The following is a 57,671-nucleotide window of genomic DNA, read 5'->3' as shown; positions in this document are numbered from 1 at the left end:
ACGCTCAGCCTCGATGGCGGCAACCTGAACTTCGGCAACGCCCTGCTCAACAACGGCACGCTCAACTACAACGGCGGCACGATGAGCGGCAACGTGTTCACCAACAACGGTACGTTGAACGTGCTGTCCGGCAGTGTCGGCAACCTGACGACCACCCGCCTGAACAACAACGGCAGCGTCATCATCGATAGCGGTGCGACATTCGAGTTCGGCAACGGTGGCGGCATGATCTTCGCCAACAACGGCTCGGTCGATGTCGAAAGCGGCACATTGTCGGTACTGGCTCATGACACCGATGCCGCCGGACCGGGTGCCGACAGCGGCGCCTATTCGGTCGATTCGGGCGCGACGCTGCGCTTCCGCGACGCCTTCCGCGACTTCGGGCCGGGCTCGTCGATCACCGGTCCCGGCGACGTCGAATTCACCGCTTTCTCCGGCGGCGTGTTCAATGTCAATGGCAGCTACAACGTCGGTGGCGAAACGCGCGTCAGCGGCAACACCTTGGTCAATTTCAACAGCAACGCCACCTTCGGCGACCTGCGTGTCGCCGGTAACATCGGCGGCAACGGCGCGCTGACCATGACCGACGACCTGATCTGGACGTCCGGTTCGATCGGCGGCAACGGGCGCGCCATCGTGGTACGCGGCGACACGGTGCTTGATGGCAGCAACCTGGCGCTAAACGGGGCCGTGCTGAACATCGGCGGCTCCGGTCTGCTCGACACCGGTACGCAACTCGCGCTGAACGGCGGTTCGCAACTGATCGTCAGTGACGGGGCGTCGCTCGGACTGGGCAGCAATACCAGCGTCGGCGGCACCGGCAGCCTGGTCAATCGCGGTACGCTGGAAGGCACACTGGGCGGCGGCACTTCGAACGTCGCAGTGCGCCTGGTCAATGACGGCAACGTGCAGGCCAGTGCAGGCAATCTCGGCCTGACCGGCGGCATCGGCGGTGGCGGTCTGTTCGTCATCGGCGACAACGCGACGATGGAACTGGGCGGCGACCTGCCACCGGACATCTTCAACCGCATCGGTGGCAACGGCACGCTGAGCTTCTCGCCCACGTCGGCGCCGGTCATCAATCAGACGTTTGCCGCGACCGGGGGCACGCCGCTGTTGTTCAGCCTGCGCAGCGGTGCAACGCTGTCCAGCGGTCCAAACAATGGTGTGCTGGATGGCCAGCAGTCGGCGTGGCAATACACGGCGAACGCCGGCTTCAATGGCAACGATTCGGCACGCTTCACGCTCAGTCTGGGCAGTGGAACGGCGCAGATCAATGTGAACTTCGCGGTGACGTCGGCGCCGGCCGTCACGCAACCCGAAGTGCAGGTGATCACCACTACGCTGCTGCCTGAAATTTTCCAGCCGCCGCGCATAGCACTGCCTTCCACCCCGAGCTTCACGCCGGCGCCGATTGTGAACATCGCAGGCATCGACGCGCTGAGCGAAATCGTCACCGCGTCGGGCCCGACTTTCGAACAGCCGCTGCGCGAATTCAGCGCCAGCCGTCTGCAGTGCAGATAAGGAGTCCTGTCATGTCTTACGCACGTCACCTCAGCACGCTCGCCGCAGCACTCGTCATGGTGCCGTTGGCCCAGGCCGAAGATCCGCAGGCCACGCCGGTACCCACCGCCGGTCGCGTCAGCTATGTGTCGGGCACGATGTACGTGCAGACGCCCGACAACAAGACGCGCATCCTCGGACGCGATTCGTCGATCTACAACGGCGACGTGATCACGACCGAAAAGAGCACGGTGGCACGGATCGAATTCGGTGATGGCTCGTCGCTGGCGCTGCGCCCGCGCAGCAAGGTGAAGATCGACGGCTTCGCCTTCGACGAAGCCAAACCGGAAAAGGACAGCCTGCTGTACAGCCTGCTCAAGGGCGGCCTGCGCGCCGTGACCGGGCTCATCGGCAAACGCAACCGCGAAGGCTACCGCGCCAGCACGGTCACCGCGACCATCGGCATCCGCGGCACGCGCTTCGGCATGCTGCTGTGCGACGAAGCCGAAAAGGAAGACCCGGCCTGCATCAAGGCGCTGGAAGAAGCCAAGGACCGCAAGCCGGGCGAACCGGCGCTGGTGTTCGACGTCGAGGAAGGCAGCATCGAAGTGAAGAACGATGCCGGATCCAAAACCTTCGAGGTCGGTCAGGCTGGTGTCGTATCGAGCAAGGACAGCGCGCCGGCAACGCTGTCGGAGAACCCCGGGCTGGACAAGGTCCTGCCGTCGTCTACCGCGGCACGTCCCGGGCCGGGCGGGCTGGGCGGCAGCACCGGTCTGGGCAGCGACGCGGACGCCTCGTGCACGGTGCAGTGAGCCGGCAGTGGGTCAGCCCAGGGTGGTATCCAGCACCATCATCACCATGAAACCGGCCATCAGCCCCAGCGTGGCGGCCCGTTGATGGCCGTTGCGATGGGTTTCCGGTATCACCTCGTGTGACACGACGAAAATCATCGCGCCGGCAGCCAGCCCGAGGCCGCCCGGATAGAACAGTTCGAAGCTGCTCGACAGACCCAGACCGATCAGCGCGCCGAGCGGCTCCATGAAACCGCTCAGCGCTGCAATGCCCACCGCCTTCCACGGCGACATGCCCACCCCCCGCAGTGCCACCGCAACGGCCAGGCCCTCCGGAATATCCTGAATCGCAATGGCGGTCGACAGCGGCAGCCCGACTGACATGTCGGCCTGCGCGAAGGACACGCCCATCGCCATGCCTTCCGGCAGGTTGTGCAGCGCGATCGCGTTGACGAACAGCCACACGCGTCCCATGCGGGTTTCCGGCCCGCACGTGCCGCAATGCGCATGCTCATGCGGCGTCAGCGCGTCGAGCACCATCATCAGCCAGACGCCGATCGCCATGCCGGTGACGACCACCGCCGCACCCAGCGCGCGCGATCCGGTCAGCGACTCGCCCGCGTCCAGCCCGGGCAGGATGAGCGAGAACGACGAAGCCGCCAGCATCATGCCGGCGCCGAAGCCGAGCAGGATGTCCTCACCCCGCTGACCGAGCGAACGAAGACCCAGGGCCGGTGCCGCACCGATCGCGGTTGCGCCGAAGCCGGCGAGGCCGGCCAGTACGCCCCACTGCCAGGCGAGCGGATTGCGCGGGCTGCTGAGCGCATAGGCGAGCGCGGCTGCCAGCACCGCGACACCGATCATCAGCATGAACTGCAACGTCGGGTCGATGCGCAGGCGCGATGCCGGAGCATCGACCCGGGTTTCGGGGTTGGGGACGGGGGCGGGAGGCGAATCCATCGACATGCGCTCAGGTCCGGGTCGGCAGGGTTTGCTGGTGCACCACGGCCGTTGCATCGGCCGTCGGCGGGTTGAGGGCTTCGACGACGATGCTGCCGACGATGTCGCCTTCAACATTCACCGTCGTGCGCACCGCATCGAGCAGGCGGTCGATCGGCAGCAGGATGGCGATCGCCTCCACCGGCAGACCGACCGACTGCAGCACCATGGCCATCGTCACCATGCCGGCGCTCGGGATGCCGGGCGCACCGACGGCAGCCAGCATCGACATGAAACACACGACGACCTGCTGGCCCAGACTCAGTTCGATGCCGACCAGGTTGGCGATGAACAGCGCCGCTGCCGCCTCGTACAGCGCCGTACCATCCATGTTCATCGTGGTGCCGATCGGCACCACGAAACCCGCCGTGGCCGGTCGCACACCGAAGTTCTTCTCGACCACGCGCAGCGTGATCGGCATGGTGGCGGCGCTGGAACTGGTCGCAAAGGCGGTGATCAGCGATTCGCGCCCGCCGCGCCACAGCGCCAGCGGGCTGACGCGGGCAATCAGCCACAGCAGGCCGGGCAGCACGACAACGCCGTGGAACAGCGTGGTGCCGAGCACGACCAGCACGAAGGTCGGCATGGTGCCGAGCAGGGCCACATCCTGCGTGGCGATGAGGCGCGCGAGCAGCGCAGCGACTCCATACGGTGCCAGCACCATGACCCAGCCGACGAGTTTCAGCGACAGGTCAAGCATCTCTTCCATCAGCCGGTTGATCGTCGCGTAGCGCTCACCACCCTGCACCAGCGCCACGCCGAGGATCAATGCAAACACCACCAGCGGCACGATCGCCCCCTGGGCCAGCGAGGCAAATGGATTCTGGAACAGGCCGGTGACGAATTGCGTCAGGAACTCCGGAAACGGCAGCCGCTTCGCTTCGAAGGCCGCCATCGCATCGGCGAACATTTCAACCTGCATGTCGGCGCCGGGCCGGAAGATGTTGGCCGCCAGCAGCCCCAGCAACACTGCAATGGCGAGTGTGGCCCCATAGAACAGCAAGGTGGTCACCCACACGCACTGCATGTTCTGCTGCCTGCGCAGGCCGGCAATGCCGACCACGATGGACGCGAACACCAGCGGTACCAGCACCATCTTCAGCAATGCGATGAACAGCCCGCCGACGAGCGACGCGACGTACAGCCCCTGCACGCGCAGTGCCGCATCCGCCGGCAGCGCGCCCAGCAGCATGCCGAGCGCCACGCCTGCGGCTGCGCCCACCAGAATCTGGACATTGATCGACATCCGCATGCCTGCTCTCCCGAACTGAAATCCGCTCCGACCATACCATTCTGTACGGCACAGAATGCCACCCCGGTGCAACCAAGCGCAGCCCCTCAAGTCCGAGACACACCGAACCCAGTGGAGTTGCCATGAAGATTCTGATCATCCTTCTCGCCTGCCTGACATGCAGCACGGGGGCTTTGGCCCAGGGCATCGCCACGGCCATCCAGACCACAATGCGCATACTGGCCACTCAGCCCGACGGGTCGGTGTCGGTCGGCAGCGGCGTCGTGCTGCCGGGTGAACGCGTGGCGACCGCCTGCCACGTGGTCGAGGGCGCAACCGAAATCAAGGTGAGCTACAAGTACGTTGCTTCACCGGCCACGCTCGCCCGGCAGGACCGCGCACGCGATCTGTGCGTGCTGGCCGCACCCGGCCTCGCGGCCCCGGCGGCGAAACTTGCGCGCAGTACCGACCTGAAGACCGGTGACCGCCTGCTGGCCTTCAGCGGCGCCTACGGCAACGACGTCCGCCTGATGATCGGTGAAGTGAGCGCTGTGCACCCGATGGATGGCGGCGCGGTGATCGAAACCAGCGTGCCCTTCGTGGTCGGCGACAGCGGCGGCGGACTGTTCAACAACGAAGGCGAACTGATCGGCCTGCTCGCCTTCATCTCCAGCACGCCGGGCGAGAAGCGCTACGCTATTCCGGTCGAATGGCTGGACGCCGACATCGAAGCGGCGAAAAAAATGCCGTTCTGGAAGGGCGACGCGGACCGACTGCCGGCTTTCCTGCGTCCGTGAGCCACTGACGCAGACGCGCGGCTGCTGCGCTGCCCCGAGCGCTGATACCCTTCAACCTGAAAACCTCTTCCGCCAGACCGCCCGCCCGTGACGCACCCAAGTTATCGACCCGTCGGCCTCGCGCCGAACGACGCCATCCGCCTGCGCGGTGTGCGGCAGAACAACCTGAAGAACATCGACGTCGATTTCCCGCTCGGCCTGCTGACCGTGGTGACCGGCGTATCCGGTTCCGGCAAGTCCTCGCTGGTGTTCGACACGCTGTACGCCGAAGGCCAGCGGCGCTACGTCGAAACCTTCTCGCCGTACGCGCGCCAGTTCCTCGACCGCATGGATGCGCCGCAGGTCGATTCGATCTCCGGCGTGCCACCGGCCATCGCCATCGACCAGAGCAACCAGGTGCGCACGTCGCGTTCGACGGTCGGCACGATGACCGAACTGAACGATCACCTGAAGCTGCTGTTCGCGCGCATCGCCACATTGCACTGCCGCGGCTGCGGCCAGCCGGTACATGAACAGTCGGCCGACGACATCGCGCGGCAGATCGCCGCCCGCGCGGCCGAAGCGGGCGACCCGCGCCTGGTGATCACCGCACCGGTCGCCGTGCCGGACAATTTCAGCGACGCGGAAATCCAGGGCTGGCTGGAGCGTCAGGGCTACACGCGCATTCACGCGCGCGACGGCAGCACGCTGCAGGTGGTGCAGGACCGCTTTCGCGCGGCGAGCGCCGCAGGTGCGCGCGCGGCCGAGGCGGTCGAAGCCGCTCTGCGACTCGGTCAGGGCGTCATGCATGTACAGGTGCTCGATGCCGAAGGTGCCACCGCCGCGCGCTGGGCGTTCTCCAACCGCCTGCACTGCGCCGACTGCGACATCGCCTACAGCCCGGCGCTGCCGGCGCACTTCTCGTTCAACTCGCCGCTCGGCGCCTGTGAAACCTGCCGTGGTTTCGGGCGCGTCATCGGGATCGACTTCGGACTGGTCGTTCCGGACGAGCGCAAGACGCTCGCCGGTGGCGCGATCAAGCCGTGGCAGACCGAGTCGTACAACGAATGCCAGACCGACCTGGAAAAGATGGCGGCGAAACACGGCGTGCCGATGGACGTGCCGTTCGCCGAACTGAGCGCCGAACATCGCCGCTGGGTGCTCGAAGGCGATGTGAAGTGGAAGACCTGGCAGAAGTCGTGGCCGGGCACCTGGTACGGCGTGCGCCATTTCTTCGAGTGGCTGGAAACCAAGGCCTACAAGATGCACATCCGGGTGTTGCTGTCGCGCTACCGCGCCTACACCCCGTGCACCGCCTGCGGCGGCAGCCGGCTCAAGCCCGACGCCGCGCTGTGGAAGATCGAAGGGCACGGCATCCACGACGTGATGCAGTGGCCGGCCTCCCGGCTGCGCGCGATGATGGATGCGCTGCAGCTGCCACCGCCGCTCGATACCGCGACCGCAGAGCTGCTGGCGGAAATCCGCACCCGGCTCGGCTATCTGTGCACCGTCGGGCTCGGCTACCTGAATCTCGACCGCCAGTCGCGCACGCTGTCCGGCGGCGAGGTGCAGCGCATCAACCTCACGACGGCACTCGGCACTTCGCTGGTGAATACGCTGTTCGTGCTCGACGAGCCGTCGATCGGCCTGCACCCGCGCGACATGGAACGCGTGATCGGCGTGATGAGGCGCCTGAAGGACGCCGGCAACACGCTGGTCGTGGTCGAGCACGATCCGCAGATCATGCGCCACGCCGACCGCCTGCTCGACATCGGCCCGGGCGCCGGCTCGCGCGGCGGCGAAGTGGTGTTCGACGGCCCGCCGGCCGGTATCGCGACCGCCAACACGCTGACCGCCGATTACCTTGCCGGCCGCCGCACGGTCGATGCCGCGCTCACCACCCGGCGGGCGGTGAAGACCACCGGCCCGACGCTCAGGCTGGTCGGCGCCCGGGCGCACAACCTGAAGCGGATCGACATTGCGATCCCGCTCGGCCATCTGGTCGCCGTGACTGGCGTATCCGGTTCGGGCAAGTCCACGCTGATCCAGGATGTGCTGTATCCGGCGCTGCTGAAGCACTTCGGCCGGCCGACCGAAAGCGCGGGCGAGCACGACGCGCTGGAAGGGGTCGGACAGATCGCCGACGTGGTGATGGTGGACCAGTCCGCCATCGGCAAGAGCGCGCGCTCGAATCCGGTCACGCACGTGGGCGCCTTCGACCCGATGCGCGAACTGTTCGCACTGCAGGCCGAGGCGAAGCAGCGCGGCTATACCGCAGGCACCTTCTCGTTCAACGCCGGCAAGGGGCGCTGCGCGACCTGCGGCGGCACCGGCTTCGAGCACGTCGAAATGCAGTTCCTGTCCGACGTGTATCTGCGCTGCGCCGACTGCAACGGCACGCGCTACCGCGCCGAGGTGCGCGAAATCACGCTCGACGGCCGCAGCATTTCCGACCTGCTGGCGATGACGGTGCACGATGCGCTGGACTGGCTGCGCGACCTCGCCGACCTTGAACCCAAACTCCGTCGCTACGCGGACAGCGCGATGGCCGGCCTGCAGGCGCTGGTCGATGTCGGCCTCGACTACGTGACGCTGGGCCAACCGGTGCCGACGCTGTCCGGCGGTGAGGCGCAGCGGCTGAAGCTGGCCGGCTTCCTCGCCGAGGCCGCGACGACGAAGAAGAACAAGGCCGCGGGCAGCAAGCTGTTCCTGCTCGACGAGCCGACCACCGGCCTGCACTTCGATGACATCGCGCGACTGCTCGGCGCCTTCTCGAAACTGCTGGATGCCGGCCACACGGTGCTGGTGATCGAACACAATCTGGACGTGATCGCCGCCGCCGACTGGTTGATCGACCTCGGCCCGGAGGCCGGCGAGGACGGCGGCCAGCTCGTGTTCGAAGGCACGCCGGCGCAGATCGTCTCCTGCGCCGCCTCGCACACCGGGCGGGCGCTCGCCGAATATCGCATCACCGACACCTTCGGGCCCGGCGTGCGCGATGTGCCGATGATCAACCCGACCGATGCCGCGCACAGCGCCCTGCGCGCCCGTGCCGCCCACAGCATCGTTGTTCATCGCGCGCGCGAGCACAATCTGAAGAACATCGAAGTCGACATTCCGCGCGACCGCTTCACCGTGGTGACCGGCGTGTCCGGCTCGGGCAAGTCCACGCTGGCCTTCGACATCGTTTTCGGCGAAGGCCAGCGTCGCTATCTCGAATCGCTGAATGCCTACGCGCGCCAGTTCGTGCAGCCGGAAAGCAAGCCGGACGTCGACGGCGTATTCGGCATTCCGCCGGCCGTGGCGATCGCCCAGCGCACCAGCCGCGGCGGGCGCAAGAGCACGGTGGCGACGCAGACCGAGATCTATCACTTCCTGCGCCTGATGTACGTGAAGCTGGGCGTGCAGCACTGCCCGGACTGCGGCTGCGCGATCGCGCCGCAGTCCGAGGACGCCATGGTGGCGCGCATCCTGCGCGAGCGGCGCGGCCAGCACATCGGCCTGCTGGCGCCGCTGGTGATCAGCCGCAAGGGTTACTACACCGAACTGGCGCGCTGGGCGAAATCACACGGCCACACCCACCTGAGGGTGGATGGCGAATTCCTGCCGACCTCGCCCTGGCCGCGGCTGGATCGCTTCAAGGAACACACGATAGAACTGCCGATCCGCGACTTCGTGGTCAGCGAGCGCGACGAAAAGACGCTGCGCGACGCGGTGCGCCAGTCGCTCGAACACGGCAAGGGCGTGCTGCACCTGCTGGCGCCGCTGGACCGACTGGGCGAGCCGGACGCGCCGGCACCGACCGTCGAGGTGTATTCGACCCAGCGTGCCTGCCCGAGCTGCGGCACCGGTTTCGCGGAACTCGACCCGCGGCTGTTCTCGTTCAATTCGAAGCATGGCTGGTGTGCGAAGTGCATGGGCACCGGGCTGAAGCTGACCGGTTTCGACGCCGAGCAGACGGGCGAAGAAGCGACCTGGAACGAGTGGCAGCAGGACGAACCGGAAGCCTGTCCGGCCTGCGACGGCGAACGGCTGAACCCGGTGGCGCGCCATGTGAAGCTGTTCGGCCAGTCGATCGCGCAGCTCACGGCGCAGCCTGTCAGCACCTTGTCGGCGGCGATCGGCCACTGGACGCTGGCGGGACGGGACGCCGACATTGCGCGCGATGTGGTCAGTGAACTGAACAGCCGGCTGCGTTTCCTGGGCGAAGTCGGCCTGGGTTATCTGTCGCTGGACCGTGCCGCACCCACGCTGTCCGGCGGCGAAGCACAGCGCATCCGGCTGGCCGCCCAGCTCGGCTCGAACCTGCGCGGCGTGTGTTACGTGCTCGATGAACCGACCATCGGCCTGCACCCGCGCGACAACCAGGTGCTGCTGGACACGCTGGTGAAGCTGCGCGACAAGGGCAACACGCTGCTGGTGGTCGAACACGACGAAGACACGATCCTGCGCGCCGATCACGTCATAGACCTCGGGCCGGGCGCCGGCCGGCTGGGCGGAGAAGTGATCGCGCAGGGCCATTCATCGGTGCTCGCGCAGCAGCCGAAATCGATCACCGGCCAGTATCTCGCGCGCCCGCTGCCGCACAGCTTCGTGCCGCGGCGTCCGGTCGATGACGACACGCCTTCGCTCGTCGTACGTGCAGCGACGCTGCACAACCTCAAGGGCATGGACGTGCGCGTGCCGCTGGGCCGGCTGGTCGTGATGACGGGTGTGTCAGGGTCCGGCAAGTCGTCGCTCGCGCGCGACGTGCTGCGCGACAATGTGGCGGCGAAACTGGCCGGCCACGACGGCCACTGCATCGGCTGCGCGGACATCGAGGGCTGGGGCGCGCTCGGCCGCGTGCTGGAGGTGGACCAGACACCCATCGGCAAGACGCCGCGTTCCTGCCCGGCGACCTACATCGGCTTCTGGGACGGCATCCGCAGGATCTACGCCGAAACTCAGGATGCGCGCGAGCGCGGCTTCACGGCCGCGCGCTTTTCATTCAACACCGGCCCCGGCCGGTGCACGCTGTGCGAAGGCCAGGGACTGCGCCAGATCGAAATGTCCTTCCTGCCCGACGTGCGGGTGCCATGCGAAGCCTGCGGCGGCGCGCGCTTCAACAGCGAAACGCGCGCGGTCATCTGGCGCGGCAAGTCGATTTCCGATGTGCTGGCGATGAGTGTGGACGAAGCGGTGGATTTCTTTGCCGCGCACCGCACGCTGTCGGCCACGCTCAGGCTGATGCAGGAGGTGGGGCTGGGCTATCTGACGCTGGGTCAGCACAGCCCGACGCTGTCCGGCGGCGAGGCGCAGCGCATGAAGCTTGTGACGGAACTGGCCAAGTCACCCGCCGATGCCACGGACCCGGCGAACGCCCGGCGCGGGCGCGGCAACCCGCACACGCTGTATGTGCTGGACGAACCGACGACCGGCCTGCACATGGCCGATATCGCGAAACTGATCGGGGTGCTGCACCGGCTGGTCGATGCCGGTCACAGCGTGGTGGTGATCGAACACGACCTGGATCTGATGGCCGAAGCCGACTGGATCATCGACCTCGGTCCGGAAGGCGGCGGCGGCGGCGGTCAGGTGGTGACCGCCGGCTCACCGGAGGCGCTGGTCGCGCAGGCGGCGCACGTCAAGCATTCGCACACCGCCCGCGCGCTGGCGCAGTTCAGCTTCAGACGGCAGCGCTGAACGACCTGCGACGGCGGGCGGCAAACAGCGCACCGAAACCCAGCGCGGCCAGCGCCAGACTGCCCGGTTCGGGAACGCCCTGCGCGGGCTGCGGCAGTCGCGGCGGAAGCGCTGCGAACACGACCAGATCCTGGTGGGTGCTGCTCGCCCATACGTTGAAGCCGTAGAGCGACTCATCGGGCAATGCATCGAGCCAGCTTTGTGCGAGCACCATGGCGTCATTGGCATTGGATGCCTTGAAGCTGCCGCCGCCGACATTGAGCGTACCGCTGGTTTCGTTGGTGATTTCCCAGATCGCGAGCTGGAAGGCCGCTGCGTGGGTGACGCTGCTCAGCGCATCGGCGTAGGCCAGCGTCGCCAGCTGACCGAGCTGGTCGAAACGTGTGGCCTGGGTGCCGAAGTAGGCTTCACCGGTGACCTGCGAAAAATTGGTCACAGTGGTGCCGATCTGTGTGCGCTGGAAGATGTCGATGCACCACGACGCGAACGTATTGCTGCCGCTTTCGGTCGTCGCGAACGCACCGGCATACACCCGCGAATCGATGGCCGGAACGGTGTTGGTAATCCGGACCACGGCCGTCGGCCCGGGCGACGCCCAGCCGGTAACCAGAATGGGTTCAGCCTGTGCCGGCAGCGCAGCCATCAGCGCGAGGGCCAGCGAGGTGCGAAGGGTGTTGATGAGCGGTTGTTTCATGAAAGCCTCTGATCCGTAATCTGCATGAACCGAGAGTACGGACTTCGGGCCTGAAGCAATGAGCGACAAATTCAACACTTGCGCCCGATACACACTTTGGCGCAAAGGTATCGAAGTGTTGCGGGTTGCAGCGTCAGTGCGCGTTGCACGGCGTCCTCATCTTGTCCTACAGCCTGCGGCGAGCGCACACAACACACTGTACTCATAGCGCGCGAGCCGCGTACGCGCTTCGGTTACGAATCGAAGCAGGCGATTAACAAAAGCCGGCCAGCCCTTGCGACGGCACGATCGTTGACAGAGCACGATCACAAAAGGAGTTGCACATCATGAAAACGTTATTGCTGGCTGCCGCACTCGCGGTTTCGGCCACATCCGCCCGGGCGACCGATGTCGGCGTGTCGGTCACGATCGGACAGCCGGGCTTCTACGGCCATATCGATATCGGCGACTTTCCGAGACCGCGTCTGATCTACGCCGAGCCCCGGATCATCGTGCGCGGACCGGCGGTTGCACCGCCGGTTTACATGCATGTTCCGCCGGGCCATGCAAAGAACTGGCGCAAGCACTGCGGTCGCTACGATGCCTGCGGCCGGCCGGTTTATTTCGTGCAGGACAGCTGGTACAACACGGTTTATGTGCCGCGCTACCAGGAGCGGGAACGCAATCGCGGCGGCGCATCGCGCCATGACGACCGGCGTGGGGATCGTCACGACCATGATGACGACCGCCGTGGCGGCAAACCCGACAAGGGCTCTCACGGTCACGGCAAGGGCAACGGTCGCGGCCACGATTGATTGCTGCTTCGCAACAGCGACTGATGGACCACATCAGCCTCTTTGATACAGGGAAACTTTCCCGTTTTTTACGGGATTTTTTCCATTTTCGCCACGCCTCCGGGAATTCCTCCCGGCCGTGGGTAAACTCCGATTGTCGCAGCGCAACATGCTGACCGGCTTTACCCATCCTTCAGGAGAAAACCATGAAACTGACTGCACTCGCCGTCGCCCTGCTGGCCTTTGCCGGCATCACCCAGGCCGCGGACATGCCGAAAACCGCCGCCGGTTTTGAAAAATGCATGAAGGCTGCCCTGAAAGCCAAGGACGGCAACATCGTCAAGGTCGAGTTGAAGAAGGAAGAAGGCGAAGGCCACGTGTACGAGTTCGACATCGAAACCGCCGACGGCAAGGCATGGGACGTCGAGTGCAGCGGCAAGACCGGCAAGATCGTCGAAGTCGAAGAGGAAGTGACCAAGGACCACGCGAAGTTCTCGGGCGCCAAGGTGACCGAAGCGCAAGCACGCGAAATCGCGCTGAAGAAGGTGCCGGGCGAAATCGTCGAAGTCGAGTACGAGATCGAACCGGACGGCAAGGCGTCCTACGAATTCGACATCAAGACCGCGGACGGCAAGGAAGTGAAGCTGGAAGTCGATACCGAGAGCGGCGCCATCGTGTCGCAGGCGGTCGAAGTCTGGCAGGTCGGCAAGGAGTAAGCCGACCGCGACAGCCCGGCACCCGCCGGCCGTCGCACCCAAAGGCCGGCCACGCGGGTCAGACCGACCGGCGTGGCCAGCGGCACCACAGATCGGCGACATGCGCCACGCCTGACAGCGCGACGAACAGCGCAACCCACATCCACGACGCGTCGGTCAATGCCGCGCGCAGCGCCAGCATCAGGCACAGCCCGGCTGCGAGATTGGGCAGCAGCTTTCCGCCCGACAAGCCCTTGCCGGTGTGGCGATGCCAGGCGGCGAACGCCAGCCACTCGATCAGCACGAGCACCACGATCAGATCGATCAATCGTCCATCGGACATCCACTCCGCCATTTTTCCTCCGCAACTGTGCCGGCCGCGCACGTTATCATTTCCGGATGCATGGAGCTTCCATCACCGCAGGTCTCGCAGCGCGCCTGCGTACTGAAACCGCGCCGCTGCATCGGCATGCGGAACGCAGCGGCCTGATGGCCCGGCTGCTGCAGGGCCGCATCGAGACGCGCGCCTACTGCAGTCTGCTGCGCAGCCTTCACCTGATCTACGACGCGCTCGAAAGCGGGCTCGCGCTGCACGCCGGACGACCGGACATTGCACCGCTGTGCCTGCCTGAACTGCCGCGCACCGCGGCGCTGCACGATGACCTGTGCGCGCTGCATGGCAGCAGCTGGTCAGACGACATCCTGCCCACCAAAGCGGCGATCGAATACGCGGCCCGCCTGAAGGCGTTGTCGGTCGAACAGCCAGCGCTGCTCGCCTCGCACTCCTATGTGCGCCATCTGGGAGATCTGCACGGCGGTCAGGTGCTCGGGCGTGTTGTGTCCGGAGCACTGCAGCTGCAGGATGGCCGGGGCACGCGCTTTTACGCGTTCGACGGCGAAGTGGGCAGTCTGATCCGTCGCTACCGCGACGGACTCGACACGCTGCCACAGGATGCGGCGCGGATCGACGCACTGGTCGCCGAGGCGCAATCCGGGTTCCGGCGACACATCGCGATGTTCGACGAACTGGCTGCGGCGATGCCCGGCTAAGCCGCGTTGTTCGCCGACCGGACTATCCGTGCTCGCGCGTGAAGGCGCGCAACTTGCCGTACAGCGCGGCGGCGCGCGTCGCAGAGGCTTCCAGTTCCTCGATGAGCGTCGCCACCGGCATCGAAGCGGCGGTGTCGGTCAGCTCCATGGCAGCGACACTCGCATTGGCCAGAATGGCGCCCACCACCTCATCGGGCTCACGCCGCAGCGGCATCGCCGGATCAAGGCCGATGCCGGCACGTCCGGCTTCACTGAGCGACTGTTCGAGATGCCGCCGCGCGGCTTCCGTGCGCTTGGTGTCGGTCAGGTCGGTGAAGATGATGATGTAGCCCAGCACCGATCCACCGGCGCCGGGAATCGTGTCCGCCCTGACCCCGAGCGCCACGGTCTGGCCCGCGCCGGCGCGCAGTCGCCATTCGCCGCGCCAGGAGTCGCGCTCGCGAATGAGGTTGCCGATCACTTCGCGCACCTGGGCCGGTACGACGAACAGGTCGCACATGTCGTCGAGTGCGCGTACGCGAGGCGGCGAGGTATTGAACAGCGCAGCGAAGGCCACACTCTGGAACAGCACGCGCCCCTGCGCATTCGCCACCAGAACCGGCTCGTCCGACGTCTCTACGGCACCGCGGAAGCGATCGAGCTGGTGCTGCGCGATCAACAGGCTCACGGCCTGTGTCTGCAGGATGACGTCGCGCAGCGTCGTACCGATGGCACGCGCAAGTGCAAGATCGGCGCGGCTCCACGAGGCCGCTGTACCGCGCACGATTTCCGACCAGGCGGCAAAGGAGCGCCGGGGCGACAGCGTGAGCGGATCGTTGTCGACGAAGGGTTTTGCGGGATCGCCCGCCCAGATGATCGTGGCCGACTGTTCACGCCGGAACCACATCAGGAAGTCCTGGCCGGACGACGACAGTTCGATCGCAAGCACACCGCATACCACGGGTGCCAGGCATGCCAGCGGCGGATGCACGCGGGCGACCGACGCGCAGCTGAACAGCGACTGTTGCATTTCGCCGGCAACCCAGCGCGCCAGCGCACGCAATTCGGCGGTCGACGGCACGTCGCCCACAGTCAGCAATTCACCTTCATGGAACAGTGCGGCCCCACTCGCATCGAGCGGTTGCAGCAAGGTGCGCGGGTTGCGCACCAGCGCAAGGCGCCAGTCGCCTTCGGTCGAGGTGGCTTCGATCAGGCGCAGTTCGAGGCTGCGCACCATTACATCGACCTGGGTGCGCACGTAGTTCTCGATCGCGGCAATCCGGGTGGACACCACTTCGGCCAGCAGGTCGACCGCCGCACGCTGCGCATAGCGGATGTGCCGCGGCGAGTAGTGATGACAGGCGATCAGCCCCCACAGCTTGCCCTCGCGCACGAGCGACACCACGAGGGTGGCGGTCACGCCCATGTTCTGCAGATACTGGATGTGCAGCGGCGACATGCTGCGCAGATGGCAACTCGACATGTCGAGCTCTTCGCCGGTTTCCGGCAGGCAGCGCGGCAGTATGGCCGCCGGCTTGTAGCTGGCATCGACGAGCACACGCACCCTGTTGCGAACATAGAGCTCGCGCGCCCGCTGAGGGATGTCGGTAGCCGGATAGCGGTGGCCGAGCAGGGAATCAAGCTTCGCCTCACGCGCCTCGGCGACGATTTCGCCGTGGCCCTCGTCGTCGAAGCGATACACCATCACGCGGTCGTACCCGGTCAGGTCGCGGACCGACTGAACAACGGCATCGGACAACGCGGCGATGCTGAGCGCCTCGCTGAAGCGCCGCACCGACGACGCGAGCAGAGTCTGCGCTTCCTGGTCGATCGATTCGGTACCGGATTCGGCGGATTCCAGTTCGACGATTACCGTGTCCGACTGACCGAGGTGTGCCATGCCCTCGAACACGCTCCCGGCAGTCGAATCCGTGCCACCGATATCGCAGTGAAAGGCGGTCAGTTCATCCGCAACGAGCGTGTCCGCCAGTTCGGTGACACGCCGGGCAAGCGAGCCGCCCAGCGCATCGAGCGTGCGGCCGAGCAGCTGATCGTGGGCCACGCCCAGCCAGCGGGCAACGTTGTCGCTCGCCTGGACAATCAGGCCATCCGCACGGCGGACGACCAGCAGCACACCGTGCGGCTGGATCGATCCGGCCAGGTGGATGAGCTCGCGTTCGCAATTGGTCAGGTCAGCCTGACCGAAAGCCGGGCTGAATGTCGGATCGTTCAACACTGATCTCCCGCCACCGCGGGCTGGGCGGTGTTCAGTGCACGCTGCCCGCGTGCGGCGCACCCGGGCCACGCGGCTGCACCGCGCGAATGATGAAACCGATACTGTTCGAATCTCCGTTATGGATCAAGACGGCCGACAGTTCAATATCCGTGGACATGCCCTTCTCGTCCCACAGGCGCGCACCCATGCGTTTTACGCCTGAGCGGCATACGCTGGCGAGAAGATTCGTGAACCCACCGCCGTCGCGTTCCAGCCAGTCGCCGAGCGAACGACCCTGCACACCCCTGTCAGCCGAAATCTTGACCAGCTCGGCGAACGCAGCGTTCATGCTCAGCAACATGCCCTGTTCGTTCGTGAACACGATGGCGTCCGGGGTGAGGCGCATCAGTTCCGGCAGCAACGGGTCGTCGGGTGCGGTCAGCGGCGAACTGCCATCGGGCGTGGCACGCAGCAGTAGCAGGCTCTGTCCTTCGCCACGCAACGGCGATACCCATACATGGATGGCGCCACCAAGTCCCGAAAGGGTGACATGGGCTTCGCCCGGGCGACCCGACACGCGTACCGTGCCGAGCAGTTCTTCCAGCGCGCCGAGCGACGCCGGCGCGACCCCGTCGGTGGCCTGACGTCCCGGCATGTCCTACACCGAGCATCCGAACATGCGCGCCGCAGCGCGGTTGGCGTCGATCACGTGCAAGGTGTCGGCGTCGATGATCAGGACCGCGTCGGTTGCGATCTGGAACAGCAGGCGATAGCGGGTTTCCGCCTGGCGCATGCGCCAGTAGTCGCGTTCCATCGACTGCTGCGCGTCGACCAGGCGTTGCTGCATGACCGATACCGCGCGCAGGTCACGCCCGGCGACCAGCAGCGGGCCGGACTGGCCGAGCCGCACTGCCGTGTAGGCAACCGGAATGTCGGCACCGGCAGCGGAAGGATGATTGATGTGCCGCGTGCGCGACACGCCGGCCACATTGGCTTCGCGCAACAATTCCTCGACCTTGCGACGGGTGTCGCGCGTCACTGTATCCACCAGCTGACGGCCCAGCCACTCGCTGGCGGTCGCGCTGACAGGTTCCGCACCGCCCAGCGCCACGCTGCGGATGAAACCCTTGTCGTCGAGTACGAGCGCGATGTCACTGGTGACCGACACCAGCATGTCGGCCAGTTCGGGGGCGACCTCCGAGAATGCGCTCAGATCGCCCGGGTCGTTCGGTAGCTTGTTCATAGTACAGAACCGGATGAACGCAGTCGCAAAGCACAGCGTGCGAACCTGCTTGAATTGCAAAACCCGGCGCCTACCGGGGGGCACGGCATGTCACATCGACGGGTTGCAGAAGTCTGCACAGAAACACCCGCACACTGCATCAGCGTTTTCCGCATGCGGCGCGCGCCATTGCGCAGCCTGCCCGGCGGCCTGATGTCATGTCCGACAAGACGGTGCCCCTTACTTCGTCAAACCACATCCTCGTATGCTACGGTAACTCATCAAAAAATACATGTCAGAGTGTATGAACGATCGAAAACATCGATATTGATCCGGTCAATTTGCCACGAATGGCGCATTCAGATCGACCACCGCAAAGTTGAGTGCTGCCGCGAATGCCACCCACGCGAGGTAAGGCAACAAAAGGCGGGCCGCCGTGTGTGACGACGCGTGGAGATGCAGCGCCAGCCAGGCCACCGACAGCCAGAGCAGGCCGACTTCATACAACGCCCAGTCGGGCCGCTTGAAATGGAAGAACAGCGCGCTCCACAACACATTGAGCCCGCCATTGAGCGCAAACAGGTAAAGCATCCGGCGCCGCGCACTGGCGTGGGGTGCGTGCACCCATCCCAGCACACCCGCCATCGCGGCCAGACCGAAAATCAGCGTCCAGGCAGGGCCGAACAGCCAGGCAGGCGGCTGCCAGGCCGGCTTGCGCAAGGCTTCGTACCACGGGCTCAGATCGGTTGCAGCCGCGCCCAGACCGGCCACCAGCAATGCCGCCACAGCAGCCGCAACCACCGGCGGCCAGCGCGGGGCGGCGATCGTGTTCACGGCGATACGATGCCGCACAAGTGAGCCAGATCCTTGAAGAAGATGCGCGCATGCGCCATCGGCTTCGCCTTGACCAGCTTCTTGTGCATATAGGCCTGCCACGTCAGGTGCTGTACGTCCGGATCGCGACAGATGCTGACGAAGCGCTCGCGCCGCTTGTCGCTGGCGTACCAGAAGCGCTGCATGATGCCGAGAATCATGAACACCCGGCCGTGCGCCTTCATGAAACGCTTGCGAGCCGTTGCCAACGCACGCGCGTCACCTGTTTCGAGAAAGCTGTCGACCGCTTCGGCAGCCAGCCGGCCGCCGGTCATCGCGTAATACAGCCCCTCGCCGGACGCCGGCGCCACAACGCCTGCTGCATCGCCTGCGAGCACGACATCGCGGCCGTTGTCCCACTTGCGCAGCGGCTTCATCGGAATCGGGGCGCCTTCGCGGCGGATGGTTTCGGCACCGGCCAGACCGGCTGCCTCACGCAGCGCGGTGGTGCCCTGACGGATCGAGAAGCCCTTGGTCGCCGTGCCGGTGCCGATACTGGTCGTGTCACCGTGCGGAAACACCCAGCCGTAGAAATCCGGCGACAGCTGGCCCTGGTAATACACGTCGCAGCGGCTGCCGTCGAAGTCCTGCTTCGGCGAACGGACGATTTCGTGATACGCGTACACGCACGGCACCTCGTCGGCACCGGGCACGCACTGGCGGCCGACGGCAGACAATGCGCCGTCGGCGCCGATGATGGCGCGGGCACGCACCCCCACCGTTTCGCCTTCTGCCTCATCGCTGCGGAAATGAACGATGGCCCGGCCGTCGTCGTCGCGTGCGACCCGGTCGAAAGTGCCTGTCCGGCGGTGCGCACCGGCCAGACTGGCGCGGCAACGCAGGTATTCGTCGAACTGCTCGCGATCGACCATGCCGACAAATCCACCCTCGATCGGCATGTCAGCTTTGCGCCCTGACGGCGAAATCATCCGCGCCGATCGCGCCTTGGCGACCAGTTGCTCGTCGGGAATCGCGAATTCCTCGATCAGACGCGGCGGAATCGCCCCGCCGCAGGGCTTGATGCGCCCGGCGCGATCGAGCAGCAGCACCGTGTGACCCAGACGAGCGAGATCGGTCGCTGCGGTCGAACCTGCAGGTCCGCCGCCCACCACCACCACGTCGAAACTTTCCATGCTTGCCATGACTAAGCCTTCCCTTCGATACCGGACATGAATGGCGGTTCTGCCACCAGAGGATCACGCGCCGCACGCCTCGCTGGCGCAGCGACGATGCGCAGCGCCATGACGGCAGATACGACGAACAGCACGCCTTCGCAGGCAAACACCAGCGCGTAGGCAAAACCCGGAGATTCGATGAACGCGCGCGTGACGTCGATCGCCACGGTGCCGGCAAAGCCGCCGAGGCCGAATGCGATCGCCTGCGCGGCCCCCCACAGACCCATTCGCACGCCTTCGCGTCCGGCACCGCCGGCGCCAGCCAGACTCATCATCGACGCGATCGCGGCGACGGCGAAGGCGCCATTGGCCACGCCGAGTGCAAACACCGTTTCGCGCAGCGGCCAGGCGCCATTCATGAAACCACCGGCCGCCAGACCGAACAGCGCAAGCGCCGAAGCGATGCAGCCGCCGACGGTCCATACCTTCAGCGAACCGATCTGCCGACCGCCGAATACGCTGCCCATCAGGGCGACCAGCAACATGCCGGCGAACACGCCGCCATGCTGCAACCCGGCGAGCTGGGTGGATTCACCGGGCGTGTAGCCGAACACCGTTCCTGCGAAGGGTTCGAGTATCAGATCCTGCGCGCTGTAGGCCAGCATCGATACGAATACGAATATCGTAAAAAGACGCGCTTGCGACTCGCCCCAGACCTGGGCGAGCGCAGCGCGAAATGGGGTTCTTTGGGTGGAGCTTCCGGGGGTGCTGGACAGTTCGGGGTTTCGGGACGATGCAGCGGTCGGGTCGGGTGACGCCGCATCGCGGGATGCTTCCGGGCGGCCTTCGACACCGCGTACCGCCAGCAGCGCGACGACGAAGGCGATCAGCGAAGTGGCTGCGACGACCTGCACCAGTCGCAGCGTGGTGAAGGGATCGAGCAGTTTTCCGGTAATGCCGGCCGTCAGTGCGAAACCGAGGATCATCATCATCCACACCACGGTTGCCGCGGCGGCGCGACGGGTCGGATCGACCCGCTTGGCGAGCAGCACCAGCAGCGACGTGCCGGCCGAGCCGACGCCGGCACCGATCAGCAGGAAGGCAAAGACCGCCAGCACGACGCCGGCCACCTGTTCGGTCGCCATCCAGGCCGTCGCGACTGCGGCCAGCGTGCCGCCAACAGCGAGCACCGCCATGCCACCGATGATCCAGGGTGTGCGCCGCCCGCCGACATCCGAGCCATGCCCCATGCGCGGGCGCAGCATCTGCACCATGTAGTGCAGCGCGACCAGCACACCCGGCAGCATTGCCGGCAGCGCCAACTCGACCACCATGACGCGATTCAGCGTCGACGTGGTCAGCACCACGATGGCGCCGAGCGCGGTCTGGACCAGACCGAGACGAAAGATGCCGAGCCAGCCGAGTTGGGCCATGTCAGACCTCCGCGACCGCGCGCAGCGCAAACGCGCTGACCAGCATGCCGGTCACATACAGCGTGATGCCGGTTCCGTTGTACCAGGGAGCGAGTTCGCGCGGACTGTCGAGCAGGCGCACCATCAGCATCACCTGTATCGCCAGCAGCAGACCGACCACCATCGCGTGGCCCATGGCACCCCAGTGGGACAGCAGGGCAACGACGAACAGTTGCGGCACCACCATGACCACACAGGCGACGCGTCCGGCGTTCACAACACCGAGCTTGACCGGCAGCGAACCGATGCCCATGCGGGTATCGCCCTCGACCGACTTGAAATCGTTCAGCGTCATGATGCCGTGGGCACCCGCGCTGTACAGACCGGCCAGCAGCAGGCTGCGCATGTCCGGCATGGCGCCGCCGGCCATCACGGCTGCACCGGTGACCCAGGCCAGCCCCTCGTAACAGATGGCACAAGCGGTATTGCCCCACCAGCCGTTCTGTTTCAGACGGAATGGCGGCGCACTGTAGGCCCAGGCCAGCAGCAGGCCGATCACTGCAGCGCCGAAACCCCATACACCCAGCGTCGCCGCGACCAGCAGCGACAGCACGGTCCAGCCGATGGCGATGTACAGCCCCCAGTAGCCGGGCATGCGACCGGACGGTATCGGGCGGTTGGGTTCGTTGATGGCGTCGACGTGGCGGTCGAACCAGTCATTGACCGCCTGACTGGTGGCGCAGACCAGCGGCCCGGCCAGCAGGATGCCGATCACGACCACCTGCCAGCGCTCGGAAGCGGGCAATCCGGAGGCAACGACACCGCAACCGAAAGCCCACATCGGCGGAAACCACGTGATGGGCTTGAGGAACTCGGCGACGACGGATAGGGATGGGCGACTCATGCAGTAACAGTAGGCTCGACGCCCCAATGCGTCAAGACAAACTTACACTACAGTGTCAGCCTAGATTGACTTACGGTCTCTCGGCTTCCGTTCGCGAACCGCATTTTCCGTACGCACGCCAAGGCCCGGGCGCGACGAAGTCCGGAGTGCTCGTGTCGACAGGTCGCGCAGCACGGACCTCCGACCTGCAGTCCACGGACCCTAATCTTCCGTTTCGATGTCTTCGTGCTCGGCGTTGAGATCGCCGATGCTGTAGCGGCGCAGTTTCACGTACAGACTTTGCCGGCTCAGGCCGAGCATTTCAGCCGCCGATGCGCGGTTGTCGTGCGTCAGTTCGAGCGCCGCCTCGATGCACAGCTTCTCGATAAGGTCGGTCGATTCGCGCACCAGCTCCTTCAGCGATACACGGCCGACCAGTCCGGTCAGCTGTTCGACCGACCTGGGCAGTTCGCGACCCAGGCGCGGATCGGCCTCGATCCGCCTGCTGATGCCACGCACCGTGAAGCCAAGACAGGGCGTTTCGCCATGCGGGACCGACACGGCAGAAATCTCGACTTCCACATCCGAACCATGTTCGCCGCGAACCAGGGTGGAAAAAAGCCTGACCGAGCCGTGCTGGCGCAGGTTGACCATCAATACCTTGAAGTCCACGCCGGGGCGACCCAGCCAGCGTTCGAGCGGCTCGCCACGCGCCTGCTCGACCGAAGCCAGCTGGGACAGATCGAGAAAGGCGTGGTTGGCGGTCAGGATGCGGCCCGATTCGTCCGTCAGTACAAAGCCATCCGGGACGTGCTCCATCACGTCCAGCAGGGCCTGATGAAGGCCTGAGGTCGTGTGTTCGACGGCACGTTGCGACAGGCGCACGAGAAAAAGCGCAGCGTTGTCCTGCCTGACCAGCGATGCGGCAACCTGCAGCTCGCGCCCGTCGTCCGCGAGCCGCACGCGAACGTCGTCAGCGCGACCGGCCGCGCGCACACTGGCCAGAAGATCCTGTACCGACTGCATGCCTGCTTCGTCGAAACCTTCCGGGAAGGTGCGACCGACAAGCGCCTTCGGAGACGGACCGAGCAGCCTGAGCGCTGCCGGATTGGCTTCCATGACGCGCTGACTGCCGGCCTCGACGATCAGCACCGCTTCCGAGGTCATCTGGAACAGCAGGCGATAGCGGGTTTCCAGTTGCCGCAGCTTGGCGTAGTCACGCTCGATCGACTGTTGCGCATCGACCAGCCGCTGCTGCAGTGACGACAGGGACCGCAGGTCGCGGCCGAACGCGACAACCCGGCCTTCGTGGCCGACCTTGATGGCCGAATACAGCACCGGCATGTCGATGCCGCCGGACACAGGGTGATTCACGTGCCGCCACTTCTGGGCTGCCTCGGCCGAAGCGTCGATCAGCAGCGCCTCGACCTTGGCGCGACTTTCGACCGTCACGATGTCGGTCCAGCGTCGGCCGACCCAGCCCTCGTACCCATCGGGCACCAGTTCGTCGTTGCCGAAGGCTACATCGCGGATGATGCCCTGCTTGTCCACCACCAGCGCCAGATCCGACGCGGCGGCGATGAGTCTTGCTGTGGAGTTGGCATCGACGCCTCCGAAAGAAAGAAGGGGCGATTCGAACGGCTTCACGTTGGCAGCCCCCCACTTCCCGTCGATTCTGGAAAACTCACTGCGCTCCTGCTCCGATCCCAATCGTTCACCTCGTCAAACCAATTCAGCCCTGCGTACATCGCAGCGGCACCATGGCGTCAGCGCGCCGCACAGCGTCTTTTGCGTCACTTGCGGTCGCGTCCGCACCGACCAGTGACACCCACTCCGGGTGTTCGACAAAGATGGGGCCGCCCACCATAACGATCAGGTCGCGATTGCGGGACGCCAGACGCACGGCCTCGATCAGCCGCTTAAGCGGTTCAATGCGTGCTTCGCTGCCGACCGAAAACCCCAGCACATCGAACCACTCGTTCTGCGCCGCCAGCACCAGATCGAGGCTGCGGCCGGATGCTTCGGCACAGACTTCCCAGCCGCTGTTGCGGAAAAATTCGCCAACCATCAACAGGCCCAGCGTGTGCTGGTCACCCGGTGCTGCCGACAGTAACACCCGACGGCCATTCGGCGCGAACGGGGCATCCGAGCGAAAGCTCGGCCCCAGCTCGTGCACCACCTGCTGAATCCGCCACAGACCGAGCGTGACCTGCGTGAAATCGCACAGGTCAGCTTCCCACAATTCCCCGAGTCGCCGTGCGGCCGGCGCGAGCAACTCAAGGAAAATCGTTTCGGGTGAGGCACCGCGCGCGCGTACCGCCTCTACCCACGTGCGCGCGACGCGCGCGTCCTGCGCGAGAACCAGATTCGCGAACTCGACCACTTCCGGTGACGAAGGCGCCCGCATTTCACAGGTGACCTGTGCTGCCGACGGGTCGGCGCCACCGTGCGCGAGCATGAGGCGCGGGATGATTTCGGCTTCGATGGTACGGGCAAGATCACCCATCCAGTCGTCCGCCGGGAACACAAGTTCCCCGCCGTTGTGATTGCCTGATTGCGGATGGCTTCGCTGAAGTGCATCCGTGTCGGACCAGTACTCTCCTGTCGTGCGCGCCTTGCCGGCGTCTTCCTGCGCTCTTCCGGCCATCTCTCGTCCTTTGGTGTTTGTGTGTGCCGGCTCCGACTCAGGCTTCCCGCGGCACTGCTGGGAAGCAAGGAACGGCCGTGCTTTTTATGACTTCGTACAGCGCTTACCCCAGCGCGCAGCCCATAAAGGCACCAATCACAAGAGCAACCAGCTTATAGAGATAGTTCGCAGCGAGGGCAACTGTCAAGTTTACTTGTCAGTATCGAGAGCCATCAACGCTTTGCGGCGACCACGCACTTCCCGTGATGACAACTTAGCTGCAGGGCTCTACGCATGTCAACCATGATGTACGTCAATTTATATTGACACTCTGTCTCCAGACGTCTAGATTTTCAGTCAAAGAAGAAAGACCAAGGAGACGTTACCGATGCACCCGCAGCAGGCCAGACCGCAGCCTCCGCTTTACACGGCAGAAGAACGCCGCCGCCGCGATGCATCGCCCTGGACCATGCTCCAGGGCGTGCTGGCGCCGGTGCAGTTCATTGCCTTTCTGATCAGCCTGGTGCTGGTGCTGCGTTTCCTGATGACCGGCGAGGGGCTGCAGGCGGCGACGGTTTCCGTGGTGATCAAGACGGTGCTGCTGTACACGATCATGGTCACCGGATCGATCTGGGAAAAAGAAGTGTTCGGCGTCTGGCTGTTCGCCCGCCCGTTCTTCTGGGAAGACGTATTCAGCTTTGCGGTGCTGGCCCTGCATACCTGGTACCTGATCGCACTGGCGACCGACAGCCTCGGCCCGAACGGCCTGATGTGGCTCGCCCTCGCCGCCTATTTCACATACGTCATCAACGCCGGCCAGTTCATCCTGAAACTGCGTGCCGCACGTCTGCAGCAGTCGTCTGCGGCGGCCTTCGGCGATGACCAGCTGGTGCCCTGCAAATGAGCAACCTCCAGGATATTCCGGTCGTACTCAGCCAGCGGACCGGCACCGACCTGCCCGTGCTGCGCGAACGCGGTCAGCGCGAAGTGTTCTGCGGGCTGACCGGCATCGTGTGGCTGCACCGCAAGCTGCAGGACGCCTTCTTTCTCGTCGTCGGCTCGCGCACCTGCGCCCATCTGGTGCAGTCGGCTGCCGGCGTGATGATCTTCGCCGAACCCCGCTTCGGCACCGCCATCCTGACCGACCGCGACCTCGCCGGCATCGCCGACGCCAACGACGAACTCGACCGGGTGTGCATATCGCTGCTGGAACGCCGGCCGGAGATCAAGGCGCTGTTCCTGGTCGGCTCCTGCCCGTCGGAAGTCATCAAGCTGGATCTGGCGCGCGCAGCGGAACGCCTGAACGAGCGGCTGCTGCCGCAGGTGCGGGTGCTCAGCTACTCGGGTTCGGGCATCGAAACCACCTTCACGCAGGGCGAAGACAATGCGTTGAAGGCCTTCGTGCCAATCATGCCGCAGACCGACGCCCGCCAGTTGCTGGTCGTCGGTTGCCTGCCGGACGTGGTGGAGGACCAGTTCCGCCGCCAGTTCGAACAGCTGGGCATCGGTCCGGTGAATTTCTTCCCCGGCCGTCGCGCCCAAGATGTGCCGTCGATCGGCCCGAATACGCAGCTGCTGCTGGCCCAGCCGTTCAACGGCGAAACCGTACGCGCGCTCACCGCGCGCGGCGCCACCGTGCTGGCTGCACCCTATCCGTTCGGCGTCGAAGGCACGACGGCATGGCTGCGCGCAGCCGCCCGTGCCTGGCAGACGCCCGACGCGCAGTTCGATGCCGTCACAGCGCCGCTGATCAAGCGCGCCACGGCCGCGCTCGAACGTTACCGGACCAAGCTGGCAGGCAAGCGCCTGTTCATGCTGCCGGATTCACAACTTGAAATTCCGCTCGCGCGCTTCCTGAATCGCGAAATGGGCATGGCACTGGTCGAGGTCGGCACGCCTTACCTCGACCGCCAGATGGTCAGCGAGGAACTGGCGCTGCTGCCGCCGGACGTCGTGCTCAGTGAGGGTCAGCACCTGGAACGCCAGCTCGACCGCGTGCGCGCCGCCCGCCCCGACCTGACGGTGTGCGGGCTTGGCCTCGCCAATCCGCTGGAAGCCGAAGGCCTGGCCACCAAATGGTCGATCGAACTGGTGTTTTCGCCGATCCACGGCTACGACCAGGCCGCCGATCTGGCCGAACTGTTTGTACGCCCGCTCGCTCGCCGCGAGCGGCTGGCGGTCTGAGGAGCAACCGATGCAACTGACCTTGTGGACCTACGAAGGACCGCCTCACGTGGGCGCCATGCGCATCGCCACCTCGATGCGCGACGTGCATTACGTGCTGCACGCCCCGCAGGGCGACACCTACGCCGACCTGCTGTTCACAATGATCGAGCGTCAGGACCGCCGCCCGCCGGTGACCTACACCACCTTCCAGGCGCGTGATCTGGGCGGCAGCACGGCCGATCTGGTCAAGACCGCCGTTGCGGAAGCGTATGAACGCTTCAAACCCAAGGCGCTGCTGGTCGGTGAGTCATGCACTGCGGAACTGATTCAGGATCAATCCGGCTCGCTGGCCTGCGGCATGAACCTGCCGATCCCGGTCATCCCGCTCGAACTGCCGTCATATTCGAAGAAGGAAAACTGGGGCGCAGCCGAAACCTTCTATCACGTGGTCCGCGCGCTGCTCGCCGATCAGGTGCCGCCGCCGGGTACGCCGCTTCCGGCACGCGCCGAAGGTCGCCGCCCGCGCGCAAACCTGCTCGGCCCGACGGTGCTCGGCTTCCGCTGCCGCGACGACGTGCAGGAAATCCGCCGTCTGCTCGACCTGCTGGGCATCGACGTCAATGTCATCGCGCCACTCGGTGCATCGCCGGACGACATCCGGCGCCTGCCCGAAGCCGACTTCAACATCGACCTCTACCCCGAAGTGTCGCGCACGACGGCTTCGTGGCTGCAGCGCAATTTCGGCATGCCGGCCACCCGCGCCATTCCGATGGGCGTCGGCGCCACGCGCGACTTCATCGCCGAAGTCGCGCAACTGGCGGGCATAGACGCATCGGCCTTGCTGGCTGCCGAACAGCCTGGCGTTGCCGGCTTTTCATCCTCGCTGTCGCGCATGCCCTGGTATGCACGCTCGGTCGATTCGACCTACCTGACCGGCAAGCGCGTGTTCATCTTCGGCGATGCCACACACGCCATCGCCGCCGCACGCATCGCCAAGGAAGAAATGGGCTTCACGGTCGTCGGCCTGGGCACCTACAGCCGCGAATTCGCACGCGACGTGCGCGATGCCGCGAAACTCTACGATGTCGAAGCGCTGATCAGCGATGACTACCTGGAAGTGGAACAGGCCATCGGTGCCGCGGCACCGGAACTGGTGCTCGGCACCCAGATGGAACGCCACATCGCCAAACGCCTCGGCGTGGCGTGCGCGGTAATTTCGATCCCGATCCACGTGCAGGACGTACCGGCGCGCTACAGCCCGGTGTACGGCTTCGAAGGCGCCAACGTCATTTTCGACACCTGGGTCCATCCGCTGGTGATGGGTCTTGAAGAGCATCTGCTGCAGATGTTCCGCGATGACTTCGAGTTCCACGACGATGCCGCGGCGTCCCATCTGCCGGCCGTCGCCCGCGATGCACGGCACGCGGCAGCACCTGATGCCGTCGCCCCCGTCGAACCGGTTGCGGCTGCGGTTGCGACACCCGAACCCGTCATCGCCGCCTCGGGCGAGCCGATCTGGAGTGAGGACGGGGAACGCGAGCTGAAAAAGATTCCTTTCTTCGTGCGCGGCAAGGCCAAACGCAATACCGAAGCCTTCGCACGCGAACACGGGCTGGCAACGATCACGGTGGAGACGCTCTACGATGCCAAAGCTCACTATGGACGCTGAATTCGTGTCCGCCGCACGCCACGACAGGGTGATCGAAGCATGACCTCCATCGGACTTCCCTCGATGCTGAGAAAGCGTGCCGTAGACACGAGCGCGGCTTCGGCGATCACCCATCAGCCCGTCAGCATCGTTATCGTCACGATGGACACCCATCTTGCGAGCGCGGTCGAACGCGCCCGGCCGCGCCTGTCGCGCGAGTTTCCGGGTCTGACCGTGAGCCTGCACGCCGCATCGGAATACGCCGGCAACGAGTCGGCGATCGCCCGCGTCAAGGCAGACATCGCCAGCGCGGACATCATTGTCTGCGGCATGCTGTTCCTGGAAGATCACTTCCTGCCCATCCTCGACGACCTGCGCGCGCGCCGCGACAACTGCGACGCCATGATCTGCATGGCGTCGGCCAGCGAAGTCGTGAAGCTGACCCGCCTCGGCCAGTTCGACATGGACAAGCCGGCCAGCGGCCCGATGGCGCTGCTCAAGCGGCTGCGCGGCAACAAGAGCAAGACCGCCACCGGCGGTGCGGCCCAGATGAAGACGCTGCGCCGCATTCCGCAGATGCTGCGCTTCATTCCCGGCACCGCGCAGGACGTGCGCGCCTACTTCGTCACGCTGCAATACTGGCTCGGCGGCTCGGACGAGAACGTACTGAACCTGCTGCGCCACGTCGTCGACCGCGGAGCCGACGGCCCGCGCAAGGAGCTGCGCGGCAAGATCAAGGTGCAGCCGCCGATCGAATACCCGGAAGTCGGCGTCTATCACCCGCGCATGCCGGGTCGCTTTGCCTACGAGGCGTCCGCGCTGCCCGACCCGATCGGTCGCGAGCTGCGCGGCACGGTCGGCGTGCTCGTGCTGCGCTCCTACCTGCTGTCGGGCAATGCCGGTCACTACGACGGCGTGATCGCCGCGCTCGAAGCACGCGGCCTGCGCGTCGTACCGGCCTTCGCCGCCGGGCTCGATTCGCGTCCGGCCATCGACCAGTTCTTCCTGAAGGACGGCCACAGCATCGTCGATGCGGTCGTGTCGCTGACCGGCTTCTCGCTGGTCGGCGGCCCCGCCTACAACGATGCCAAGGCGGCCGAGGAAATTCTCGCGCAGCTTGACGTGCCGTATGTCGCGGCGCACCCGGTCGAGTTCCAGACACTGGATCAGTGGGGCGAGTCGGATCGTGGCCTGCTGCCGGTCGAAAGCACCATCATGGTCGCCATCCCGGAACTCGACGGCGCGACCAGCCCGATGGTGTTCGGCGGCCGCCCGGGCGCGCCCGGCGTCACCTGCGCCGGCTGCCATCACGCCTGCACCTTCACCGCGGCGGACAACAAGCAGGACATGCACAGCTGCCCCGAGCGCGCCCAGACACTGGCCGCGCGGGTCGACAAGCTGGTGGCGCTCAAGCGCAGCGAGCGCGCCCACCGCAAGGTCGCCATCGTCATCTTCAACTTCCCGCCGAATGCGGGAAGTGTCGGCACCGCCGCCTATCTGTCGGTGTTCGAATCGATGTTCCACACCCTGACCGGGATGAAGCAGCAGGGGTATCAGGTCGACCTGCCCGACAGCATCGATGCGCTGCGCGACGGCGTGCTGTTCGGCAACGCATCGAAGTACGGTGCAGACGCCAATGTGCATACGCTCATCAGCGCCGAAGACCACGTGCGGCGCGAACCGTGGCTGAAGGAAATCGAGGCGCAGTGGGGCCCGGCACCCGGCAAGCAACTGAGCAACGGCAGTTCCATCCTGGTGCTGGGCAAGCAGTTCGGCAACATCCTGATCGCGGTGCAGCCGGCTTTCGGTTACGAAGGTGACCCGATGCGACTGCTGTTCGAAAAGGGTCTGACGCCAACGCACGCCTTCTCGGCGTTCTACCGCTACCTGCGGGAAGACTTCAAGGCACACGCCGTGCTGCACTTTGGCACCCATGGTGCACTCGAATTCATGCCGGGCAAGCAGAGCGGCATGGGCGGCAACTGCTGGCCGGACCGGCTGATCGGCGACATGCCGAACGTCTATCTGTATGCCTCCAACAATCCGTCGGAAGGCGCGATCGCCAAGCGCCGCTGCGGCGCCACGCTGATCAGCTACCTCACGCCGCCGATCGCACAGGCCGGGCTGTACAAGGGCCTGAACGAACTGAAGATGTCGATCGAGCGCTGGCGCACGATGGAACCGGAATCGCCGGAGCGCGCTGACCTCGCAGTCGTGCTGCAGGCGCAGGCCTCCGCACTCGATCTCACCGCCGCCGAGCCGCTGTGGGACATTTCGCCCGCCGGCGGTACCGACGCCCGCGTGATGAAGCTGGCCGAGCAGATGCTCGAGCTGGAATACACGCTCATCCCGCACGGCCTTCACGTGGCCGGGCGCGCACCGTCGGAAGCGGAACGCGTCGACATGCTGCTGTCGATGGCCGATGCCTCGCACGGACAGCAGCTGGAACGCACCGCGATCGAGGCACTGGTGGCAGGCCTGAGCATCGACCGCGTGCTCAAGCTGTCAGGACTGCCGCGCGACGACAGCACGGTCGAACTGTTCAACGAACTTGTCGACATCAACGGCAAGCTGGCCGAAGACACCGAAGTGGCTGCGATGCTGCAGGCGCTCGACGGGCGCTACATCCGTCCCGCACCGGGCGGAGACATCCTGCGCACGCCGGCCGTGCTGCCGACCGGCCGCAACATTCACGGCTTCGACCCGTTCCGCATCCCGAGCGCCTTCGCGGTGAAGGACGGTGCCGCCCAGGCGCAGCGCCTGCTCGACCGCTACACCGAAGATGGCTTCCCGCTGCCGGAATCGATCGCCATGGTCATGTGGGGCAGCGACAACCTGAAGAACGAGGGCGCGCCGATCGCCCAGGCACTCGCCCTGATGGGTGCGTTGCCGCGCTTCGACAGCTACGGCCGCATCGCCGGTGCCACGCTGATCCCGCTGGAAGAACTGGGGCGCCCGCGCGTCGATGTGGTGATCACGCTGTCCGGCATCTTCCGCGACCTGATGCCGCTGCAGATCAAGCTGCTGGCCGAAGCGGCATGGCTTGCCGCCGCCGCCGACGAGCCGCTGGAGATGAACTGGATCCGCCGGCACGCGCTGGCGTATCAGCAGGAACACGGCTGCACGCTGGAGATCGCCGCGCTGCGCGTCTATGGCAATGCCGAAGGCGCCTACGGCTCGAACGTGAACAACCTGGTGGAAAGCAGCCGCTGGTCGGACGAAGACGAGATCGCCGAAACCTACACGCGCCGCAAGGGCTTCGCCTACGGCCGCACCGGCCGCGCCTCGCAGCAGACCGCACTGCTGCAGAGCGCGCTCGCCAATGTGCAGCTGACCTACCAGAATCTCGATTCGGTCGAACTCGGCGTCACCACGGTCGACAACTACTTCGACACGCTGGGCGGCATCACGCAGGCGGTCAAGGTGGCGCGCAACGGCCATACGCCGCCGGTCTACATCGGCGACCAGACCAAGGGTGACGGCGCCGTGCGCTCGCTGCAGGAGCAGGTGGCGCTGGAAACACGCACCCGCATGCTCAACCCGAAGTGGTACGAGGGCATGCTCGCGCACGGCTACGAAGGCGTGCGCCAGATCGAAACCCACATCACCAACACCATGGGCTGGTCGGCCACGACGGGTCAGGTTGCCCCGTGGGTCTATCAGCAACTGACACAGACCTTCGTGCTCGACGACGGCATGCGCAACCGGCTCGCCAGCCTGAATCCGACCGCTGCCGCCAAGCTCGCCAATCGCCTGATCGAAGCCCACGACCGCGACTACTGGCAACCCGACGCGGCCATGCTGGCCAAGCTGCGGGCAGCTGGCGAAGAACTGGAAGACCGCCTGGAGGGCGTATTCCAGCCCATAGGCGCATGAAGATGCATACACCCCCGTCCGCCCGTGCGGACACACCCGAGGTCTCAGAGTGAACACAGTCACCACCACCCACGTCCCGCTGTCTGCGCTGAAGACGCGCAACCCGGGCTCGTCGCGCAATGACGGAGAGGGCAGCGTGCAGGTCCACCTCGACCCTTCGCTGAAGCTCGGTACCGCAAAGGTTTTCGCGGTGTACGGCAAGGGCGGCATCGGCAAGAGCACGACGTCATCCAATCTGTCGGTCGCCTTTTCCAAGCTCGGCAAGCGCGTGCTGCAGATCGGCTGCGACCCGAAGCACGATTCGACCTTCACCCTGACCAAGTGTCTGGTGCCGACGGTGATCGACATCCTCGAAACGGTCGACTTCCATTCGGAAGAACTGCGCACCGAAGACTTCGTGTTCCCCGGCTACAACGGCGTGATGTGCGTCGAGGCAGGCGGCCCGCCTGCCGGTACCGGCTGCGGCGGCTATGTGGTCGGCCAGACGGTCAAGCTGCTGAAGGAACATCACCTGCTCGAAGACACCGACGTGGTCATCTTCGACGTGCTGGGCGACGTGGTGTGCGGCGGCTTCGCTGCCCCGCTGCAGCATGCCGATCGTGCCCTCATCGTCACCGCCAACGACTTCGATTCCATCTTCGCGATGAACCGCATCGTGGCCGCCATCCAGGCCAAGTCGAAGAACTACAAGGTGCGTCTGGGCGGCGTCATTGCAAACCGCAGCGCCGCCACCGACCAGATCGACCGTTTCAACGAACGGGTCGGCCTGAAGACGATGGCGCAGTTCCGCGACCTCGACGTCATCCGCCGCAGTCGCCTGAAGAAATCGACGCTGTTCGAAATGGACGACAGCCCGGAAGTGCTCGAAGTGCAGCAGGAGTATCTGCGGCTGGCCGCCTCGCTGTGGGCCGGCACCGATCCGCTGATCGCGGAGCCGATGAAGGACCGCGACATTTTCGACCTGCTCGGTTTTGACTGAGTTTTCGAACGGGACCGATGACACCATGAACAGCTCATACATTGATCGCCGCGGCCAGATCCAGACCTACTTCGACCGCACCGCAGTCGACGCCTGGAAACGTCTGACCTCGGACGCGCCGGTGGGCCGCGTGCGGGCAACGGTACGCGCCGGACGCGACCGCATGCGCGCAACACTGCTCGACTGGCTGCCGCAGGATCTGCGTGGCCGCAAGGTGCTGGACGCCGGCTGCGGCACCGGTGCACTGGCGGTCGAGGCGGCACGGCGCGGCGCGCATGTGGTGGCCATCGACCTGTCGCCCACGCTGGTGCAGCTGGCGCGCGAACGCATGCCTGAAGACCTCAACGGTGGCGAGATCGACTTCCGTTCGGGCGACATGCTGGACCCGGCGCTGGGCTGGTTCGACCACGTGGTCGCGATGGATTCGCTGATCCACTACCGGGCCGACGACGCCGTGCGCGTGCTGTCCGGGCTCGCTGCGCGCACCGAACATTCGATCCAGTTCACCTTTCCGCCGAGCACGCATGCGCTCGAAGCGATGCGCTTCATCGGCAAGTTCTTCCCGCGCGGTGATCGCGCACCATCGATCGAACCGGTGCGCGAAACGCTGCTGCACCGGCTGATCGACGAAGAGCCGGCACTCGACTGCATGGCCATCGGCCGTTCGCAGCACGTGTCGAGCGGCTTCTACAAATCGAAGGCGCTGGAGCTGTGCCGCAGATGAAAACGCTGTCCGCCCGCTCGCTCAACGACCGCGCTGCAAAGCTGTGGACGGGGGTGGGCACGCGCTTCTTGCCGTTCGCCGATGTGGCGACCGCAGAGCTGCCGCTCGGGCGTCTGCTGCGTCTGTCGCTGTTCCAGGTGTCGGTCGGCATGGCCACCGTGCTGCTGATCGGCACGCTGAACCGCGTGATGATCGTCGAGATGGGCATGGCCGCCTGGCTGGTCGCGCTGATGGTGGCGCTGCCGCTGCTGTTCGCCCCCTTCCGTGCGCTGATCGGCTACCGCTCGGACACGCATCGTTCAGTGCTGGGCTGGAAGCGCGTGCCCTATATCTGGATGGGTTCGCTGATCCAGTTCGGCGGTCTGGCCATCATGCCGTTCTCGCTCATCCTGCTGTCCGGCGATACCCAGGGGCCGGCATGGATCGGTCAGGCCGGCGCCGCACTGGCCTTCCTGATGGTCGGTGCCGGCATGCAGACCGCGCAGACCGCAGGTCTTGCACTGGCCACCGACCTCGCTGCGCCGGCGAACCGGCCGCGTGTGGTGGCCATGATGTACCTGATGCTGCTGGTCGGCATGGTGGTCAGCGGCATCGTGTTCGGCCTGCTGCTGGCCGACTTCACGCAGCTGAAACTGATCCAGGTAGTGCAGGGTTCGGCCATGCTCACGATGGTGCTGAACGTCATCGCGCTGTGGAAGCAGGAACCGCGCGGCATGCGCACACAGGCGCAGCAGACGCCGCGACTGCCGTTCCGCGACGTATGGCGCAGCTTTTCGCAGCATGCCCGCGCCACGCGCTACCTGTGCGCGGTCGGCCTGGGCAGCGCGGCCTTCAGCATGCAGGACATCATTCTCGAACCCTACGGCGGCGAAATCCTCGGCATGGGCGTCGGTGCCACCACGTCGCTGACCGCCATGATGGCGCTCGGCGCGATCGCTGCCTTTGCACTGGCCGCGCGCGTGCTGGCGCGCGGCTTCGATCCCTACCGGCTGGCGGCACTTGGCGCGCTCACCGGCATCATCGCCTTTTCGGCCGTCGTGTTCGCCGAACCGCTGCATTCGGTGCCGCTGTTCCGCGTCGGCGTGGCGCTGATCGGCTTCGGCGGCGGGCTGTTCTCGGTCGGCACGCTGACTGCCGCCATGGGGCTGGAAAGTGGCGGCCTGCACGGGCTCGCACTCGGCGCCTGGGGCGCCGTGCATGCCACCAGTACCGGTCTGGCAATTGCACTGGGCGGCGCACTGCGCGACGTCGTATCGGGACTGGCCACGTCGGGCGCGCTCGGTTCCGCGCTGAGCAGTCCGGCGACCGGCTACAGCTTCGTTTACCACTGCGAGATTTACATGTTGTTCGCAAGCCTGATCGCGATCGGCCCTCTGGTCCGCTCTGCGCATCATTCATCCACACCAAGCAGCACGAAGTTCGGACTGGCCGAGTTTCCCGGCTAATCGTCATTCCAAGAGGGAGATCAAAATGGGTACTGGTGCCATCACTGCATACATCGACGTCGCGCAGATCACGCTCTACGTGTTCTGGGCCTTTTTCGCCGGCCTGATCTATTACCTGCACCAGGAGAGCAAGCGGGAAGGCTACCCGCTTGAATCCGATCGTTCGGGCAGCATCAAGGTGCAGGGCTTCCCGGCGATTCCGGATCCGAAGACCTACAAGCTGCAGGATGGCCGTACCGTCACCGCCCCGAACTTCGCCGTGTCACCGCAGACGCTGAAGGCGGTGCCGAGTGCCAAGTTCCCGGGTGCGCCGCTGAATCCGACCGGCAATCCGATGCTCGATGGCGTCGGGCCGGGTGCGTATGCAGACCGGGCCGACATTCCTGACGTGACCTACGACGGTCGCCTGCGCATCGTGCCGCTGCGTGCCGACACCGCCTACGGCGTCGCGCATCAGGACACCGATCCGCGCGGCCTCCCGGTGGTCGGTGCCGACGGCAAGGTGGGCGGCGTGGTGCGCGACCTGTGGGTCGACCGTTCGGAAGCGATGTTCCGTTACCTCGAACTTGACGTGCCGGTCGGAGGAGGCACGCGTCGCGTGATGCTGCCGATGAACTTCAGCCGCATCGGCGCCCGCCAGGTCAAGGTGGCGTCCATCCTGGGTCACCAGTTCTCCAGCGTGCCCAGTCTTGCATCGCCCGATCAGATCACCTTCCTCGAGGAAGAAAAGGTCATGGCCTACTACGGCGGCGGCACGCTTTACGCCGAAGCCAGCCGCAAGGAGCCCTGGCTGTGAGCACGCTCAAGGCCGTGCCCAACACCGGGCACGAACACGAGTTCGAACCGCAGCTCGGGCTGCCGGAACGGCTGCCGCAGGATGAACGGGTGCTGTGGCAGGGCGCGCCGGACTGGAAGCGCATGGCGCGCGAGCGCTTCCATCTGCCGGCGCTCACCGGCTACTTCACCGCCATCCTGATCCTGCGAGCCGGCTTCATCCTGTCCGGCGAAGGCAGTGTCGGCGATGCGGTGATGGCCGTCGTCATGCTGCTGCCGCTGGTGGTGTTCGCGCTCGGTTCGCTGGCGCTGCTGGCCTGGCTGTCGGCGCGCACCACCGTCTACACGATCACCGACAAGCGCGTCGTGATGCGCGTGGGCATCGTGCTGAGCCTCACGTTCAACCTGCCGCTGCGGCGCATCGAATCGGCCGGGCTCAAGCTGCACAAGGACGGTCACGGCAACATTCCGCTGACCCTCGGCGGCAGCGAACGCATCGCAGTGCTGCACCTGTGGCCGCATGCCCGTCCGTGGCGGGTGACGAAGCCGGAACCCATGCTGTGCTGTGTGCCGGACGCCGCCCATGTGGCTCAGGTGCTGCAAACTGCATGGATGGCTGCTGCCGGCGAAGTGGCTGCATCAGCGGCATCGGCCGCGTCGCCGGTACGTGGCGCGAGCAGCGAAGCGACGCAGCCTGCACGCAGCCTGAACGGCAGCACCCCGCAACTCGCGATCGACTGAGGTCAGGATCATGGAAGCCCAAGTTGTCTCGCATCACCCGCTGTCACGCGGCCCGCTCATCGCCATCGGCGCCATGCTGCTGGTCGTGCTGCTGGCAGTCACCACGGTCAGGCTGTCGGGCATGAACATCAGCGTGCCCGATGCCGCCGCCGTGGCAACACGCGATCTGCGCTTCGAGGACAGGCCCGACGGCAGCATTGCCGTCATCGATGCCCGAAGCGGCGCCGAGCTCGAATCCATCGTCGGTGAGCAGGGCTTCATCCGCGGCACGCTGCGCGGGCTCGCACGCGAGCGCAAGCGTCAGGGCATCGGTGCAGACGTGGCCTTCCAGCTGATCGGGCGTGCCGATGGCCGACTGACCCTGATCGATCCCGCCACCAGCCGTCGCGTCGACCTCGATTCGTTCGGCCCGACCAATGCCGGCGCCTTCGTCAAGCTGCTCGACGTTGCCCGGTCGCCCGAAATGCACGCCTCAGGAGCCTCGCAATGACCACCGCCACCCACACCCCAGCCGCGGCTGCCGTATCCGAGGAATCCACCGCCAAGGCGCGCGTGAGCACCATGCTCAGCCCGCGCTTCTACACGACGGACTTCGCGGCGATGGAACGCATCGACGTCAGTCCGGTACGCGCGGAATGGGACGTGATGATGGCCGAGTATGAAGGCGACAACAATCACGACCACTTCCAGCGCACGGAAGATTTCGGAGAGCAGATCAAGCAGCTGCCGCCTGAACTGCACCAGGAATTCATGGACTTCCTGATCAGCTCGATCACGTCGGAGTTCTCCGGCTGCGTGCTGTACAACGAAATCAAGAAGAACATCGAAAATCCGGACATCAAGGAATTGATGTCCTACATGGCACGTGACGAAGCCCGGCATGCCAACTTCCTGAACATGTCGCTGAAGGACTACGGCCTGGGTGTCGATCTGGGCGGCCTGAAGCGCACGAAGAAGTACACCTACTTCAAGCCGAAATACATCTTCTACGCGACCTATCTGTCGGAGAAGATCGGCTATGCCCGCTACATCACGATCTACCGCCAGCTGGAACGTCACCCGGAACTGCGCTTCCACCCGATCTTCCGGTGGTTCGAGCGCTGGTGCAACGACGAATTCCGCCACGGCGAATCGTTCGCGCTTATCATGCGCGCCAATCCGCACCTGCTGCGCGGCGGCAATCTGCTGTGGGTCAGGTTCTTCCTGCTCGCCGTGTATGCCACGATGTACGTACGCGATCACATGCGGCCGCAACTGCATCAGGCCATGGGTCTGGATGCCGACAACTATGATTACGAAGTTTTCCGCATCACGTCGGAAATTTCCAAACAGGTCTTCCCGCTGACGCTGGATACCGACAGCGCCGTGTTCCGCGCCGGTTTCGAGCGTCTGTTCGCGCTGGCCCAGGCGAACGAGCGCGCCAAGGCACAGGGCGGCGTGATCGGACTGGTCAAGCGCGGCGCCTGCGCAGTGGCGGCTTTCGGTACCTTTGCCCGGCTCTACCTGCACCCGGTGAAGCGCAACGACATTCCCCAATCCGTGCGCATGCAACCGGCCTGGTGATGCCGATGAGCGACTGGATGACGCCAGCGCTGTTTGCACTCGGCCTGTGGTGGTTCGCTACCGGCGCCATCCTCTATCTGGACGGTCTGCCGCGGCGCACCTTCCGCCACAGCCTGCTGGCAGCCAGCCTGCTGATGGTGGCGGCACTGTTCGCGCTGAACCACAGCGCGGCAGATCAGTCGGTCGCGATGACCTACTGCAGCTTCACCAGCGCGCTCATCGTATGGGGCTGGCTGGAAATGACCTTCCTGATGGGCTTCATCACCGGCCCGCGCAAGCAGGGATGCCCGGAAGGCTGCGGCGGACCGGCACATTTCTGGCACGCTACGGAAGCCATCATCCATCATGAGCTGTCGATACTCGTCGCCGCCATCGCGATCGCTGCCATCACCTGGGGCGACCCGAACCAGACCGGCACCTGGACCTTCATGCTGCTTTGGGGCATGCGGCTGAGCGCCAAGCTGAACCTGCATTTCGGCGTGCGCAATTTCAGCGAGGAATTCCTGCCGCCTCACCTGACCTACCTGAAGAGCTTCTTCCGCCGCCGGCGCATGAACCTGCTGTTTCCGTTCTCGGTGACCGCCGGAACGATCGTGACAGTGCTGCTGATCCAGCAGATCGGGGCGGCCGGCAACAGCGAGGCGACCACCGTGTGCTTCACGCTGCTGGCCACGATGTCCGGCCTGGCTGTGATCGAACACTGGTTCATGGTGCTGCCGCTGCCGTTCAATGCGCTGTGGAAATGGGGCCTGAAGTCACGCCAAGTGAAATCCGCTCCGACCGTTATGCGGGTTCATGAATGTACAACAGCGGTGCATGCGCATCGCATCGCCACCGCGGACGCTGCCAAGCCCTGATCCGCCGGGTCGGCCGGACGCGAGCGCTGCGCGCCCGGCCGGGCCCCACAATTCACTACTCGACCTTCGCCTTGCCCAGCAGGGTGGTGACATGCTCCTGCACGGCCTGCTGCTGCAGGTGCTGGACCATCCGCTCCTTCACCTGTTCGAGCGGCGGCGGACCCTTCTTGCGCACGTCATCGAGCAGGATGACGTGGTAGCCATACTGCGTCTTCACCGGCTCGGTCGTGTACTTGCCCTTTTCCAGCCTGGTCATCGCGTCGCTGAATTCCTTGACGTAGGTTGCCGGATCGGCCCAGCCAAGATCGCCGCCCCGTTCCTGGCTGCCGGTGTCCTTCGAATACACGACCAGCGTACCGAAATCGATGCCGCTGTTCAGGTTGTCGATGATGGATTTCGCCGCGCCCTCCTGATCGACCAGGATGTGCCGTGCCTTGTATTCCATACCGGTACCCATCTTGGCCGCGGCGCGGTCGTACTCGGCCGTGATCTGCGCGTCGGTGACCGGATGATCCTTCGACCATCCGTCGAGGTAGGCATTGATCACCATCTCGTCGCGCGCGTACTCGATGCGCTGAAGCAGTGCGGGGTCCTTGTCGACCTTGCCTTCACGCGCCGCCTGCAGCAGCACCTCGCGACGCACCAGGTGATCACGCACGCGCGAACGCAGATCCGGGCTGTCGAGCGCTCCCTGCGCCACCTGTTCCTTGATGAAAACATTGCCAAGTTCCGACGGTATCTGCACGCCGTTGACCTTGGCGACCTGGTCGGTGAACGCAGGGGCCGTCGCGGCTGCTTCCTGCGCCAAAGCGGGGAGTGCTGTGGCGATCGCGATCGCGGCGGCCAGACAGCTCAAAGTGTGGTTCATCGGTGGATCCTTCTGTTTTCAGGTGTGGGCTCTGGTCGCAGCGCTGCGGGCACTGGCGAGGCCATGCATTAGTGGGAACACGGAACGGAAAGGTTGCAGTCCGGCGACGCTCCCCGGCGACAGATTCTCGCAGGTTCGTGCTCGGCCGCGAACCCCTGCTGTCATCACCCTGGTGCAGTGCAGCCCCTGTTGCACTGCAGCACCTCAGGTGAAGCAAACGCGCGACAGCGCTGCGTGAACGGCTTCGGGCCCCGTGGGGCCCGAAGGGTGCTGCGAGGGTCCGGATCCGCCCCCGCAAACGCCGTCTGGCACGGCGGGGGTGATGCAGGAGCGGCCGGACGATCTTTGCCGACCACCGGCACGCAGCCGGCGACCGAGCTTACGGCTTCTCGGCTTCAGCCGGCATTTCCGAAGCCGGCTCGGCCGGTGCCTCGGGAGCGGCCGCAGCCGGCATCGCTGCCAGCGCACCCGCTGCACTCAGCGCCATGTAGTCCTTGAGCATCGGCGCACCGTACAGCGGCTTGTAGGCTCCCTGATGGCAGGTTGCGCAATTGACCTTGGCCACGTCACCCACGGCGCCAAGACGATGGACCGGGAAGGTCTGCGTCAGCGGTTCCATATAGGTGTTGTTCAGGTCACGCGACATCCGGATGCCGTGCCAGGCGGTCACGCGCTGCGGCGTGCTGGTTTCCCACGACGAGAAGGCACGCGTGTTGTGGCAGTAGGTGCAATTCACGCCGAGGCCATCCGACATGTGCATCATCAACGCGTAGGTGTCCTCGGTCGCCTGGATCGATCCCACCCGCACGTTCGGCAACGCGGTCTTCGCATTCACGGCGATCGTGTTTGCCTTGCTCAGATACGGGGTGAAAGGATCGTAGGGCAGCGATGCATAAGCCACCGACTCGGCCGGGGTGTTCTGCCCGCCCTTGCTGCCGACCATGCGCGTCGCGTGCTTCTGCGGCTCCGGTGCGAACCACACATTGGCCGGAACCGGCATGCCGCGGTGGCAGGTGTAGCAGGTGACGCCGGTGTCCGCGACGTGGGTCTTGTAGTCGCTGTTGATGGTCTGCGTCATCTGGATCATGCGCCGCGCCACGACCTTGGTGTAGAGCGAGTCATCGGCCAGATTCTGCAGGTTGTGGCAGTAGCCGCAGCCCTGCTCGGGCGACACCCACTGCGTCATGGCAACCATGATGCGGGTGAATTCCGCCACGCTGACGTCGCCCAGTACCTTGACGTTCTGATACACCTCCGACGCCTTCTGCCCTTCCTGCGGTGCTGCGGGCAGTGCCGCAGGCACGGCATGGATGCCGGCCTGCTCGGCGACGATGCGCGGGTTGGACACCTTGACCATCGCCGTGCCGCGGAAGCCGTGCTGCTCGGTGGTGATCGGCGGCTTTTCGCATGCCGACACCAGTACGCCGGCCGCCAGCAACAGTGCGATGCGTATCGCTGTGTAGGACTTCATCATTGTTGCGCTCCTTGCAGCGTTGCGGGATCGACAACGACGCCGAATACCGCGGGGTACATCGGGGCGACGTGATGCTTGACCGCCCACAGATACCAGTTGTCGACCACGGTGCCGGTGAGCAGGATGCCGATGCCGCCGGTCAGCGGGCACAGCACTGCGAACCACCAGGCCCAGCGGTGGATGGATTCCATCGACGCGTTGAAACCCATCGTCCAGCGCCAGAACAGTGCGGCACGTTCCGATGCCGTACCGCGATCGACGATCTGTTCGATTTCGCGTTCGCCACCGAAGCGGCTCACCGCAAGGATGGTTGCACCGTGCATGGCGAACAGCAGCGCCGAACCGTAGAGGAAGGCGATCGACAGCATGTGGAACGGGTTGTAGAACAGATTGCCGTAGCGGATCGAGAACGCAGCCGTCCAGTCAAGGTGGGGAAAGATGCCGAATGGCACCGCTTCCGACCAGGAACCCATCAGCAGCGGACGGATGAAGCCGAGCACGAGATAGAGCCAGATCGCCGCGGCGAAGGCCCAGGCCACGTGAGTGCCCATGCCGAGCGCCTTGGCGCGGCGGTACATGCGCAGCCACCACAGCATGATCGACAGCGTCAGGAAGAAGCCGGCCATCAGCCACCAGCCACCCTGATTGAGCGGCGGCAACTTCAATCCGTATTCCGGCGGCGGCGGCTCGAGCCCCAGCCAGAACAGCTGGCGCACGAACTCGATCGGACTCCAGTTGACCGACGCCAGCATGTTGAGGCCGATGATCTCGAACGCGACCAGGAAACAGACGATCGATGCGATACCCAGCCAGCCCAGATAGATCGGGCCGATCTGTGCATCGCCCAGCCTGCCGAACAGATGCACATCCGTGGGTTTGCCCATCCGCTCACGGTCGTCGCGACCGATCGAGACGCCCGGGAAGGCGGGTCCATGTACCTGGACCTGGGTGAAAATATTCTGGTATTCCGCCATGACTCTACCCTCTCTTTCTTCTGTTAGCGCCACACGGGGAGGTTGAGCCACCAGCTCCACCATTCGGGCCAGCCGCGCGTCCAGAACGGGCCGCTGATGATGATGCACACGGCACTCCAGAAGACCGCCGACAGCGCAAGGAACAGCCCGAGACGGTGCACACCGAGCGTGCCGATCGAGTAGCCGATCGCATCGCGGAAGAAAGTGTTTTCATGATCCGGCGTCTTGACCACTTCGCCCTTGGCAGGGTTGGTCGAGGACAGGATGAGCGCGCCGTGCAGCGACAGTGCGAGAGTGGTGGCAAAGAAGAAGCTCACCGCCAGCATGTGCGCCGGGTTGTAATGGAAGTGCAGATACTGGTAACCGGTATTCGAAACCCAGTCCAGGTGACTCATGATGCCGTAAGGGAATCCGTGGCCCCACGCACCCATCAGGATGGGCCGGAACACGACCAGGGTCACGTAAGCCAGGATCGCGAAACCGAATGCCACCGGAACGTGATAACCGATGCCAAGCTTGCGACATATTTCAACTTCACGCAGCGCCCAGGACACAAAGGCACCGATTGCACACACCGTGATCAACTGCCAGAGCCCGCCTTCCATCAGCGGCGCCATGCCCAGCCCGTAACTCAGGTCGGGCGGCGCAACGTTGATCTGCCACAGATTCCAGGTCGGTCCCTGCGAGGCACTCCAGACGATGAGCAGCGTTCCCACGAGGGAAAAGAACATCGTGGTGACGCCGAAGAATCCTACATAGAAGGGGCCTACCCAGAAATCGAACAGGTCTCCGCCTATCAGCGTGCCACCGCGGACGCGGTACTTTCTTTCAAAACTGAGCATGGACATGCCAACCCCCTTTTGGGAAGCCTTCGGGCCTCCACTTTTCAAACTTGGCTTCGCAACAAGCGAGGCCGGGCAGGCCCGGTCCTCGCCAGACTTGCGCCTTCCTCTTTACTGCACCTGATTCAGTGCAACCGGTGCCGGCATCGCGACACTTGCCGCAGCCATCGGCTTCTTGCTCGGTCCTTCGATCCAGTTGAAGCGATCGGTACTGAGAAGAATGAAATGAATCACGATCGCGAGCACGAACAGAAAGACGGCCAGAGCCACCAGTGATCTGCGCGGATCGAACAACATCCATATACGCCACATATTTATGCTCCTATGCCTGATAGATGTAGGGGATGACTGAGTACGTCGCTGCCCGGACGCCTTCAATCAGTGACGCATAACCTTCCGAACCCGGCAGCCACGGACGCCAGTTCCAGACGAGGATGTGTGCAACGATTGCGACGACGAGAAAAACGATGAAACTCGTCATGAAAATGGCGTGGAATTCACGCGCCTCGGAAGCTGTCAGTCCTGACAGGGATCCGCTATTGGCATCAGCCATAACATTTACCTCCTGATGGGCCTTTCGGCCGTATTACCACCGCGCAAACCCCGCGCGGCAGGGACTTTCGAGGCAGACCGCACCCCGGAAGATCGTGTTCCGGTCAGACCGGACGCATTTTCGTTTTCTGTCACTGCGCCTTCGCGGCCGGCCGCACTCATGTCGGCTCGAGCGCAAGGCGCGCATTCATTACCCGCTCCGCCGTGATGCGCGCTTCGTCGGCGCGGCGAGCGTCTTCTTCCGCCCGGTCGCGCAGGCGCTTGGCTGCCGAGATGCGGACCAGGAAGGGTTTTTCATTCACGTACTGGTCGAGCAGGCGCTGCGCCTCGTCGTCCCACGGACGCGTATCGGCGCGCGAGATGCGGGCAGGTGTCGGATCCACCCGGTCCATGTCGGTGGCCAGCGGCAGGATGTGGAACAGCGCGTCGAACAGCGCGTTGCACACCTCCTGCACCACATACGTCGCACCGGCGTAGCCCATGAAGGGCGTCCCGGTGTGGCGACGGATGATGGCGCCCGGGAAGGACGAAGGGATATAGCTCGCGCGGGCGCCGCATTCGGCCATGTACATGCGTTCGTTGTAGCTGCCGAACATCACCAGTGGCGTCTTCTCGCGCACCAGACGACGCACATCCGCGTTGTCGGTCTTCTGCCCCGGGCAGCGCGACACCGAGAAGTTGCACGGCAGGCCCATGTCTTCCTCGAGGAAGTGGCGCAGGCCGCGCGCGTAGGTTTCGTTGGCGACCACGGCAAAGCTGGCGGTACCGAAGAAATCCTGGGTGACCGAGCGCCACAGGTCCCAGATCGGCTTGATCGTGGTGTGCTTTTCGCGCTCGATGAAGGGCTCCGGATCGACACCGGTCAGTTCGCCCAGCTTGCGCAGGAAAAGGGTGGTGCTGTGCAGGCCGATCGGCGCCTGCAGGTAGGGACGTTCCAGCGTTTCGCACAGCAGGCGACCGAACTCCCGGTACATGCAGACATTGACGTCGGCATTGACCAGCTTCGGCACGTCGGCCAGGTGACTCCCGAGCGGGAACACCATATTGATCTCGCAGCCGATGCCTTCGACCAGGCGGCGGATTTCGGCCAGATCACTGGGCGTGTTGAAGGTGCCGTAGATCGGCCCGATGATGTTCACACGCGGCTTGTCGCCTTCGGCGCGCGGCTTGCGCTCCGGAATCTTCTTCGTGCCGTACTGCGTCCAGAGCCAGTTGATGGCGCGGTTTGCGCACTGCCACTGGTCCTCGTCGATGGTGCGCGGCAGGAAGCGCTGGATGTTCGTGCCTTCTGGTGTCACGCCGCCGCCGATCATTTCGGCGATCGAGCCGGTCACCACCACGGCCGGCATGTCGGGATCGAGCACCGCGTGGGCACGCTTCATCGCCCCTTCGGTGCCTTCGCGTCCGAGCTGCTCTTCGGCCAGTCCGGTGACCACGATGGGCAGTTCATGCGGCGGCAGGCCGTCGGTGTAATGCAGCACCGAAGTGACCGGCAGGTTTTCGCACCCGACCGGGCCGTCGATGACCACCTGCAGGCCCTTGATGGCGGTGAAGACGTACACCGCACCCCAGTAGCCGCCTGCGCGATCGTGATCGAGGACTAGCATGTCGTCCTCCGCCCGGCCGTCCGAAGGAGGGCGACTGCCGCTTCGAGGGGCTGCCGATGGTTGGCGAGGGGGCTCCGATTCGGCCTCATATGGCCTCCTCCACGCTGCGCGCCTTGGCCAGCTTGGCCATTTTCGCCTTGTAGGCGGTGCGGAACTCGGGATGGTCCTTCGGCGATTCCTGCCAGACACCGGCGGTGTGCCCGGCGCCGACCCCTTCAAAGAAGTCGCTCATGGTGTCGAAGCGCGCCTTGTTGGCGATGGCGCTGTTGATCACCGTGGCCAGCGAGCCGGCACCGGCCGGTCCCATCAGCGGACGGGCGGAAATGAGGTTCGTGAAGTACAGACCCGGAATGCGGGCCTCCTTCGCCGCCTGCACGATGGGCGTCGTGCCGATCGCGAGGTCGGGCTTGAATTCATGCATCGCCGCCAGATCCTGCTCCAGCGACGCGCGGTACTGCACATGCACGCCGCGCGCGTTCAGCCAGTCGAGGTCGGCCGCGCTGTGCACCGTCTGCGGGCAGGCCGTGCCGACGTAGCGCAGATCGGCGCCGCTTTCGACCAGCAGGCGGGCGACCAGCAGTTCCGATCCTTCGTAGCCGCTCAGCGTGATGCGACCCTTGATCGGATTGGCAGACAGCGCGCCACGGATGGCGGGCAGAAAACGGTTTCTGGCCGCGTCGATCTGCGCCTGTCCGACATTGCATGCGTTGCCGATGGCCTGCAGCCAGGCGTCTGTGCCGTCGTGCCCGACCGGCGCCGAACCGACGATGGCGCGCCCTGCGGTTTCGAATTCACGGAAACTCGCGGTGTAGAAAGGATGGATCCCCGCCACCACAGCGCAATCGAGGGCTGCATACAACTCGCGCCACTCGCGCGTCGGGACCACCGGACCAGCCGCCAGGCCAAGGGGTTCCAGCATCGCGCCGATGCCGACCGGATCCACCGGAAACATTTCACCCACCAGAGCGACCGTGGGCTTGTCGCTGATGCCGTTGCGCGGCGCCTGCACCGGGCCCTGCTCGGCTTCGGTGCGTGCGTAACGCAGCATCGCGCCGGCCAGTACATCCTTTGCCTCGGCATGGGTCGGCACGCCGAAACCCGGCACGTCGATGCCGATGATGCGCACGCCGTTGATGTCCTTCGGCAACAGCTGCAGCGGCACACCACTGGCGGTCGGCACACACAGGTTGATGATCACCACCGCGTCGTACTGCGCCGGATCCGCCAGCTTGAACACCGCTTCGCGGATATCTTCGAACAGCTTGCCGGTCACCAGCGATTCGCTGTTGAACGGCACGTAACCCACGCTGCGGCGCGCGCCGTAGAAATGCGAGGTGAAGGTCAGTCCATACACGCAGCAGGCCGAACCCGACAGCACGGTCGCGGTGCGGCGCATGCGCAGACCGACGCGCAGCGAGCCGAAGGCCGGACACATCGACTGGGGCTGATCGTGCGGACCTTTCGGATAATCCACCGCGTACTGATCCAGCACACCGCTCTTGCCGGCGGCGCGGGCGGCGCCTTCCAGCTGGTCGCGGCCGGCATGACAACCCAGACCGTCGCTTTTCAGCGCGTCGGCGTTGATGACCTTGATGTCGGATATGTTGGACATGGTGGCCACCTCAAACGGTGTCGTACACCACTTCGAGCGTGGGCTTGATCACTTCATCCTTGCCCAGCATGTCGGCCACGGTAGCCGGCGTCATCACGTAGTCACGCCCCGTGACATCGGCAGCAAACAGGCCCAGCAGGCCGTCCTGCGTCATGGGTTTCGGCCGTACCGGCGGCGCTTCGGCCACATTCATCGCCAGTTCCTCGAACAGCGGCGCCCACTGCGAGCCGGGCCGACCGATGATTTCGTAGCTGGCGCTCTTGCGGCGGATGTCGTCGTTGGCGGGAATGGTGGCCAGCACCGGAATGCCGGCTGCTTCGGCGAACTGAGCGGCCTCGCCGGTGCCGTCGTCGCGGTTGATCACCACGCCGGCCACACCGACGTTGCCACCGAGCTTGCGGAAGTATTCGACCGCACTGCACACGTTATTGGCGACGTACAGGCTCTGCAGGTCGTTGCTGGCGACGACGATGACCTTCTGGCACATGTCGCGGGCGATCGGCAGGCCGAAGCCGCCGCACACCACGTCGCCCAGGAAGTCGAGCAGCACGTAGTCGAAGCCCCAGTCGTGGAAACCGAGCTTTTCGAGCGTTTCGAAGCCGTGGATGATGCCGCGACCGCCGCAGCCTCGGCCCACCTCGGGTCCACCGAGTTCCATCGCGAACACGCCGTCACGAATGAAGCAGACGTCGCCGATCTTCACTTCTTCACCGGCGAGCTTCTTCTTGCTGCTGGTTTCGATGATGGTCGGGCAGGCCTTGCCGCCGAACAGCAGGCTGGTGGTGTCGCTCTTCGGGTCGCAGCCGATCAGCAATACCTTCTTGCCCTGCTGCGCCATCATGTAGCTCAGGTTGGCGAGCGTGAAGCTCTTGCCGATGCCGCCCTTGCCGTAGATCGCGATGATCTGCGTCGTCTTGGTCGCTTCACCGGTCGGGACCGGATCCGGATCGATGGCGGCTTCCGCACGCAGCACCTTGTTCAGGTCGAACTTGATCGGCGAAGTGCCGGACGATGTTCCGCAGGCGTCGCTCATGACATGGATCTCCAGTCGAGAATCATTTTCAGGCAGGCCGGATCGGAGAACGCCGTGCGGTAAGCCGCATCCGCATCGGTCGCACTCTGCCGGTGGGTAATCAGACCTTCGAGCGACAGCCGCCCGGCGGCTGCCATGTCGCGCACCGTCACCAGATCGGCTTCCTGCCACTGCGCGGCGATGCGCAGACGGGCTTCACGCATGAAGGCCGGCGGGAAGTTGAAGGACAGTGCGTCCTCGTAAAAACCGGCCAGCACAATCTCTCCGTGCGGGGCCAGCCGGGCAATGAGTGCGTCGAGCAGGCTGCCGTCGCCGCTGACATCGCAGATGCAGCGGTAATTGCGGCGCTCGTCGGTGGCGGGGTCGATGACGCGATAGCCTTCTGCGCCATCGGCGCGCGCCGGATTGCGTTCCCACACGATCGGGTCGCCACCTGCGGCAACGGTCAGGCGGGCGATCATGCGACCCAGAACGCCGTGGCCGATGATCAGGTCGGGCAGGTGATCGCCGTCGGCGATCGCATGCTGCCCGGTCGCCGCAAGCGCCAGCAGGATGCCGCGTTCGCCGAAGCTGTCGTCCAGCGTGACGGTGCGGGCAGCCGGCACCACCAGACGGGAGGCCGCACCGCCGAACAGACCGCGCACTTCGCCGAAGCAGCGTGCGCCCGGCACGAATACGTGATCACCGACATTCAGACCGGACGTGGCACCGGCGGCGCTGACGCGCCCCACCGATTCGTAGCCCGGTACCAGCGGATACCCCATGCCGGGGAACGGCGGCATGCGGCCGGACCACAGCAGGCGCTCGGTGCCGGTACTGATGCCGCTCCACTCGACGTCGACCACGACGTCGGCATCGCCTGCCGGCGTCAGTTCGAGCTGGCTCAGCTCCAACTGCTCCGGCTGCTTCAGTACTACGGCAATACTGTTCATCGCGCCTCCGCGTTGAGGACCCCGTCGTTCATGTGTCGCGACGGCTTGTCACCTTGAGTGTCATTCTAGGCTTACTCTGATTAGTGTCAACTAATCATTACATTTATGTCTGTAAATGTTTCGGACGCGCGACCAGCACGCATGTCTGCAAAGGAATACGGGTCGGAATCAGGCCGATCTGGCAGAAGCCTGCGGCACGCAGCATTTCGGTCAGACGGGCTTCGGAGCGCGGACGGCCGCGGCCCATCGCCATCAGGTAGAAGCCAAAGTAGGCATCGCCCACCGGCTCGGCGCCGCGCACCCCGGACATCTGTTCGGCAATAAGCAGCACGCCGTCGTCCGGCAGCGCACGATTGATAGCCCGCAGCAGCGCCATGACATCTTCGTCGTCGTGGTCGTGCAGCACGCGCACCAGCGACACCAGATCGGCACCGGTCGGCAGTTCGCCCGACTGGAAGGAACCGCCGAAGGCCGTGGCACGCGCCGCGAGACCGGCCGCATCGAAACGCATGCGTGCGCGCTCGGCGACCGCCGGCAGATCGAACAGCTGAAGTTTCAGATCGGGCGCGCGCTGCGCCGCTGCGGCAAGGAAGCTGCCGTCGCCACCGCCGATGTCGAGCAGGCAGCGATGCATGGCGACCGGATAGGCGTCGAGCACCTCGGACGCCACCATCGGCTGCGATGCCGCCATCAGCGCGGTGTAGTCGCGGATGCGTTCGCCTTCCAGCGCCGACGCCTGTTCGTTGCCGGCATACGGCCAGTATTGCGACAGCGCGGTGCGCTGCGACAAGCCGCGCAGCAGCGCCAGCGGATCTTCGAAATCACGATAGATGCGACCGTGGTGTTCCACCATCGCCGAGATGCCCGGATTGGCGACCATGGCCGTGCCCAGCATGCCCAGACCGTAGCGGCCGCCGGAACGACGGGTCACCAGGCGCAGCGCGACCGCTGCATCGAGCAGGCGGGTGGCCGCTTCGTCCGACATGCCGATGCGGGTCGCGATGCGACGCACATCCATCGGACCGCCAGCCAGCAACCGGAACAGATCGACCCGCACGCAGGCCAGCAATATCTGCGAATAGACGAAGCCGCCGCACAGATCGAACAGCGCACGCGCCTCGCGCCGGGCTTTCCAGCGGGTCAGCGGAAACGCGGACGCCCAGTGATGAAAGCGCGGGCTGCTGAGCAGGCGATCGGCGGCGTTACGCAGGCGTTCGGCGAGACCGGGCTTGCGATCGCCGTCGAAGGCCGACGAATCCATGCTGAACGGGGTACTCATTTCGTCTGTGCGCGGTCAGGAAGCGGGAAGACCCGGCTTCACAGGACGCTGTCGGCGAGTTCGCGCGGAATCAGCCGCGATGCTTCCATCGCGATCACTGCGCGCAGACCGTCGGCACCCGAACACACCGGTACCGAATCGATGGCTTCGGCCACCAGCAGGTTGAGGCGGCGGATCGCGCCGTGCAGACCCAGTTCGCGCACTGCGCTCGGACGACCGAGTGCCACATCACGACCCACTGGCTTGCCGATCTTGGACGCATCGGACGCCGCGTCAAGGATGTCGTCGGCGACCTGGAAGGCTTCACCCATGCAGTCGCCCAGCGCACGCCAGGGGCCGGGATCGGCGCCGGCAGCGGCGGCACCCGCCATCGTGGCCGACGCAAACAGCGAACCGGTCTTGGCCTGCTGGTACTCGCGCAGATTGACGTCGGACTCGCATTCCCACGCCTGACCGGCCACGATGCCCGACGGCACGCCGACACCGCGACCGATGATCGACAGCAGCGGCACCAGGCGATAGGGCGCGTTCGCACCGCCACGCGCCAGCGTCTGGAAGGCGAGCACGATCAGCGCATCGCCGGCCAGTACCGCAATGCGTTCGCCGTAGGCACTGTGCACCGAAGGCTTGCCGCGGCGCATCGGTGCATCATCGAAGCAGGGCAGATCGTCGTGCACCAGCGAAGCACAATGCAGCAACTCGATGGCGGCCGCGGCGTGATCGGCGACCGAGGTGTCGTCTTCGCCGCAGGCGCAGGCGGCGGCGAGACACAGCCGCGGACGGATGCGCGCACCACCGGGGAACACGGCATAGCGGATGGCCGATGCGAGCAGCGGCGGGCAGGTCGGACCGTCGGCATGCGACAGTGCGGCTTCCAGCGATTGTTCGACTGCAGCACTCAGGGCCTGCTCGATACGCTTCATGCCGTCCATGTCCGTCTCCTTTGTTGTCGTCGCGACTGTCAAGCTTGCTTGTCGCGTAGTAGTGTCATGTAATGTAGACATTACATACGGCAACGTCAATCACGATTTACAGGAGCTTCCGTGAGCGCGCATGACAAGGTTCGGAACAGGCGGGATGCGGAGCGCAGCCGGCGTGCAACAGGCGAACGCGCCTGCGCCATGACGGCCAGCCGATGAACGCGCGCGACTTCTCTGCTCGCGTGCCGCCCGGTGGCTACCAGTGGTGGTATGTGGATGCGATGAGTGATGACGGCCGCTACGGCCTGACCATCATCGCCTTCATCGGCAGCGTGTTTTCACCCTATTACGCGGCGGCGCGGCGACGCGCGCCGGGCGCCGCCGATCCGCAGGATTTCTGTTCGGTCAATGTCGCGCTTTACGGCGACTGCCGGCGCTGGGCGATGACCGAGCGCGGCGTCGGCGCGCTGCGCCGTTCGGCCCGTGAACTGGCCATCGGCCCGAGCCGCCTGCACTGGGACGGTGACATGCTGGTGATCGATCTGGACGAAATCACGACGCCGATGCCGCAGCGCCTGCGCGGACAGGTGCGCGTGCAGTCACCGGTGCTGTCGCGCAATGCCTTCGCGCTCGATGCCGAAGGGCGGCACCTGTGGTCGCCGATCGCGCCCTGCGCACGGGTCAGCGTGCAGCTCGATCAGCCCTCGCTGAACTGGCAGGGCGATGGCTATCTCGACAGCAATGCCGGGGAAACTTCACTCGAAGAGGCCTTCGTCCGCTGGCACTGGTCGCGCGCCAGCCTGCACGGCGGCGACACGGCCGTGCTGTATGACGTGACCCGGCGCGATGCATCGAGCGCCTCGCTCGCGCTGCGCTTCGATGCCGACGGCGGCTTCAGCACCTTCGAACCGCCGCCCGAACAGGTGCTGCCGACCACGATGTGGCGCGTCGGCCGCGCCACGCGCAGCGAGCATGCGTCGCCGCAGGCGCAAACGCTGGAAGACACACCGTTCTACGCCCGGTCGATGGTGCGCACGCAGCTGCTCGGCGAATCGGTCGGCAGCATGCATGAAAGCCTGGACCTCGACCGCTTCCGCAGCCGCTGGGTGCAGACCCTGCTGCCCTTCCGCATGCCGCGTCGCAGCGGCACGCGGGTACGTGCGGCGCTGTAAGCTCAGTGCGCGGCGCCGTTGTCCTCGTCGGTCGCATCGGCCCGCGCGCGATCGGCCCTGATCTGGCGTCGTACCGACACCAATTGATAGATGGCGAATCCGAGCACGCCGCCGATCACCAGCAACGCTTCGATCAGTTTCAACATCGTGGAACTCATGTCCTGCCCTCCTTCGGCCCTTCATTCTCGGTCCTTGTCCCGGTGGTGCTGACCCCGCCCCCCGGCACAGGTTCGGCTGCCGCACTGTCATGAAGGCGCTCGACTGGACACGCGACGGCGGCGACTGGCCCAACCGCACAGCCAGCCGCTTCGTCGAGGCCGGCGGGCTGCGCTGGCATGTGCAGGTCGCCGGCGACGGACCTGTCCTGTTGCTGCTGCACGGCACCGGCGCGGCCACGCATTCGTGGCGTGCGCTGCTGCCCGAGCTGGCGACACGCTACACCGTGGTCGCGCCTGACCTGCCCGGTCATGGCTTCAGTGCCACAGCCGCGTCGCACCGGCTGACGCTGCAGGGCATTGCGCGCGCACTGGGTGGCCTGCTGGCGGCATTGAAGGCGGAGCCACAGGTGGTCGCCGGGCATTCGGCCGGCGCGGCCATCATGCTGCGCATGAACATCGACGGCCTGCTGCCGGCACGCACGCTGGTCAGTCTCAATGGCGCGATGCTGCCGTTGCCCGGGCTGGCCGGACTGCTGTTCCCGCCGGCGGCACGACTGCTGTCCGCCCTGCCCTTCGCGCCGCAGGCGTTCGCCTGGCGCGCCACGCAGCGCGACGCGGTCAACCGGCTGATCCGCAGCACCGGTTCGGCGCTCGATCCGGCTGGCGTCGCGCTGTATCACAAGCTGGTCAGCACGCCCGGCCATGTCGCCGGCGCACTCGCCATGATGGCCAACTGGGATGTCGCGCCGCTGGTGCGCGACCTGCCGTCGCTGCGCGCACCGCTGACGCTGGTGGTCGGCAAGGGCGATGAAACGGTGTCGCCGGAAGAATCGCGACGGGTGCACCGCATGATCCCGGGCTCGCGTCTGGTGGAACTGGACGGTCTGGGTCATCTGGCGCACGAGGAAGCACCCGCGCTCGCCGCGCGGCACATCTTCGAAGCGGATGAAAGCGACGGCATCGCGCACCGCTGAATGACCCGAAAGTTTCAGTTGATCGGCGCGTGTTGAGGATGGAGGGCGACGCTGGCAAGGCACGGGGACGCGGCAGGATGGCACCCTGCGAGCCGTGCCTGCAACGTCGATCAGCTGAGGTTTTCAGGTTGGGCTCAGCCGGGCGTGCCCTGGGTATTGCGATTGCGTTCTTCGCGTTCGAGCCGCTCGAACAGGTCGATCAGCCACTCGATGCGCTGCTGCGGCGTGCGACGCGGAATGCCGATCAGTGCCGACATGTCGACGGTCGGCGCAGCGGCCACCGCGTCAGCCAGCGCCGACACCTCATCAAGCACGTGGTAATGCGCCGTGGCGGACAGGGTCGGCGCGCCGCTGAGCGCTTCGGCCAGCAGCACGCTCTTGCGCCAGGACGACACGATGCTGCGCGACGACACGGAGTCGTAGCCGCGGCGTTCGACACCGCGGCCGATTTCGGCATAGACGCTGCGCGCCGCACGGATGCCCGGTCGGCAGCCTGACGGCAGCTTTTCGATGCCGGGCGCGGCACGCGCATACAGCAGGTCGGCACACTGCAGCAGGCGGCGCACCACATTCGCGAGCCGGTCGTCGAATACCGGTTCGGCCAGCCAGCCCGCCGGATCGAGCCCGGCTTCGATCATCCAGTCATGCGGCAGATAGAGCCGGCCGCGCCGGGCGTCTTCGCCGACATCACGCGCGATGTTGGTGAGCTGCATCGCCAGCCCCAGATCGCAGGCGCGCGCCGCGATTTCACGGTCGCGCACGCCCATCAGCAGCGCCATCATCGCGCCGACCGTGCCGGCGACGCGGGCGCAGTACTCGAACAGTTCGGACTGCGTCATGTACTGACGGCCACGTGCGTCCCACTCGAAGCCTTCGATCAGTGCCAGCAGCAGCGACGCCGGAATGTTGAAGCGGGCCACCACGCGGGCCAGCGTGCGGTCGGCGGGTTCGGGATGCGGATGTCCGGCGCAGGCCTGCTCTACCCGCCAGCGCAGATGCGCAACCGCGTTCTCGTCCGCCTGGCTGTCATCAACCAGGTCGTCGGCGATGCGGCAGAAGGCATACAGCGAACAGGCCGGCTCGCGCACGGCGCGCGGAAGCAGCAACGAAGCCGCGAAAAAGGACTTCGAGCCGTTGCGCAGCAATTTGCGGCAGGCCAGCATGTCCTGCGCATGCGTCGGCTCAGCCATGCAGGTCACGCTGCGACGCACCGCCGGGGATAGACGACGCTTCAGCGGCCACGATGCGCGACGACGGGCGACCGATGAACACGGCAATTCCTGACAGGGCGGACGGGGACATCATTGTGGATCGAGTATAGGTATGTCAATTTGAATTGACAATAAATTTCTCGAAAGATTGACACTCGTCAGCCCGCCCAATCGTGCGCGGGTATACCGCATGGGCCCGCCGCAGCCGACTGCTCAGCCGATCGCGCGGACGATCTTCGAAATGCTGACCGCGTCGGCCGCCGACAGCGGCATGTACATCGCCGCCATGTCGAGTGCCAGTTCCCGCGCGGCAGGCTGCGGCCGTGGCGACGTATCGATGAACAGCGCACGGAAGGCGCTGGCGCGTACCCGGCGCGCGGCCGAGCGCGCATCCTCCTCGGCGCGGGCACGACCACCTGCACCGTCGCGCGCCACATTGGCACGACCGTCGGTCAGCAGCACCAGCGTCGGCGTGTCGCCCCGGCGCTGCACCGCGTCGGCCAGCAGCCAGCCGGCATCAATGCCGGCGGCCAGCGGCGTGCCGCCACCGCCGGGCAGACCGGCCAGACTGCGCTTGGCGCGCACCAGCGAACGGGTCGGCGGCAGCAGCACCTCGGCGCCGGTGCCGCGGAAGGCGATCAAGGCGACGCGGTCGCGCCGCACATAACAGTCCGCCAGCAGCAGTTCGACCGCACCCTTGGCTTCGGCCAGCCGGTTCAGCGCCGACGACCCGGAGGCGTCGACCAGGAAGATGGTCGTGGTTTCCGAGCGCTGTGCGAAGCGGGTGATGCGGAAGTCATCCGGCCGTACATCGATCAGGCAGTTCGACGGCGCAGAAGCGCGGGCGGCACGACGCAGTGGCTGCCAGGGCGCGGCCGCGCGCAGCGTTTCGATCAGGTTCAGGCGCGCGCCGTTGCCGGGTGTGCCGCGGCGGATGCCGGCCGGCCGGCCGCGCAGACCGCCGGCGCGCAGCGCACCGGCACGTCCGGCGCTGCGCGCGCGCGGCAGGCGCCCGGCCGCCGCCTGCAGACGCGCCAGCAGTCCCGGTGGAATGGCCGCCTGTGCAGCTTCCAGCACCACGTCATCCAGCGGCCGGTCGGCCGGTGGCTGCGCGTCGCTGTCCGATGCATCCTGCTCCGCCTCGGGTTCGGGCGGCGGCGTGTCTTCGGGGGGCGTGTCGTCCGGCTCCGGCGGCGAGGCATCGGCCTGTTCGGGCGCCGTTTCGCTGGTCGGAAACTGCGTGGCACGCGGCGCGAGCACAAGCTGGGCGGCCAGCGTCACATCGTCGGCGGCCACCGCATCGCGGCCATCGAGCGCCGCGGCCGCGCGCGCCACCCGCACCGACTGCAGCAACGCGCGCATCGACGTGACGCCAAGTGCGAGTGCAGTCGCCGCCAGTGCTTCGGTGGCACCCGGCGGCACGATGACCACCGGCAGACGCGCACGCGCCTGTTCGATGTCGGCGGCGCTCACCGGCAGTAGCGTACAGGTCTGCGCGCGCAAGCCATCGAGATCGAGATGGAAGGCCAGCCGGTCGCACAACGCTGTCGACAGCGGCTCGTCCTCCAGCCCTTCGTCGAGCGCAATCACGGCAAACGCCGCCGCGCTGGTCAGCGCAATGCCGTCACGCGCCAATGCCACTTCGCCCGCGTCCATCACCGCGGTGACACGGGCGGCGGTTCCGGGCGGCAGGCGCTCGGCCATCGCCAGCAACACGAACCCGCCGTGCGCGTCGACCAGCAGGCCGCGCTCGGCGACCGGCCGGCCGGCACGCAGCGTGGCGGTGAGGTCCAGCCCGCCCAGCAGACGACCGTCGGTGACGTTGAAGGGCACGCGGCGCATCGGCGTACCGGGCGGCAGCATGTCGCGCAATTGCGCGAGCCAGGCGTCACGCACCGGTCCTGCCTGGGCATGCAGGCGCACACCGCCGGTGCCGACCGGATCGACCGCACACAGCGCACAGGCCAGCGCAGCGCGCAACCAGGGGTCATCGACGACCGTCGCCTGCTCGGCGCCGGGTGTGGCGCTATTTTCCAAACAGCTCTTCCACCGCGCGATCGACACGCGCGCCGGAACCGGCGTCATCCAGCGGATCGCGGCGCAGGCGGTGGCGCAGCGCGGATGGCGCGATGCGGCGCAGATGGGCGTCGCTCACCGCGTCATCGCCGTCGAAGGCCGCCAGCGCGCGGGCGGCGCGAATGAGCGTCAGTTCGCCACGCAGGCCATCGGTACCGAGTGCCATGCACAGACGGGCTGCCTGCTCGACCACGCCATCAGGCACCTGCACGCCGGGCAGGCGTTCGCGCGCCGCGACGATCTTCTTGCGCAGCTTGTCGTCGTGCTTCTTCCAGTGCGCGACGAAGGCATCGCGGTCACGCTCGTACGCATCGCGCCGGCGCACCACCTCGACCCGGGTCGGCAGGTCGGTCGGCGTCGTCACCTCGACCGACAGGCCGAAGCGGTCGAGCAGCTGCGGACGCAATTCGCCCTCTTCCGGATTGCCGCTGCCGACGATGACGAAGCGCGCCGGATGGCGCACGCTCAGGCCTTCGCGCTCGACCAGGTTTTCGCCCGACGCGGCAACGTCGATCAGCAGGTCGACGAGGTGGTCTTCAAGCAGGTTGACCTCGTCGATGTACAGGAAGCCGCGGTTGGCACGCGCCAGCAGGCCGGGCTCGAAGGCCTTTTCACCGCGCGTCAGCGCGCGCTCGAGATCGAGCGCGCCGACCACCCGGTCTTCGGTCGCGCCGAGCGGCATGTCGACCACC

The 57,671-nt window shown here is 65.7% G+C and carries 50 protein-coding genes (2 of these 50 only partly in view); 21 read left to right on the top strand and 29 right to left on the bottom strand.

Annotated features, from left to right (window positions below; all coding sequences use genetic code 11):
• Together BSY238_RS12310 and BSY238_RS12305 are read left to right on the top strand one after the other, a co-directional pair.
• Positions 1 to 1,524 carry the 3' end of a filamentous hemagglutinin N-terminal domain-containing protein gene (locus BSY238_RS12310; protein ID WP_069039395.1) on the top strand. 19,131 nt of this gene lie to the left of the window's left edge, so 1,524 of the gene's 20,655 nt are visible here — the last part of the coding sequence; its start codon lies beyond the left edge, outside the window; the stop codon is at positions 1,522 to 1,524.
• An 11-nt stretch (positions 1,525 to 1,535) separates the two neighbouring features.
• On the top strand, positions 1,536 to 2,318 hold the full coding sequence (locus BSY238_RS12305) for a FecR family protein (RefSeq protein ID WP_083224042.1): 783 nt from the start codon (positions 1,536 to 1,538) through the stop codon (positions 2,316 to 2,318).
• A gap of 12 nt (positions 2,319 to 2,330) precedes the next feature.
• Here BSY238_RS12305 and BSY238_RS12300 read toward each other — a convergent pair whose 3' ends face one another.
• Both BSY238_RS12300 and BSY238_RS12295 read right to left on the bottom strand, forming a co-directional pair.
• Positions 2,331 to 3,257: a ZIP family metal transporter gene (locus BSY238_RS12300; protein ID WP_083224149.1), complete on the bottom strand. Its 927-nt coding sequence runs from the start codon at positions 3,255 to 3,257 to the stop codon at positions 2,331 to 2,333.
• A gap of 10 nt (positions 3,258 to 3,267) precedes the next feature.
• Positions 3,268 to 4,548, bottom strand: a complete 1,281-nt coding sequence (locus BSY238_RS12295; RefSeq protein ID WP_069039393.1) for a dicarboxylate/amino acid:cation symporter — start codon at positions 4,546 to 4,548, stop codon at positions 3,268 to 3,270.
• 122 nt (positions 4,549 to 4,670) lie between these two features.
• On the opposite strand from BSY238_RS12295, the gene BSY238_RS12290 reads away from it, so the two are divergent.
• Positions 4,671 to 5,324: a S1 family peptidase gene (locus tag BSY238_RS12290; RefSeq protein ID WP_069039392.1), complete on the top strand. Its 654-nt coding sequence runs from the start codon at positions 4,671 to 4,673 to the stop codon at positions 5,322 to 5,324.
• A gap of 87 nt (positions 5,325 to 5,411) precedes the next feature.
• Positions 5,412 to 10,985: an excinuclease ABC subunit UvrA gene (gene uvrA, locus BSY238_RS12285; RefSeq protein ID WP_083224041.1), complete on the top strand. Its 5,574-nt coding sequence runs from the start codon at positions 5,412 to 5,414 to the stop codon at positions 10,983 to 10,985.
• On the opposite strand, the gene BSY238_RS12280 is transcribed toward uvrA, so the two are convergent.
• Positions 10,969 to 11,679, bottom strand: coding sequence for a PEP-CTERM sorting domain-containing protein (locus tag BSY238_RS12280; RefSeq protein ID WP_069039391.1), 711 nt, complete (start codon positions 11,677 to 11,679; stop codon positions 10,969 to 10,971). The genes uvrA and BSY238_RS12280 overlap by 17 nt on opposite strands.
• 326 nt (positions 11,680 to 12,005) lie before the next feature.
• Here BSY238_RS12280 and BSY238_RS12275 point away from each other — a divergent pair, with 326 nt between their 5' ends.
• Together BSY238_RS12275 and BSY238_RS12270 are read left to right on the top strand one after the other, a co-directional pair.
• Positions 12,006 to 12,473, top strand: coding sequence for a hypothetical protein (locus BSY238_RS12275; protein ID WP_069039390.1), 468 nt, complete (start codon positions 12,006 to 12,008; stop codon positions 12,471 to 12,473).
• Between the two features lie 185 nt (positions 12,474 to 12,658).
• The gene (locus tag BSY238_RS12270) at positions 12,659 to 13,168 is read left to right on the top strand and encodes a PepSY domain-containing protein (protein WP_069039389.1); all 510 of its coding nucleotides are present in this window, start codon (positions 12,659 to 12,661) and stop codon (positions 13,166 to 13,168) included.
• 58 nt (positions 13,169 to 13,226) lie between these two features.
• On the opposite strand, the gene BSY238_RS12265 is transcribed toward BSY238_RS12270, so the two are convergent.
• Positions 13,227 to 13,502, bottom strand: coding sequence for a hypothetical protein (locus tag BSY238_RS12265; protein ID WP_069039388.1), 276 nt, complete (start codon positions 13,500 to 13,502; stop codon positions 13,227 to 13,229).
• Positions 13,503 to 13,546: 44 nt separating this feature from the next.
• Between BSY238_RS12265 and BSY238_RS12260 the strand changes: the two genes are divergently transcribed.
• Entirely contained in the window at positions 13,547 to 14,197 is a 651-nt protein-coding gene (locus BSY238_RS12260; protein ID WP_069039387.1) for a biliverdin-producing heme oxygenase, read from the top strand.
• Positions 14,198 to 14,219: 22 nt separating this feature from the next.
• Here the strand turns inward: BSY238_RS12260 and BSY238_RS12255 are convergent, their stop codons facing one another.
• From BSY238_RS12255 to BSY238_RS12220, 9 genes are all read right to left on the bottom strand, one after another.
• Positions 14,220 to 16,409: a GAF domain-containing protein gene (locus tag BSY238_RS12255; RefSeq protein ID WP_069039386.1), complete on the bottom strand. Its 2,190-nt coding sequence runs from the start codon at positions 16,407 to 16,409 to the stop codon at positions 14,220 to 14,222.
• A gap of 34 nt (positions 16,410 to 16,443) precedes the next feature.
• Positions 16,444 to 17,046: a PAS domain-containing protein gene (locus BSY238_RS18800; protein ID WP_223300121.1), complete on the bottom strand. Its 603-nt coding sequence runs from the start codon at positions 17,044 to 17,046 to the stop codon at positions 16,444 to 16,446.
• Between the two features lie 3 nt (positions 17,047 to 17,049).
• A complete protein-coding gene (locus BSY238_RS18795) occupies positions 17,050 to 17,634 on the bottom strand; it encodes a PAS domain-containing protein (protein ID WP_223300120.1) in 585 nt (194 codons plus the stop codon).
• A 315-nt stretch (positions 17,635 to 17,949) separates the two neighbouring features.
• Positions 17,950 to 18,447 (bottom strand): TspO/MBR family protein, encoded by a 498-nt coding sequence (locus tag BSY238_RS12245; RefSeq protein WP_069039385.1) that lies wholly within the window; start codon positions 18,445 to 18,447, stop codon positions 17,950 to 17,952.
• Positions 18,444 to 19,628, bottom strand: coding sequence for a geranylgeranyl diphosphate reductase (locus BSY238_RS12240; protein WP_223300119.1), 1,185 nt, complete (start codon positions 19,626 to 19,628; stop codon positions 18,444 to 18,446). Before BSY238_RS12240 ends, BSY238_RS12245 begins: the two co-directional genes overlap by 4 nt.
• 2 nt (positions 19,629 to 19,630) lie before the next feature.
• On the bottom strand, positions 19,631 to 21,034 hold the full coding sequence (locus tag BSY238_RS12235) for a BCD family MFS transporter (protein ID WP_069039384.1): 1,404 nt from the start codon (positions 21,032 to 21,034) through the stop codon (positions 19,631 to 19,633).
• Position 21,035: 1 nt separating this feature from the next.
• Positions 21,036 to 21,917: a chlorophyll synthase ChlG gene (chlG, locus tag BSY238_RS12230; protein WP_083224040.1), complete on the bottom strand. Its 882-nt coding sequence runs from the start codon at positions 21,915 to 21,917 to the stop codon at positions 21,036 to 21,038.
• A gap of 201 nt (positions 21,918 to 22,118) precedes the next feature.
• The gene (ppsR, locus tag BSY238_RS12225; protein ID WP_069039382.1) at positions 22,119 to 23,543 is read right to left on the bottom strand and encodes a transcriptional regulator PpsR; all 1,425 of its coding nucleotides are present in this window, start codon (positions 23,541 to 23,543) and stop codon (positions 22,119 to 22,121) included.
• Positions 23,544 to 23,628: 85 nt separating this feature from the next.
• On the bottom strand, positions 23,629 to 24,402 hold the full coding sequence (locus BSY238_RS12220) for a cobalamin B12-binding domain-containing protein (RefSeq protein WP_190295016.1): 774 nt from the start codon (positions 24,400 to 24,402) through the stop codon (positions 23,629 to 23,631).
• Between the two features lie 508 nt (positions 24,403 to 24,910).
• Here BSY238_RS12220 and bchF point away from each other — a divergent pair.
• From bchF to puhE, 12 genes are all read left to right on the top strand, one after another.
• Positions 24,911 to 25,426, top strand: a complete 516-nt coding sequence (bchF, locus tag BSY238_RS12215) for a 2-vinyl bacteriochlorophyllide hydratase (RefSeq protein WP_069039380.1) — start codon at positions 24,911 to 24,913, stop codon at positions 25,424 to 25,426.
• A complete protein-coding gene (locus tag BSY238_RS12210; RefSeq protein WP_069039379.1) occupies positions 25,423 to 26,706 on the top strand; it encodes a ferredoxin:protochlorophyllide reductase (ATP-dependent) subunit N in 1,284 nt (427 codons plus the stop codon). Before bchF ends, BSY238_RS12210 begins: the two co-directional genes overlap by 4 nt.
• A gap of 10 nt (positions 26,707 to 26,716) precedes the next feature.
• A complete protein-coding gene (bchB, locus tag BSY238_RS12205; RefSeq protein WP_069039378.1) occupies positions 26,717 to 28,357 on the top strand; it encodes a ferredoxin:protochlorophyllide reductase (ATP-dependent) subunit B in 1,641 nt (546 codons plus the stop codon).
• Between the two features lie 63 nt (positions 28,358 to 28,420).
• Complete coding sequence (locus BSY238_RS12200) at positions 28,421 to 32,212, top strand: magnesium chelatase subunit H (RefSeq protein WP_069039377.1); 3,792 nt, start codon at positions 28,421 to 28,423, stop codon at positions 32,210 to 32,212.
• Between the two features lie 49 nt (positions 32,213 to 32,261).
• On the top strand, positions 32,262 to 33,191 hold the full coding sequence (gene bchL, locus BSY238_RS12195; RefSeq protein WP_223300118.1) for a ferredoxin:protochlorophyllide reductase (ATP-dependent) iron-sulfur ATP-binding protein: 930 nt from the start codon (positions 32,262 to 32,264) through the stop codon (positions 33,189 to 33,191).
• 25 nt (positions 33,192 to 33,216) lie between these two features.
• Entirely contained in the window at positions 33,217 to 33,915 is a 699-nt protein-coding gene (bchM, locus tag BSY238_RS12190) for a magnesium protoporphyrin IX methyltransferase (protein ID WP_069039376.1), read from the top strand.
• Positions 33,912 to 35,360 carry a BCD family MFS transporter gene (locus BSY238_RS12185; RefSeq protein WP_069039375.1) on the top strand — a complete coding sequence of 483 codons (1,449 nt, stop codon included), beginning with the start codon at positions 33,912 to 33,914 and terminating at the stop codon, positions 35,358 to 35,360. Before bchM ends, BSY238_RS12185 begins: the two co-directional genes overlap by 4 nt.
• A gap of 25 nt (positions 35,361 to 35,385) precedes the next feature.
• Entirely contained in the window at positions 35,386 to 36,156 is a 771-nt protein-coding gene (gene puhA / locus BSY238_RS12180; protein WP_069039374.1) for a photosynthetic reaction center subunit H, read from the top strand.
• A complete protein-coding gene (puhB, locus tag BSY238_RS12175) occupies positions 36,153 to 36,875 on the top strand; it encodes a photosynthetic complex putative assembly protein PuhB (protein WP_083224039.1) in 723 nt (240 codons plus the stop codon). The genes puhA and puhB overlap by 4 nt, the downstream gene beginning before the upstream one ends.
• Before the next feature lie 10 nt (positions 36,876 to 36,885).
• Positions 36,886 to 37,365 carry a photosynthetic complex assembly protein PuhC gene (gene puhC / locus BSY238_RS12170; RefSeq protein ID WP_069039373.1) on the top strand — a complete coding sequence of 160 codons (480 nt, stop codon included), beginning with the start codon at positions 36,886 to 36,888 and terminating at the stop codon, positions 37,363 to 37,365.
• Positions 37,362 to 38,438 (top strand): magnesium-protoporphyrin IX monomethyl ester (oxidative) cyclase, encoded by a 1,077-nt coding sequence (gene acsF, locus BSY238_RS12165; protein ID WP_069039372.1) that lies wholly within the window; start codon positions 37,362 to 37,364, stop codon positions 38,436 to 38,438. Before puhC ends, acsF begins: the two co-directional genes overlap by 4 nt.
• Positions 38,439 to 38,443: 5 nt before the next feature.
• Positions 38,444 to 39,295, top strand: a complete 852-nt coding sequence (puhE, locus tag BSY238_RS12160; RefSeq protein ID WP_223300117.1) for a putative photosynthetic complex assembly protein PuhE — start codon at positions 38,444 to 38,446, stop codon at positions 39,293 to 39,295.
• Positions 39,296 to 39,350: 55 nt separating this feature from the next.
• On the opposite strand, the gene BSY238_RS12155 is transcribed toward puhE, so the two are convergent.
• From BSY238_RS12155 to BSY238_RS12100, 12 genes are all read right to left on the bottom strand, one after another.
• A complete protein-coding gene (locus tag BSY238_RS12155; RefSeq protein ID WP_069039370.1) occupies positions 39,351 to 40,163 on the bottom strand; it encodes a peptidylprolyl isomerase in 813 nt (270 codons plus the stop codon).
• A 379-nt stretch (positions 40,164 to 40,542) separates the two neighbouring features.
• On the bottom strand, positions 40,543 to 41,637 hold the full coding sequence (gene pufC, locus BSY238_RS12150) for a photosynthetic reaction center cytochrome PufC (protein WP_069039369.1): 1,095 nt from the start codon (positions 41,635 to 41,637) through the stop codon (positions 40,543 to 40,545).
• A complete protein-coding gene (gene pufM / locus BSY238_RS12145; protein WP_069039368.1) occupies positions 41,634 to 42,611 on the bottom strand; it encodes a photosynthetic reaction center subunit M in 978 nt (325 codons plus the stop codon). Before pufM ends, pufC begins: the two co-directional genes overlap by 4 nt.
• A gap of 23 nt (positions 42,612 to 42,634) precedes the next feature.
• Complete coding sequence (gene pufL, locus BSY238_RS12140; protein ID WP_223300116.1) at positions 42,635 to 43,453, bottom strand: photosynthetic reaction center subunit L; 819 nt, start codon at positions 43,451 to 43,453, stop codon at positions 42,635 to 42,637.
• A 111-nt stretch (positions 43,454 to 43,564) separates the two neighbouring features.
• Entirely contained in the window at positions 43,565 to 43,765 is a 201-nt protein-coding gene (gene pufA, locus BSY238_RS12135; RefSeq protein WP_069039366.1) for a light-harvesting antenna LH1, alpha subunit, read from the bottom strand.
• 10 nt (positions 43,766 to 43,775) lie between these two features.
• Positions 43,776 to 44,006 (bottom strand): light-harvesting antenna LH1, beta subunit, encoded by a 231-nt coding sequence (gene pufB, locus BSY238_RS12130; RefSeq protein ID WP_083224038.1) that lies wholly within the window; start codon positions 44,004 to 44,006, stop codon positions 43,776 to 43,778.
• A 157-nt stretch (positions 44,007 to 44,163) separates the two neighbouring features.
• Positions 44,164 to 45,612, bottom strand: a complete 1,449-nt coding sequence (bchZ, locus tag BSY238_RS12125) for a chlorophyllide a reductase subunit Z (protein WP_069039365.1) — start codon at positions 45,610 to 45,612, stop codon at positions 44,164 to 44,166.
• An 85-nt stretch (positions 45,613 to 45,697) separates the two neighbouring features.
• Entirely contained in the window at positions 45,698 to 47,224 is a 1,527-nt protein-coding gene (gene bchY, locus BSY238_RS12120; RefSeq protein WP_069040647.1) for a chlorophyllide a reductase subunit Y, read from the bottom strand.
• Between the two features lie 10 nt (positions 47,225 to 47,234).
• Positions 47,235 to 48,257 (bottom strand): chlorophyllide a reductase iron protein subunit X, encoded by a 1,023-nt coding sequence (locus BSY238_RS12115; protein WP_190295015.1) that lies wholly within the window; start codon positions 48,255 to 48,257, stop codon positions 47,235 to 47,237.
• A complete protein-coding gene (gene bchC / locus BSY238_RS12110; RefSeq protein ID WP_069039364.1) occupies positions 48,254 to 49,189 on the bottom strand; it encodes a chlorophyll synthesis pathway protein BchC in 936 nt (311 codons plus the stop codon). Before bchC ends, BSY238_RS12115 begins: the two co-directional genes overlap by 4 nt.
• 103 nt (positions 49,190 to 49,292) lie before the next feature.
• On the bottom strand, positions 49,293 to 50,468 hold the full coding sequence (locus BSY238_RS12105) for a methyltransferase (protein ID WP_069039363.1): 1,176 nt from the start codon (positions 50,466 to 50,468) through the stop codon (positions 49,293 to 49,295).
• Between the two features lie 38 nt (positions 50,469 to 50,506).
• Positions 50,507 to 51,400: a polyprenyl synthetase family protein gene (locus BSY238_RS12100; RefSeq protein ID WP_069039362.1), complete on the bottom strand. Its 894-nt coding sequence runs from the start codon at positions 51,398 to 51,400 to the stop codon at positions 50,507 to 50,509.
• Between the two features lie 203 nt (positions 51,401 to 51,603).
• Between BSY238_RS12100 and BSY238_RS12095 the strand changes: the two genes are divergently transcribed.
• Positions 51,604 to 52,560: a hydroxyneurosporene synthase gene (locus BSY238_RS12095; RefSeq protein WP_069039361.1), complete on the top strand. Its 957-nt coding sequence runs from the start codon at positions 51,604 to 51,606 to the stop codon at positions 52,558 to 52,560.
• Positions 52,561 to 52,562: 2 nt separating this feature from the next.
• Here the strand turns inward: BSY238_RS12095 and BSY238_RS18540 are convergent, their stop codons facing one another.
• Positions 52,563 to 52,718, bottom strand: coding sequence for a hypothetical protein (locus BSY238_RS18540; RefSeq protein WP_190295014.1), 156 nt, complete (start codon positions 52,716 to 52,718; stop codon positions 52,563 to 52,565).
• 89 nt (positions 52,719 to 52,807) lie between these two features.
• Here BSY238_RS18540 and bchO point away from each other — a divergent pair, with 89 nt between their 5' ends.
• The gene (gene bchO / locus BSY238_RS12090; RefSeq protein ID WP_069039360.1) at positions 52,808 to 53,692 is read left to right on the top strand and encodes an alpha/beta fold hydrolase BchO; all 885 of its coding nucleotides are present in this window, start codon (positions 52,808 to 52,810) and stop codon (positions 53,690 to 53,692) included.
• 134 nt (positions 53,693 to 53,826) lie between these two features.
• Here the strand turns inward: bchO and BSY238_RS12085 are convergent, their stop codons facing one another.
• From BSY238_RS12085 to bchI, 3 genes are all read right to left on the bottom strand, one after another.
• Complete coding sequence (locus tag BSY238_RS12085; protein WP_069039359.1) at positions 53,827 to 54,882, bottom strand: phytoene/squalene synthase family protein; 1,056 nt, start codon at positions 54,880 to 54,882, stop codon at positions 53,827 to 53,829.
• Between the two features lie 234 nt (positions 54,883 to 55,116).
• Positions 55,117 to 56,940 (bottom strand): magnesium chelatase subunit D, encoded by a 1,824-nt coding sequence (locus BSY238_RS12080; RefSeq protein ID WP_223300115.1) that lies wholly within the window; start codon positions 56,938 to 56,940, stop codon positions 55,117 to 55,119.
• A protein-coding gene (bchI, locus tag BSY238_RS12075) for a magnesium chelatase ATPase subunit I (protein WP_069040644.1) crosses the window boundary here: on the bottom strand, positions 56,930 to 57,671 show its 3' portion. Its footprint extends 278 nt past the window's final position; 742 of the gene's 1,020 nt are visible here — the last part of the coding sequence; its start codon lies off the right edge, out of view — the gene reads right to left on this strand; its stop codon occupies positions 56,930 to 56,932. The genes BSY238_RS12080 and bchI overlap by 11 nt, the downstream gene beginning before the upstream one ends.

The sequence above is a fragment of the Methyloversatilis sp. RAC08 genome (assembly GCF_001713355.1).
In the GTDB taxonomy this organism is placed as follows: Bacteria; Pseudomonadota; Gammaproteobacteria; order Burkholderiales; family Rhodocyclaceae; genus Methyloversatilis.
This window is presented reverse-complemented; position numbering and strand designations above follow the sequence as displayed.

Bases quoted from the DNA above. Each gene is read 5' to 3' on its own strand.
- BSY238_RS12155 (WP_069039370.1), bottom strand. From the start codon at position 40,163: ATGAACCACACTTTGAGCTGTCTGGCCGCCGCGATCGCGATCGCCACA.
- bchO (WP_069039360.1), top strand. From the start codon at position 52,808: ATGAAGGCGCTCGACTGGACACGCGACGGCGGCGACTGGCCCAACCGC.
- BSY238_RS12290 (WP_069039392.1), top strand. From the start codon at position 4,671: ATGAAGATTCTGATCATCCTTCTCGCCTGCCTGACATGCAGCACGGGG.
- BSY238_RS12235 (WP_069039384.1), bottom strand. From the start codon at position 21,034: ATGGCCCAACTCGGCTGGCTCGGCATCTTTCGTCTCGGTCTGGTCCAG.
- BSY238_RS12185 (WP_069039375.1), top strand. From the start codon at position 33,912: ATGAAAACGCTGTCCGCCCGCTCGCTCAACGACCGCGCTGCAAAGCTG.
- puhC (WP_069039373.1), top strand. From the start codon at position 36,886: ATGGAAGCCCAAGTTGTCTCGCATCACCCGCTGTCACGCGGCCCGCTC.
- BSY238_RS12200 (WP_069039377.1), top strand. From the start codon at position 28,421: ATGCTGAGAAAGCGTGCCGTAGACACGAGCGCGGCTTCGGCGATCACC.
- pufB (WP_083224038.1), bottom strand. From the start codon at position 44,006: ATGGCTGATGCCAATAGCGGATCCCTGTCAGGACTGACAGCTTCCGAG.
- BSY238_RS12115 (WP_190295015.1), bottom strand. From the start codon at position 48,257: ATGAGCGACGCCTGCGGAACATCGTCCGGCACTTCGCCGATCAAGTTC.
- bchC (WP_069039364.1), bottom strand. From the start codon at position 49,189: ATGAACAGTATTGCCGTAGTACTGAAGCAGCCGGAGCAGTTGGAGCTG.
- puhE (WP_223300117.1), top strand. From the start codon at position 38,444: ATGAGCGACTGGATGACGCCAGCGCTGTTTGCACTCGGCCTGTGGTGG.
- BSY238_RS12100 (WP_069039362.1), bottom strand. From the start codon at position 51,400: ATGGACGGCATGAAGCGTATCGAGCAGGCCCTGAGTGCTGCAGTCGAA.
- BSY238_RS12305 (WP_083224042.1), top strand. From the start codon at position 1,536: ATGTCTTACGCACGTCACCTCAGCACGCTCGCCGCAGCACTCGTCATG.
- BSY238_RS18800 (WP_223300121.1), bottom strand. From the start codon at position 17,046: ATGCCGGGACGTCAGGCCACCGACGGGGTCGCGCCGGCGTCGCTCGGC.
- BSY238_RS12105 (WP_069039363.1), bottom strand. From the start codon at position 50,468: ATGAGTACCCCGTTCAGCATGGATTCGTCGGCCTTCGACGGCGATCGC.
- BSY238_RS12095 (WP_069039361.1), top strand. From the start codon at position 51,604: ATGAACGCGCGCGACTTCTCTGCTCGCGTGCCGCCCGGTGGCTACCAG.
- BSY238_RS12275 (WP_069039390.1), top strand. From the start codon at position 12,006: ATGAAAACGTTATTGCTGGCTGCCGCACTCGCGGTTTCGGCCACATCC.
- BSY238_RS12265 (WP_069039388.1), bottom strand. From the start codon at position 13,502: ATGGCGGAGTGGATGTCCGATGGACGATTGATCGATCTGATCGTGGTG.
- BSY238_RS12270 (WP_069039389.1), top strand. From the start codon at position 12,659: ATGAAACTGACTGCACTCGCCGTCGCCCTGCTGGCCTTTGCCGGCATC.
- bchZ (WP_069039365.1), bottom strand. From the start codon at position 45,612: ATGCTAGTCCTCGATCACGATCGCGCAGGCGGCTACTGGGGTGCGGTG.
- pufA (WP_069039366.1), bottom strand. From the start codon at position 43,765: ATGTGGCGTATATGGATGTTGTTCGATCCGCGCAGATCACTGGTGGCT.
- BSY238_RS12210 (WP_069039379.1), top strand. From the start codon at position 25,423: ATGAGCAACCTCCAGGATATTCCGGTCGTACTCAGCCAGCGGACCGGC.
- bchM (WP_069039376.1), top strand. From the start codon at position 33,217: ATGAACAGCTCATACATTGATCGCCGCGGCCAGATCCAGACCTACTTC.
- BSY238_RS12260 (WP_069039387.1), top strand. From the start codon at position 13,547: ATGCATGGAGCTTCCATCACCGCAGGTCTCGCAGCGCGCCTGCGTACT.
- BSY238_RS12085 (WP_069039359.1), bottom strand. From the start codon at position 54,882: ATGGCTGAGCCGACGCATGCGCAGGACATGCTGGCCTGCCGCAAATTG.
- chlG (WP_083224040.1), bottom strand. From the start codon at position 21,917: ATGAGTCGCCCATCCCTATCCGTCGTCGCCGAGTTCCTCAAGCCCATC.
- puhA (WP_069039374.1), top strand. From the start codon at position 35,386: ATGGGTACTGGTGCCATCACTGCATACATCGACGTCGCGCAGATCACG.
- BSY238_RS12240 (WP_223300119.1), bottom strand. From the start codon at position 19,628: ATGGCAAGCATGGAAAGTTTCGACGTGGTGGTGGTGGGCGGCGGACCT.
- BSY238_RS18540 (WP_190295014.1), bottom strand. From the start codon at position 52,718: ATGAGTTCCACGATGTTGAAACTGATCGAAGCGTTGCTGGTGATCGGC.
- bchY (WP_069040647.1), bottom strand. From the start codon at position 47,224: ATGTCCAACATATCCGACATCAAGGTCATCAACGCCGACGCGCTGAAA.
- bchB (WP_069039378.1), top strand. From the start codon at position 26,717: ATGCAACTGACCTTGTGGACCTACGAAGGACCGCCTCACGTGGGCGCC.
- BSY238_RS12220 (WP_190295016.1), bottom strand. From the start codon at position 24,402: ATGGGTGATCTTGCCCGTACCATCGAAGCCGAAATCATCCCGCGCCTC.
- pufM (WP_069039368.1), bottom strand. From the start codon at position 42,611: ATGGCGGAATACCAGAATATTTTCACCCAGGTCCAGGTACATGGACCC.
- BSY238_RS12300 (WP_083224149.1), bottom strand. From the start codon at position 3,257: ATGGATTCGCCTCCCGCCCCCGTCCCCAACCCCGAAACCCGGGTCGAT.
- bchF (WP_069039380.1), top strand. From the start codon at position 24,911: ATGCACCCGCAGCAGGCCAGACCGCAGCCTCCGCTTTACACGGCAGAA.
- BSY238_RS12280 (WP_069039391.1), bottom strand. From the start codon at position 11,679: ATGAAACAACCGCTCATCAACACCCTTCGCACCTCGCTGGCCCTCGCG.
- acsF (WP_069039372.1), top strand. From the start codon at position 37,362: ATGACCACCGCCACCCACACCCCAGCCGCGGCTGCCGTATCCGAGGAA.
- pufL (WP_223300116.1), bottom strand. From the start codon at position 43,453: ATGCTCAGTTTTGAAAGAAAGTACCGCGTCCGCGGTGGCACGCTGATA.
- BSY238_RS12295 (WP_069039393.1), bottom strand. From the start codon at position 4,548: ATGCGGATGTCGATCAATGTCCAGATTCTGGTGGGCGCAGCCGCAGGC.
- pufC (WP_069039369.1), bottom strand. From the start codon at position 41,637: ATGATGAAGTCCTACACAGCGATACGCATCGCACTGTTGCTGGCGGCC.
- BSY238_RS18795 (WP_223300120.1), bottom strand. From the start codon at position 17,634: ATGAACAAGCTACCGAACGACCCGGGCGATCTGAGCGCATTCTCGGAG.